This window comes from Pseudomonas sp. GM21 (genome assembly GCF_000282215.1).
In the GTDB taxonomy this organism is placed as follows: Bacteria; Pseudomonadota; Gammaproteobacteria; order Pseudomonadales; family Pseudomonadaceae; genus Aquipseudomonas.
Map to the genome: position 1 here is coordinate 57,672 of NZ_AKJS01000019.1, position 45,430 is coordinate 103,101.

The 45,430-nt window shown below is 60.7% G+C and carries 24 protein-coding genes and 1 pseudogene (1 of these 25 running past the window's edge); 7 read left to right on the top strand and 18 right to left on the bottom strand.

The window, feature by feature from the left end; translation table 11 throughout:
* The 4 genes from PMI22_RS24325 to PMI22_RS24310 all read right to left on the bottom strand — a co-directional run.
* Nucleotides 1-9,348, bottom strand: the 5' portion of a protein-coding gene (locus PMI22_RS24325) for a non-ribosomal peptide synthase/polyketide synthase (protein WP_007943440.1). It extends 2,415 nt beyond the left edge of the window; the window shows 9,348 of its 11,763 coding nt (coding positions 1-9,348); it begins with the start codon at nt 9,346-9,348; its stop codon lies off the left edge, out of view.
* Nucleotides 9,348-20,315: a non-ribosomal peptide synthetase gene (locus tag PMI22_RS24320; protein WP_007943441.1), complete on the bottom strand. Its 10,968-nt coding sequence runs from the start codon at nt 20,313-20,315 to the stop codon at nt 9,348-9,350. The genes PMI22_RS24325 and PMI22_RS24320 overlap by 1 nt, the downstream gene beginning before the upstream one ends.
* 240 nt (nt 20,316-20,555) lie before the next feature.
* Complete coding sequence (locus PMI22_RS24315; protein ID WP_007943442.1) at nt 20,556-21,290, bottom strand: thioesterase II family protein; 735 nt, start codon at nt 21,288-21,290, stop codon at nt 20,556-20,558.
* Nucleotides 21,291-21,376: 86 nt separating this feature from the next.
* Entirely contained in the window at nt 21,377-22,549 is a 1,173-nt protein-coding gene (locus tag PMI22_RS24310) for an MFS transporter (RefSeq protein ID WP_007943443.1), read from the bottom strand.
* Nucleotides 22,550-22,796: 247 nt separating this feature from the next.
* Here PMI22_RS24310 and PMI22_RS24305 point away from each other — a divergent pair, with 247 nt between their 5' ends.
* Nucleotides 22,797-24,635 (top strand): glycoside hydrolase family 15 protein, encoded by a 1,839-nt coding sequence (locus PMI22_RS24305; RefSeq protein WP_007943444.1) that lies wholly within the window; start codon nt 22,797-22,799, stop codon nt 24,633-24,635.
* Nucleotides 24,636-25,067: 432 nt separating this feature from the next.
* A complete protein-coding gene (locus PMI22_RS24300) occupies nt 25,068-25,457 on the top strand; it encodes a hypothetical protein (protein WP_007943445.1) in 390 nt (129 codons plus the stop codon).
* Between the two features lie 10 nt (nt 25,458-25,467).
* Here PMI22_RS24300 and PMI22_RS24295 read toward each other — a convergent pair whose 3' ends face one another.
* Nucleotides 25,468-26,508, bottom strand: a complete 1,041-nt coding sequence (locus PMI22_RS24295) for an alpha/beta fold hydrolase (RefSeq protein WP_007943446.1) — start codon at nt 26,506-26,508, stop codon at nt 25,468-25,470.
* 111 nt (nt 26,509-26,619) lie between these two features.
* Here PMI22_RS24295 and PMI22_RS24290 point away from each other — a divergent pair, with 111 nt between their 5' ends.
* Nucleotides 26,620-27,591, top strand: a complete 972-nt coding sequence (locus PMI22_RS24290; protein ID WP_007943447.1) for a helix-turn-helix domain-containing protein — start codon at nt 26,620-26,622, stop codon at nt 27,589-27,591.
* A gap of 145 nt (nt 27,592-27,736) precedes the next feature.
* Here PMI22_RS24290 and PMI22_RS24285 read toward each other — a convergent pair whose 3' ends face one another.
* Together PMI22_RS24285 and PMI22_RS24280 are read right to left on the bottom strand one after the other, a co-directional pair.
* Nucleotides 27,737-28,198: a cupin domain-containing protein gene (locus tag PMI22_RS24285; protein ID WP_007943448.1), complete on the bottom strand. Its 462-nt coding sequence runs from the start codon at nt 28,196-28,198 to the stop codon at nt 27,737-27,739.
* A gap of 432 nt (nt 28,199-28,630) precedes the next feature.
* Nucleotides 28,631-29,614: a GlxA family transcriptional regulator gene (locus tag PMI22_RS24280; RefSeq protein ID WP_007943449.1), complete on the bottom strand. Its 984-nt coding sequence runs from the start codon at nt 29,612-29,614 to the stop codon at nt 28,631-28,633.
* Nucleotides 29,615-29,704: 90 nt separating this feature from the next.
* On the opposite strand from PMI22_RS24280, the gene inhA reads away from it, so the two are divergent.
* Entirely contained in the window at nt 29,705-30,382 is a 678-nt protein-coding gene (gene inhA, locus PMI22_RS24275) for an isonitrile hydratase (RefSeq protein WP_007943450.1), read from the top strand.
* A 289-nt stretch (nt 30,383-30,671) separates the two neighbouring features.
* Here inhA and PMI22_RS24270 read toward each other — a convergent pair whose 3' ends face one another.
* Nucleotides 30,672-31,160 carry an SRPBCC family protein gene (locus PMI22_RS24270; protein WP_007943451.1) on the bottom strand — a complete coding sequence of 163 codons (489 nt, stop codon included), beginning with the start codon at nt 31,158-31,160 and terminating at the stop codon, nt 30,672-30,674.
* A gap of 233 nt (nt 31,161-31,393) precedes the next feature.
* On the opposite strand from PMI22_RS24270, the gene PMI22_RS24265 reads away from it, so the two are divergent.
* Nucleotides 31,394-31,795: a lysozyme inhibitor LprI family protein gene (locus PMI22_RS24265; protein WP_007943452.1), complete on the top strand. Its 402-nt coding sequence runs from the start codon at nt 31,394-31,396 to the stop codon at nt 31,793-31,795.
* A gap of 119 nt (nt 31,796-31,914) precedes the next feature.
* Here the strand turns inward: PMI22_RS24265 and peaD are convergent, their stop codons facing one another.
* The 4 genes from peaD to peaA all read right to left on the bottom strand — a co-directional run bounded on the left by peaD (nt 31,915) and on the right by peaA (nt 36,475).
* On the bottom strand, nt 31,915-33,033 hold the full coding sequence (gene peaD, locus PMI22_RS24260; RefSeq protein WP_007943454.1) for a quinohemoprotein amine dehydrogenase subunit beta: 1,119 nt from the start codon (nt 33,031-33,033) through the stop codon (nt 31,915-31,917).
* Nucleotides 33,034-33,057: 24 nt separating this feature from the next.
* On the bottom strand, nt 33,058-33,381 hold the full coding sequence (qhpC, locus tag PMI22_RS24255) for a quinohemoprotein amine dehydrogenase subunit gamma (RefSeq protein WP_007943455.1): 324 nt from the start codon (nt 33,379-33,381) through the stop codon (nt 33,058-33,060).
* A gap of 1 nt (nt 33,382) precedes the next feature.
* A complete protein-coding gene (gene peaB, locus PMI22_RS24250) occupies nt 33,383-34,813 on the bottom strand; it encodes a quinohemoprotein amine dehydrogenase maturation protein (protein ID WP_007943457.1) in 1,431 nt (476 codons plus the stop codon).
* 81 nt (nt 34,814-34,894) lie between these two features.
* Nucleotides 34,895-36,475, bottom strand: a complete 1,581-nt coding sequence (gene peaA, locus PMI22_RS24245) for a quinohemoprotein amine dehydrogenase subunit alpha (protein ID WP_007943459.1) — start codon at nt 36,473-36,475, stop codon at nt 34,895-34,897.
* Nucleotides 36,476-36,817: 342 nt separating this feature from the next.
* Here peaA and PMI22_RS24240 point away from each other — a divergent pair, with 342 nt between their 5' ends.
* On the top strand, nt 36,818-37,174 hold the full coding sequence (locus tag PMI22_RS24240; protein WP_033048839.1) for a hypothetical protein: 357 nt from the start codon (nt 36,818-36,820) through the stop codon (nt 37,172-37,174).
* 49 nt (nt 37,175-37,223) lie between these two features.
* Here the strand turns inward: PMI22_RS24240 and PMI22_RS24235 are convergent, their stop codons facing one another.
* Nucleotides 37,224-37,478: a DUF1652 domain-containing protein gene (locus PMI22_RS24235; RefSeq protein WP_007943461.1), complete on the bottom strand. Its 255-nt coding sequence runs from the start codon at nt 37,476-37,478 to the stop codon at nt 37,224-37,226.
* 275 nt (nt 37,479-37,753) lie between these two features.
* Here PMI22_RS24235 and PMI22_RS24230 point away from each other — a divergent pair, with 275 nt between their 5' ends.
* Nucleotides 37,754-39,244: an aldehyde dehydrogenase family protein gene (locus tag PMI22_RS24230; RefSeq protein WP_007943462.1), complete on the top strand. Its 1,491-nt coding sequence runs from the start codon at nt 37,754-37,756 to the stop codon at nt 39,242-39,244.
* Between the two features lie 118 nt (nt 39,245-39,362).
* Here the strand turns inward: PMI22_RS24230 and qhpG are convergent, their stop codons facing one another.
* The 5 genes and pseudogenes from qhpG to PMI22_RS30295 all read right to left on the bottom strand — a co-directional run.
* Nucleotides 39,363-40,652, bottom strand: a complete 1,290-nt coding sequence (gene qhpG / locus PMI22_RS24225) for a flavin-dependent monooxygenase QhpG (protein ID WP_007943463.1) — start codon at nt 40,650-40,652, stop codon at nt 39,363-39,365.
* On the bottom strand, nt 40,649-41,326 hold the full coding sequence (gene qhpE, locus PMI22_RS24220; protein ID WP_007943464.1) for a subtilisin-like serine protease QhpE: 678 nt from the start codon (nt 41,324-41,326) through the stop codon (nt 40,649-40,651). Before qhpE ends, qhpG begins: the two co-directional genes overlap by 4 nt.
* Nucleotides 41,316-43,034, bottom strand: coding sequence for an ABC transporter ATP-binding protein (locus PMI22_RS24215; RefSeq protein WP_007943465.1), 1,719 nt, complete (start codon nt 43,032-43,034; stop codon nt 41,316-41,318). Before PMI22_RS24215 ends, qhpE begins: the two co-directional genes overlap by 11 nt.
* Entirely contained in the window at nt 43,034-44,938 is a 1,905-nt protein-coding gene (locus PMI22_RS24210) for a sigma-54-dependent Fis family transcriptional regulator (RefSeq protein ID WP_007943466.1), read from the bottom strand. The genes PMI22_RS24215 and PMI22_RS24210 overlap by 1 nt, the downstream gene beginning before the upstream one ends.
* Before the next feature lie 118 nt (nt 44,939-45,056).
* Nucleotides 45,057-45,344 (bottom strand): annotated as a pseudogene (locus PMI22_RS30295) (penicillin-binding transpeptidase domain-containing protein); the annotation flags it as partial.
* Nucleotides 45,345-45,430: the final 86 nt, after the last annotated feature.

A 45,430-nucleotide genomic window follows, 5' to 3' on the forward strand; every position in this document is an offset into this window, starting at 1 on the left:
GCCGCGAGCGATCAATTGCAGTGCCAGTCCATTAGCCAACGCCTCAAGTTCGGCGTAGCTGACTTCGCGATCCTCACAGAACAAGGCGATTTTCTGCGGTTGCGTGAGTACATGCTGATTAAAGGCGTGCAGCAGATCGGCGCTGTCGGCCGACGCTTGCGCCAGGCTGATGCGCGATTCAGGCAAACCAATATTGCCGAGCAGACACGTCGCGTCCTCCGGTAACGCACGCAACAACCCTTCGAGCTGCGCACGAATCCGTTCTACTTCTACCTCACTAAAGCGATCCCGCAGGAACAGGTACTCGACTTCCAGGCCTTCTTCGTTGGCACTGACCATCAAGTCCATCGGGAAGTTAGTCACGCCGCCACTTCCGACTTCGGCAAAGCGCAGCTCTCCTTCCTCGCCCCCGCGCAACGCACGGTCCACCGGATGGTTTTCGAACACGATGATGCTGTCGAACAAGCCCTGGCCACCCTGCCCGGCCCAGCGCTGAATGTCCGACAACGGCGTGTGTTCATAGTCGCGGACCATCAGGTTGTAGTCCTGCAACTCGCGCAACCACTCGCCCAACGGCTGTTGCGGGTCAAGGGTCTGGATCACCGGCAAGGTGTTGATGAACAGGCCGAGCATGTCCTGTGCCCCTGCAAGTCCCGTCGGGCGCCCCGCTACCGTGGCACCGAATGCGACACTGCGTTGACCGCTGTGGCGTTGCAGCAACAGCAGCCACGCGCCTTGCACCAGCGTGTTCAGGGTCACGCGTTGACGCTTGGCGAAGGTGTGGAGTTTGCGTGTCGCATCGGCGTCGAGGTTGCTGTACATCACGCCGTGGCCGGAGCCTGCGGCACCCGAGGCCTTGGCCAGAATGGTCGGTTCTTCGAGCAACGCCAGGCGCTCGCGCCAGAAGCCTTCGGCCTGTGCCCCGTCCTGACATTGCAGCCAGGCGATGTAATCGGCGTAGCGACCGGTCAGGGTCGGCAACGTGTCGTTGTGGTACAGGCGCAGCATATCGGCCAACAACCGCGAAGCACTCCAGCCGTCCAGCAACAAGTGATGGTAAATCCAGATCATTTGGTGGCGATCATCACCGAGGCGAACCAGGATAAAGCGCATCAGCGGCGGGCAGCTCAGGTCGAAACCCTTGGCTTGTTCCGCTGCTGCCAGTTCGCTCAGTGCCTGTTCGGTGTCAGACCGCTCACGCCAGTCAAGCTCTTCGATCGGCAACTCGACGTCGGCGAACACCGCTTGCAGCGGGTCGGCCAACCCATCGCGCCAGCGGAACGCGGCGCGCAGCACTTCGTGACGCTCAACCAACGCCTGCCAGGCCGCACGGAAACGCGGCACCTGCAAAACGTCCACCGCCACGCTCAACAGGTTGACGTAGGGGTTGAGTTCCGGCGAATCGAGGCAATGGAACAGCATGCCCTGCTGCATCGGAGATAGCGGATACAAGTCTTGCAGACCTTCACGGGCGGCGAGGTCGATGTGTGGCACCAGCGAGAAAGCTGCGACTTTCGGCGCCTCAACCAACGCTGCATCACGACTGCCAGCCACGGCGGCGAGTGCACGAATCGTCTGCTGCTCGAACAATTGCTTGGGACTGAACACCAACCCGCGCTGCCCGGCGCGGCTCACCGCTTGCAGCGAGATGATCGAATCACCGCCCAGTTCAAAGAAGTTTTCGGTGACACCCACCGAGTCCAGCCCCAGCAGCTCTTGCCAAATCTCCACCAGTAACGCTTCTGCGGGCGACGCGGCGGTCACGTGATCGTGGTGTGGTCGAGTGGCTTCCGGGGCTGGCAGCCCTTGACGATCAAGCTTGCCGTTCGGCGTCAGTGGCAATGCCGCCAGGCACATCAAATGCGCCGGCAGCATGTGCGCCGGCAAGCGGCTGCGTAGATGAACCGTCAGCTTTTCACGCAACGCCTGCTCATCGGCGAGCGGATCGCGCGGCACCACGTAACCGGCCAATTGGCGACTGACCGGGCCCTCGCGGTCGATCACGAAGGCTTCACGCACGCCTTCGTGTTCGAGCAGGCAGGCTTCGATTTCGCCGAGCTCAATCCGGAACCCGCGAATCTTCACTTGCTGATCGATCCGCCCGAGGTATTCAACCACACCGTCGACACGGAACCGTGCGAGGTCGCCACTGCGATACAAACGTGCGCCCGGTACAAACGGATCCGGCACGAAGCGCTCCGCCGTCAAATCGGGACGCTGATGGTAACCCCGCGCGACGCCCTCGCCGCCCAGGTACAACTCACCCGCCACGCCCACCGGCAGAGGCTGCAAGCCACCGTCCAGAATATAGGCGCTGCGATTGCCCACCGGCCGGCCAATCGGCATGAACGCCGAATCGAATTCGGTATCCGGATAGGCCAGCCAGATCAGCGGCGTGATCACTGTCTCGGTCGGGCCATAGCCATTGATCAGGCGCTTGGGTTGCAGCACCTGCTGGACTTCGTCGAACGCATGTTTGGCCATGCCTTCGCCGCATGGGGTATAGGAACGGATCGGCAGATCACGCCCCGCTTCGCCCATGAAATCGGCGATCTGGCCAAGATAACTCGGGGTGAAGCAGGCGATGGTGATGCCGTGTTTTTCGATTTCCGCGCAGGTGCGCTCAACGCTCCACAACTCATCGTCGCGCGGCATCACCGCCGACCCGAACACCAGCGGCGTCAACCAGCGCTCGTGGGCGCCGTCGAAGCTGATCGAGGCAAATTGCAGCTCGCGGTCGTCCGGGGTCATGCCGTACAACTCGCCAATCGACAGGCAGTGCATGGCCAGCGGACCGTGAGCGACGCTCACGCCTTTAGGCCGCCCGGTGGAGCCTGAGGTGTAAATCAGGTACGCGAGGTTTTCACCGCAAGTCAGGTTGATCGGGTTGGTTTCAGCCATCGACGCCAGCGGTTCGAGGTCGACTTCGAGCACCGGCAATCCTTGCGGCAACGGCAGTTTTTCCCGCAGCCACGATTGGCTGATCAGCAGCGAAATGCCGCTGTCTTCCATCAGGTAGCGCAGACGTTCGGCCGGGTACGCCGGGTCCAGCGGTACGTAAGCGCCGCCGGCCTTGAGAACCGCCAACAGCCCGATGATCATTTCCGGCGAGCGCTGCATGGCCAGGCCGACTCGCACTTCCGGGCCGATGCCCAGTGCGCGCAGGCGGTGGGCCAGTTGATTGGCGCGACGATTGAGTTGGTCGAAGCTCAATTGCAGGTCATTGAAGATCAGTGCCGTGGCATCCGGGCGGACAACAGCCTGGGCTTCGATCAACTGATGTACGCATAGCGGGTTTTGCGTTGCGGTGAACGGCGGGTTCCACTCCAGCAACTGTTGCGCACGCTCCGGCGCGGTCAGCAAGTCCAGCTCACTCAATGCCGCATTGGGCGCGGCGACCATCGCCGCCAGCAGCGCGGCCAGATGCTCGCTCATGCGTACCATCGCGTCGCTGCTGAAGTGGCTGCACTGGTAGCTCCAGTTAAGGCTGAGCTGGCTTTCGGCGGTGGCCGCCAAGGTCAACGGGAAGTTGGTGCGTTCGTGGTTGTGCGGGATGGAGAAGCTCAAACCGGCTGGCGCACCTTGTTGCAGTGCCTCGGCGACCGGGAAGTTTTCGAACACCAGCAGGCTGTCGAACAACGACTCGCCTGCGCGTCCGGCCCAGCGTTGAATGTCACCCAACGCGGTGAATTCATGTTCCCGCAATTCGAGGTTCTGCGCCTGCAAACGGCTCAGCCAGTGGCCGACGCTTTCAACCGCGTCCGGCGTGCTGATCACCGGCAAGGTATTGATGAACAGCCCGAGCTGGCTTTCGGCGCCTGGCAAGTCCACTGGCCGGCCGGCCACGGTCGCGCCGAACGCGACGCTGCGTTGGCCGCTGTAGCGCTGCAACAGCAGCGCCCACGCACCTTGCACCAAGGTGTTGAGCGTGACTTTTTGCTGGCGGGCGAAATCGCTGAAGCGTTGGCTGGTGACGACGTCGAAAGTCTGGCGATGATCGGCAAACGCTGTCGTCGACAGGTTGTTACAGTCGCCATGGGCCAGGCTCTGCGCCAACAACGTCGGGTTGTCGAGGGTCGACAGTTGCTCGCGCCAGAACAGTTCATCCGCCTGCGCATCCTGACGTTGCAGCCAGCCAATGTAATCGGCAAAACGCCCGGTTGGCGCCGGTACTGCCTGCCCGGCATACCGCTGCAACACTTCGCTCAGCAGCAGCGAATTACTCCAGCCATCCAGTAACAGGTGATGGTGTGTGTAGATCAGTTGCTGGCGTTCATCGTCGAGTCGCACCAGAGTCAAGCGCATCAATGGCGCCCGAAGCGGATCGAGTTGCAGGCGTTCACTGTCGATCAACTGTGCGAGTGCTTCGACCTGATCGCTGCGACCGCGCCAGTCGAGGCAGGTCATCGGCAATTGCAAATGACGATGGACCAGTTGCACCGGCGCTTCGAAGCCATCGGGAAAGTGAAAACTGCTGCGCAGGATCGGATGGGTGTCGAGCCCCGCCTGCCAGGCGCGGCCCAGTCGTTCGGCATCGAGGCCACGGGCTTCGACGTTCAGCTGGTTCACGTACGCGCCAGACGCTGACTCATACAAGCTGTGGAACAACAAACCGGCCTGCATCGGCGACAGCGGATAGACGTCTTCGATCTGCGCCGGCGGCACCGGCAGGCCATCGAGTTGTGCCTGAGTCAGGCGCGCCAACGGGAAGTCCGCCGGGGTCACGCCGCCCGCGCCATCGCTCAGGCAATGGGCGATCAACGCCAGCAATTCGCGCTGGTAATCCGCGGCCAGCGCTTCGATCTCGCGCTGATCAAAGCACTCGCGGCTGAAGGTCCAGTCGAGTTTCAGCTCACCGCCATAGATCTGACCGTCCACCGACAGCCAGTTCGACAACGGGGCCTGCGCCGATTGCGCGGCTCCGCTGGATTCGCGCGCCGGGGTAAACAACGCGTCCTCGGCGAAGCTCTGGTCGAACTGGCCGAGGTAGTTGAACGTCACCCGCGCTTGCGGTAATGCAGCCAATGCGGCTTGGGTCGACGCATCGCCCATGTAGCGCAACAGGCCGTAACCCAGTCCTTTGCCGGGGATCTCGCGCAGTTGCTGCTTGATCGCCTTGATCGAACCAGCAAGGTCGGTGGTTGGCGTAAGGCAAACCGGGAACAGGCTGGAGAACCAGCCAACGGTGCGGGTCAGATCGATGTCGTCGAACAGTTCTTCGCGGCCATGGCCTTCGAGTTGAATCAGAGACGATTCGAGACCGGTCCAGCGGCTGAGGGTGCGGGCCAATGCAGTCAGCAGCAGATCATTGACCTGTGTGCGGTAAATCGCTGGCGCTTGTTGCAACAATTGCCGGGTTTGTTCGCGGTCCAGGCCGATGCTGACGCCTTGGCGCAGATACCCGGCCTGACTGGCCCCGACATTGGCCGCTGGTAGTGAATCATTCGCCACGCTGAGCTGCGCCTGCCACCAGCTCAGTTCGTCGGTGGCGGCTTCGGAGCGTGCATAGGCGTCGAGTTTTTCGGCCCAGGCCTGGAAAGCGCTGGTCTTGGGCGGCAGATCCTGCCCAAGGTAGGCAGCCTGCAAGTCTTCCAGCAATACCCGCCAGGACACACCATCCACCGCCAGGTGGTGAACCACCAACAGCAACCGCTGGGAGCCATCGGCCTGGGCAATCAATGCCACCCGCAGCAACGGCCCGTCTTGCAGGCTGAGGCTACGTTGCGCTTCGTCGCACACCGATTCCAACGAGGCCTCGTTGGCGACGCGGGCGGTCCAGAGCATGTCGATCACGTCAGCGCTGTCAGCCCCGACATAACGTGCCGACCATTGACCATCGACCTGACTGAAGCGCAACCGCAGCGCATCGTGCTGCTTGAGCAGGCGTTGCAGTGCAGCTTGCAGGCGCGCTAATTCGAGGGTTTCGCGCGGCGTCAGCAGCACGGCCTGGTTCCAGTGCGCGCGTTGCGGGATTGGTTCGTCGAAGAACCAGCGCTGGATCGGCGTGAGTGTTTGCACGCCTTCCACCGGCCCTTGTTGCGCCTGTGGTGCCGCTTGTTCTTTGACCACTGCCGCGAGGGCTTGCAGGGTCTGCTGCTGGAACAGGTCTCGGGGTTGCAGGCTCAGACCGGCGCGACGCGCGCGACTGACCACCTGAATCGAGATGATTGAGTCGCCGCCCAGTTCAAAGAAGTTGTCCTGACGCCCGACCGGTTCCACGCCCAGCACGTCTTGCCAGATCTTTGCCAGAACCTGTTCGTGTTCGCTGCGCGGCGCTTCGAAGGCGCGTTGGCTGATCTGCGCGGTCGGTGCTGGCAGGCGTTTTCGGTCGAGTTTGCCGTTGGGGCTGAGCGGCATTTGTTCGACCAGCACGGTCTGCACCGGCACCATGTAATCCGGCAGGCTGGCGAGCAGATGGCTTTTCAGGTTTTCGCGCCACGTGTTTTGCTGTTCGTTATCGGCGCCCACTAATGCGCGATCCTGCGGCACGACGTACGCAACCAGTTGCTTGCCGCTTGGGCCGTCGAGGGCCAGCACCACGGCTTCCTGCACGTCGGCATGTTCTTGCAGGCGCGCTTCGATTTCCCCCAGTTCGATGCGCAAGCCGCGAATCTTCACCTGGTGGTCGATACGCCCGCAGTAATCAATGGCACCGTCGGCGCGATAACGCGCCAAGTCACCGGTGCGGTACAAACGCTCGCCGCTACCAAACGGATCGACCACGAAACGCTCGGCGGTCAGCGCACCCCGTAGGTGATACCCGCGCGCCAGACCGACGCCACCGAGGTACAACTCGCCCACCGCACCCAGCGGCAACGGTTGCAGTTCGCTGTCGAGGATGCAGGTGCGCAGGTTGGCAATCGGACGGCCAATCGGCACGCTGTCGCGGCCCTCTTCCACGCAGGTCCAGTGCGTCACGTCGATGGCTGCTTCGGTCGGGCCATAGAGGTTGTAGAGGTTGGCTTGCGGCAAGCTGCGCAGGGCTTGGCGTTGCAGCTCCATCGGCAGCGCTTCACCGCTGCAAATGATCCGTTGCAGCGAGGTGCAGGCCAGCGCCTCGTCGGCAGCGATAAACGCCGAAAGCATCGACGGCACGAAGTGCAGCGTGGTGACTGCCTGTTCGACGATCAACCTGGCGAGGCGTTGTGGATCGCGATGTTCACCCGGTGAGGCGATCACCAGCGTGGCGCCCTTCATCAGCGGCCAGAAAAACTCCCACACAGACACGTCGAAACTGAACGGGGTTTTTTGCAACACGCGGTCCGAGGGCAGCAAGTTGTAAGCTTGCTGCATCCATTCCAGACGATTGTGCAGCGCCACATGGCGGTTGCCCGCGCCCTTGGGTTTGCCGGTGGAACCGGAGGTGTAAATCACGTAGGCGAGGTTTTCGCCGACGGCAAGGTTCGGTAGATCGTTGCCCGGCAGTTCGCTCAGCCAATCGGCCTCGGCGCGCAGGCACAAGGTCCGCACGTTATCGGGGGTCGGCAATTGCGCCAGCAAATGTTCCTGGGTCAACAACAGCGAAATGCCGCTGTCTTCGATCATGTAACTCAACCGATCCAGCGGGTATTCCGGGTCCAGCGGCACATAAGCGCCGCCCGCCTTGAGAATCGCCAGCAGGCCGACGACCATTTCAAACGAACGGTCGCAGGCAATCCCCACCAGCACTTCCGGGCCGACGCCCTGAGTGCGCAAGTGATGGGCCAAACGGTTGGCGCACCGGTTCAATTGGGCGTAACTCATGGCCTGGTCCTTAAATACCAGCGCCGTCGCCTCCCCGTTTTCGACTACGCGTTCTTCGAAATGCCGCTGCACGCACACTTCACCCGGATAGGTCTGAGCGGTGGCGTTGAGGTCATCGAGAATGCGCAGGCGCTCGTCGGCGTCCAGTAGCGGTAACTCGGCGAGCGGGCATTGCGGATTCGCCAGCACGCCGACCAACAGGTTGCGCCAATGACGGGCCAAATCCTCGATACGCTCGGCGTCGAACAAATCGGTGGCATACGTCAGGCTGGCGAACAATTTGTCGCCCTCCTCCTGCGTATCCAGTTGCAGGTCGAATTGCGTGGTGTGCGCCGTGGCGTTCAGCGCTTCTACGCGCAGGCCGGCGAGCAAGCCGCTGACCGCCGCCGGTTTGGCTTGCTGGTGGTTGAACATCACCTGGAACAGCGGGCTGTGGCTCAGGCTGCGTTCACCTTGCAGCGCCTGCACCAGCCGCTCGAACGGTAAGTCCTGATAATCCTGGGCATCCAGCGACGCGGTACGGGTCTGGTCGAGCAATTGGCTGAATGGCAGACGTCCATCCAGTTCCGCACGCATGACCTGGGTGTTGACGAAGAAGCCGATCAGGCCCCGGGTTTCAGTGCGGTTGCGGTTGGCGATCGGCACGCCAACGCGCACGTCGGACTGACCACTGTAGCGATAGATCAACGCCTGGAAGCTTGCCAGCAACAGCATGAACGGCGTGACGCCGCGTTGTTTGGCCAAGTTCATCAACCCGCTGGCCAGGTTCGCATCGAGGGCGAGATCCAGGCGCGCACCGCGCTGGCTCGGTTGCGCCGGACGTGGGCGGTCGGTGGGCAATTCCAGCAGCGGTTGTTCGCTGCCCAGACGCTCGCGCCACCAGTTGAGCTGACGATCCAGTTCGCCCGCTTCCATCCAGCGGCGTTGCCACAGGGCGTAATCGCAATACTGGATTGGCAGCGGTTCCAGTGCCGCATTCTGCCCTTGGCAATGCGCGGCGTAGAGCCGGGAGAATTCCTCCACCAGCACTCCCATCGACCAGCCATCGGTGACGATGTGATGCAACGTCAACAACAGCACATGATCTTCGTCGTCCAGTTGCAAAAGACTGACTCGCAACAGCGGACCGTGTTGTAGATCGAACGGCCGCGCAATCTCCTGTTCGACGCTTTTCATTGCGAAATCCAGGCGATTTTCCTGAGGTTCGCCGCGCATGTCGATTGTCTCAATCGGCAGCGAGGTGAACTCGGCCAGCGTCTGCACCACCTGACCGTCATCCTCGACGAACCGGCTGCGCAGGCTCAGATGCCGCTCCAGCAACACGTCAAAGCTCTGCTGCAACGCCGCGACATTCAACGGCCCGTGCAAGCGCAACGCCGCCGGAATGTTGTACGCCGAACTCTGCGGATCAAGCTGCCAGAGGAACCATTGGCGCTGCTGCGCGTACGACAGTTCGAAGCTATTTTGCGGTTCTCTGGCCGGCGGAATCGGCAGTTGGCCGAAGCTCACGCCCTGCTCCTGCATACGGCTCAGAAACTCACGGCGTTTGTCGGCAGGCAGGCCGGCGAAGCGGCTGGCGATGCGCTGGGCAGTGGTGTGTTCCATCAGTTGATCTCCATCTCGTCGAGAAGCGACTCAAGCGCATCCAGACGTGCATCGTGGTCAGCCGGAGCGTGTTGCCCGGCCATGGCGGCATAAGCCTGCAGGTCGGTGGATTCGAACAGCGCACGCAGCGGCAGCTCGATGCCCAGCTCCAGTTCCACACGGGCACTGGCCTGGGCGGCGAGCAGCGAGTGCCCGCCCAATTCAAAGAAGTTATCGCGCCGGCCGATCTGCGCCACGCCCAGCACCTCGGCCCAGATCGCCGCCAGTTGCGGTTCGAGGTCGCCTTCGGGGGCTTCGAACGGACGTTGCCAGTCCTCGGCATCTGGCACTGACAAGGCCTTGCGGTCGAGCTTGCCGTTGCCGGTCAGTGGCAAGGCATCGAGCAGCAGCCAGTGGCTCGGCACCATGTAGTCCGGCAGATCGACCTTGAGCGCAGTGCGCAGGTGATCACGCCAGGCGATCGGGTCATGCGGGGTGTGCTCGGCCACGACGTAGGCGCACAACTGCGGTCCGCCGTCGCCGTTGTGAACGTTTAATACCGCTTGGCGCACGCCCGGCTGGGCCAGCAGCGCGGCCTCGATTTCGCCGAGTTCGATGCGGAACCCGCGAATCTTCACTTGCTGGTCGATGCGCCCGAGGTAATCGATGCTGCCGTCGCCACGCTGGCGCGCCAGATCGCCGCTGCGATACAGGCGTTGAGAAGCCTCGAACGGGCTCGGCACAAAACGCTCGGCGGTCAGGCCGAAACGCCCGTGATAACCACGCGCCAGACCGGCGCCGGCAATGTACAACTCACCCGCCACACCCACCGGCACCGGCTGCAACTGGCTGTCGAGCAAGTACCAGCGCAGGTCGCGGATCGGCAGGCCAATCGGGCTCTGGGCCTTGCCGTCGAGGTCGGTCAGACGAATCGCGCGGTAGGTCACGTGCACCGTGGTTTCGGTAATGCCGTACATGTTGACCAGGGTTGGCTGCTGATCGCCGAAGCGTTCGAACCAAGGGCGCAGGCTGGCGACTTCCAGCGCTTCACCGCCGAAAATCACCTGACGCAGCGCCAGGCTTCGTTCGCTGGCGCAAGCCACCGGCAACAGCTGGCGGAAAGCACTCGGGGTCTGGTTCAACACCGTCACGCCCTCATCGCAGAGCAAACGGTGAAACGCTTGCGGCTCGCGGCTGATGTCATATGGCACGATCACCAGACGCCCGCCGGTGCACAGCGAACCAAACAGCTCCCACACCGAGAAGTCGAAGGCATAGGAATGGAACAGCGTCCAGACATCGTCAGGGCCGAAGTTGAACTCGTCCGCGGTGGCTGTCAGCAGGCGCCCGACGTTGGCATGGCTGAGCAATGCACCTTTCGGCCGGCCGGTAGAGCCGGAGGTGTAAATCACATAGGCCAGGTTGTCCGGGGTCGCAAGCGCAGGCAGGTTTTCATCGCTGCAGGCCTCCAGCTCCAACGATTCGAGGCTCAATACCTGCACGCCATCGCGAGCCGACAAACCGTCAATCAAATGCTGTTGAGTCAGCAGCATTGTGATGCCGCTGTCCTCGATCATGTAGCTCAGACGCTCGGCCGGGTATTGCGGGTCGAGCGGCACATAAGCCCCGCCTGCCTTGAGAATCGCCAGCAAGCCCACCACCAGCGGCATCGCCCGCTCGGTGGCGATGCCGACACGGACCTCGGGGCCGACGCCCTGCTTGCGCAGTTTGCGCGCCAGTCGGTTCGACTTTGCGTCGAGCGCGGCGTAGCTCAGTTGCTCACCCTCGTAGACCAGTGCTATTGCGTTCGGTCGTTGCGCAGCCTGAGCTTCGAATAATTGGTGCAAGGTCGGCGACGATGGTTGCGCCTCGAATACCGGGTTCCAGTGCTGGACCAACGCCTCGTATTGCGGAGCTTGCAGCAACGGCAGTTCGGCAACGCGTTGCTGTGGGTTCTTGACCACCGCACGCAGCAGGTTGAGCCACTGCTCGGCGAGACGCTGCATCGACGCCTCGTCGTACACCTGCGTGGCGTAAGTCAGGCTGGCATCCAGCGCTTCGTCGTGCTCCTGAGTATCGAGTACCAGATCGAATTGCGTAGTGTGTTGCTGCCAGTGCAGACGCTCGACCTGCAAGTCGGCCACCTTACGTTCGACGCGCGACCCCATTTGCTGCTGATGGTTGTAGAGCACTTGGAACAACGGGCTGTGATTGAGGCTGCGGTCCGGTTGCAAGGCGTCGACCAATTGCTCGAACGGCACGTCCTGGTTGGCCTGCGCGCCCAATGCAACCTGTTTGACCTGTTGCAGCAACGCACTGAATGGCTGCTGCCCGTCGATCTCGGCACGCAGCACCTGGGTGTTGATGAAGAAGCCGATCAGGCCTTCGGTTTCGAGGCGCGAACGTCCCGCGCTCGGTACACCAACGCTGATGCTCGACTGCCCGCTCTGGCGATGCAGCAAGGTCTGGAAACTCGCCAGCAGCAGCATGAACAGCGTGACTTGCTGCTCCTGGGCACGGTGACGCAAACCGGCGAGCAACTCGCGATCAACATTGAGCATCAGGCTGGCTCCGCGCTCGCTGCGTCGGGCGGGGCGGATCAGTTCACTGGGCAATTGCAGCGGTGTCTGGCTGCCGGCCAGTTGCTCGCTCCACCACCCCAGTTGCCGCGCGCCCTCGCCGGCCTCCAGCCAGTCGCGCTGCCAGCGGGCGAAGTCGCTGTAGTTCACCGGCAGGCTGTTCAGGTTGGCAGCGTTGCCGTCGACGGCGGCCTGATACAACGCACTGAACTCATCAACCATGACCTGCATCGACCAGCCATCGGCGGCGATGTGGTGCACGGTCAGCACCAGCACGTGTTCGTCGGTGTTCACTTGCAGCAGCAACACGCGCCACAGCGGACCGTTACGCAAGTCGAATGGCCGGGCGATTTCTTCCGCCACCGCGCTGTCGACCGACAATTGATCGAGCGTGCGCTGTTCCAGTTGCAGCGCCAGCGTGTCATGCAGCACCGGACGGGCCTGCTGACCATCCTGTTCGAATGTCGTGCGCAGTGTTTGGTGACGGGCCTGCAATTGAGCGAAGGCTTCGCGCAAGGCACCGAGGTTGAGCGAGCCCTTGAGGCGCAGCGCGGCGGGAATGTTGTAGGCCGGGCTTTGCGGGTCCAGCTGCCAGAGAATCCATTGGCGCTGCTGGGCGTACGACAGCATCGGCGGTTGATCGACAGGCGCAGGTTGCAGGATCGGTTGGCCGCTGACGCTAGCCAGCGCCGCACGCTCGGCAAATTCCGCCAGAGTCGCCGCCGAGAACAGGCTGTTCACCGACAGTTCGAGGTGCAAGTGCTGACGCACCCGCGAGATCACCTGAAGCACCAGCAACGAGTGACCGCCCAGTTCGAAGAAGTTGTCGTTGCGCCCTACTCGCTCGACCTGCAACACGTCCTGCCAAATCAGCGCCAGTTGCGTTTCCAGCCCTTGGACCGGGGCTACAAAATCACGTTGTGCGTCGCTGGTTTCAACGCGGGGCAAGGCCCTGCGATCCAGTTTGCCATTATTGTTGAGCGGCAGTCTGGCCAGCAGGATCAGGTGGCTTGGCACCATGTATTCCGGCAATGACTGACGCAGAACAGCCTTGAGGCCTTCCAGATAGTCAGCTTCAGAAACCACCGCATCGCTGACTACGATGTACGCCACCAGCCGCGTGCCGTCCTGAGCGATGACCGCCGCTTCGCGCACGTCCTCGCAGGCTTGCAGACACGCTTCGATCTCGCCCATTTCAATGCGCAAACCGCGAATCTTCACTTGTTGATCGATACGGCCGACGTATTCCAGATGTCCGGCAGCGTTGTAGCGCGCCAGATCGCCACTGCGGTACAGCCGCGCACCCGGCTCACGGGCGAACGGGTCCGGCAGGAAGCGTTCGGCGGTCAGCGCCGGACGATCGAAGTAGCTTTGCGCGAGGCAGGCCGGTGCACCGATGCACAGCTCGCCAACGCCACCGTTGGGCAGCAATTGGCCGGACGCGTCCAGCACATACAACGCACGACCGGCAATGGCACGACCAATCGGGATGCCAAATGCGTCACTGGCATCGTCGAGTCGGCATTCATGCACGCTGGACACCACGGTCGCTTCGGTCGGACCGTAAGTGTTAAGCAGTCGCACGTGGCTCAATCCGGCCTGATGCCACAAGCGCAAACCTTCGACCGACATCGCTTCGCCGCCGACATGCACCTGACGCAAATTACCGAGATTGCGCACCACACCGCTCGCGCACTCGCGGGCCAGCAGGTACCAGTAAGCGGCGGGCAAGTCCGCTACGGTCACGCCCTGCTCGACGATTTCAGAAGCCAGTCGCCCGGCATCCCACAACTCATCACCGCGCATGATCAACGCAGCGCCGACGCACAGCGCCGGGAAGCACTGTTCGACGAATCCGTCGAAACTGAAGGTTGCGAACTGCAACACACGGTCCGCCGCCGACAGCATCGAATAGTCGGCGGCGCTCTGGCAGAACTCGCGCAACGCAGCATGGGCGATGGCCACGCCTTTGGGTTGGCCGGTGGAGCCGGAGGTGTAGATGACGTAGGCCAGGTCTTCGCCGACCGCGTTATTGGCCGGATTGCTGTCGGAGTAACCGGCGTTGTCGTCGAGGTTGAGACGACGCACGCCGGGCACATCTTCCAGCAGACCGGATTCGCACAGCAGCACGTCGAGCCGGCTGTCATCGATCATGTACGCCAACCGTTCCGCTGGGTAGCTCGGGTCCAGCGGCACATACGCAGCGCCACTTTTCAGCACCGCCAGCAAGCTGACGATCAGTTGCGGGCCACGGTGCAGCGCCAGTCCGACGCGTTGGCCGGGGCCGGCGCCGTTTTCAATCAGGCGATGGGCCAGACGGTTAGCCTGTGTATTCAACTGCACGTAGCTGAGGGACTGACCGTCGACCTGCAACGCCAGCGCGTCAGGGGTGGCGACGGCCTGAGCGGCGATTTGCTCGTGGACCAATAAGGCTGTGGACAACTGAACCGGCGCCGTTTGGCAGATCGCAAGCAGCGCCTGTTTTCCATCGACATCGAGCAGTTCCAACGCGCCCAATGCTGCCTCCGGCTGTGCTACCAAACGCATCAACAAATGCTGCAGGTTGGCTGACAACTCAGCGACCTGCGCTGCACTGAACCGCGCCGTGTCGTAGCTGAATTCCAGGCTCAAGCTTTCGCCCAGTTCGATGCCCAACGTCAGCGGATAATGCGTGCGTTCGTGGTTGTGCAGGTTGCCGAACGACAGCCCGGCCGGTGCGCCCTGTTTCAGCGCCTCGGCCACCGGGAAGTTTTCGAACACCAACAGGCTGTCGAACAGCGCCGAACCCTGCTGTCCCGCCCACCCCTGAATGTCATAAAGCGGCACATGCTCGAACTCGCGCATGGCCAGATTCAGCCCTTGCAGTTCGCTCAGCCATTGGCTGATGGTGCAATCCGGCCTCATCACGCACACCAGTGGCAGCGTGTTGATGAACAATCCAAGTTGTTCTTCAATTCCCGGCAGCGGCGCCGAACGACCGGCGACGGTGGCACCGAACACCACGCAATCCTGACCGGTGTAGCGATGCAACAACACGCTCCACGCTGCTTGCAGGACGGTGTTGAGGGTGACTTTCTCTTGGCGAGCGAAATCGGCCAGACGCTGGGTTGCGCGGCAGTCCAGGGCAATGCGGTATTCCCCGCAGCCCTCGACACCAACCGGCGGGCGCAAGGCTTCGGCGAGCAACGTCGGTGCCTCCAGTGGTGCCAGCGCAGCTTTCCAGAACTGCTCGCCCGCAACAGCCGACTGCTGCTGCAACCAGCCCAGGTAATCACGGTATTGCCCGGTCGGCGCGGGCAGGGATTGCCCGGTGGCGTAATGCTGAATGACTTCGGCCAGCAACTGCGCGTTGCTCCAGCCGTCCATCAAAATGTGGTGGCTGGTGTAGATCAGGTGCCAATCGTGGGAACCGGTGCGGACGAGTTTCAAGCGGAACAGCGGCGCGCTGCCCAATTCGAAGCCTTGGGCGCGCTCGGCATCGGCCAGTGCGTCAGGGTCGCTCGCTTCCAGCACTTCAAGTGGCAACGGGACTTCGCGGACAATCGCCTGATGCGCGGTGTCGAGGCCTTGCCAGTGGAAGCTGCTGCGCAGGATGTCGTGGCGTTCCAGCGCGATCTGCCAGGCGTGGGCAAAGCGCTGCGGATCGAGGCCGTGAATGTCCAGGCGTAACTGGCTGATGTAGGCACCGACTTCCGGTTCGTAGAGCGTGTGGAACAGCATGCCCTGCTGCATTGGCGACAGTGGATACACATCTTCAAGCGTCGCGACCGGCAATGCGTCGAGTTGCGCCTGACTGATGCGCGCCAACGGGAAGTCCGACGGCGTAGCGTGGGGCATTTCAACGGCACAGCAATGATCGATCAGCGCCTTGAGCTCCTGGGCGTAATCGTCTGCCAGGCGCTGGATAGTCACGGTGTCGAACATCTCGCGGCTGAAACCCCAGCTCAGCGACAACTCACCACCGTAGACCTGGCCTTCGACCATCAGCCAGTTGCCCAACGGCGCCGAAGGATCCTGCGCCACGCCGTTGCCTTCGGTGGACGGCACGAACATCGCGCCATCGTCGAACTGACGATCAAACTGCCCCAGATAGTTGAAGGTGATGCGCGGTTGCGGCAACGCGGCCAGTTCGTCACGAATCGCCGGGCTGCCCAGGTAACGCAGCGCGCCATAGCCGAGGCCCTTGTCCGGCACGCCACGCAGCTGTTCCTTGATTGTTCTGATCGATGTACCGAGATCGCTCGACGGCACCAGATTGACCGGGAACAGGCTGGTGAACCATCCCACGGTGCGGGTCAGGTCGATGTCATCGAACAGGTCTTCGCGGCCATGCCCTTCAAGCTGAATCAGCGCGCTGGCCTGCCCGCTCCAGCGGCAAACCGCGCGAGCCAGTGCGGTCAGCAGCAAGTCGTTGACTTGGGTGCGATAGGCCGCCGGGGCGTGTTGCAGCAGTTTGCGGGTTTGCTCGGTGTCGAGTTTGAGCTCGAGTTTTTGTTCGAAGCGGTTTTCCAGCGCGCCACTGGGGCGCTCGCACGGCAGCGCATTCGGTGCGTTGTTCAGTTGGGTCAGCCAATAACCGAGGCTTTTCTCAATGGCTGGAACGTGCGCTTGCAGGCGTTCTACCCAACGCTGATACGTGCTGGTTTTCGCCAACGACATGCTGCCGTCGCTGTAGAACCGCTGAAGATCTTCCAGCAGCACCCGCCAGGAAACGCCGTCCACCGCCAGGTGATGAATCACCAGCAGCAGGCGTTGTGTACCGTCGGCCATGGCCACCAGCAGCGCACGCATTAGCGGCCCATTGTGCAGATCAAGACTGCGTTGGGCTTCGTCGCACAGGGCATTGAGTTCTTCGAGCGACCGGGCCTGACGCTGCCACAACACCGACTCCGTGGTCGGCGCGTCGTAGATCTGCTGCCAGCCTTCGACGGTCTGCTCATAGCGCAAGCGCAAACTGTCGTGATGGGTCAGCAAATGCTCGATGGCGCGGTCCAGCGTCTCGGCGTTCAACACCTCACGCGGCACCAGCAGCAACGACTGGTTCCAGTGTTGACGCTCAGGGATCGCTTGCTCGAAAAACCACTGCTGCACCGGCGCCAACGCCACCGCGCCCATTGCCGGGCCCTGGTCGATCAACGGCTGCTCGCCGCTGCGGGCCGCTTGAGCGAGGCTGCGGATGGTCTGGTGCTGGAACAGGTCTTTGGGGCTCAACACGATCCCGGCCTGACGCGCGCGGCTGACCACTTGCATGGACACGATGGAATCGCCGCCCAGTTCGAAGAAGTTGTCCTCCAGACCGACGTTGTCGATGGCCAGTACGTCTTGCCAGATCGCGGCCAGAGATTTTTCCAGAACGCTGCGCGGCGCGACGTGTTCGCGTTGTTGCTGCGAACCATCGACTGTAGGCAAGGCTTTGCGGTCGAGTTTGCCGTTGGGGGTCAGCGGCAGATGATCGAGGAACAACAGAAACGCGGGGACCATGTAGTCCGGCAGATGCTGGCGCAGCGCGGCTCTGAAGGTTTCACGCTGAGTCGCTTGAGCGTCGACATCGTCCAGTAACGCTGGATCGCTAGGCACAATGTAGGCGACCAATTGCTGGCCGTTGACGCCATCCTGCGCCAGCACCGCCAGTTCGCGAACGGCGTCCTGCTGCAACAGCCGTGCTTCGATTTCACCGAGCTCGATGCGAAAGCCCCGGACCTTGACCTGATGGTCGATGCGCCCGATGTATTGCAACGTGCCTTCGGCGTGATAGCGAGTCAGGTCGCCGGTGCGGTACAGACGTTCGCCATTATCGGCGAAAGGGTTCGGCACATACTTTTCAGCAGTCATGCCTGGGCGTGCCAGGTAACCACGGGTGATGCCCGCGCCGCTCAGGTAAAGCTCGGCGCAAACGCCTTGCGGGACCGGTTGCAGCTCGGCATCCAGCAAATAACTGGCAGTGTGTTTGAGCGGTCGACCGATGTTCGCGCATCCGCCGGCCTCGCGACGGGTCCAAGTCGAATACGTGGTGTCTTCCGACGGGCCATACAGGTCGTAGACATGTTCGACGGTCGGCTGCTGATACAGCGCCTCCACCAGACTCAGCTTCAGCGGCTCGCCGGCCAGGTTGATGATGCGCACGCTTGGCGGAATCTGCCCGTCGCGTTGCAACGCATTGATCGCCGACGGCACGGTGTTGATCAGGCGCACCTGATCCCGCGCCGGCAGTTGCGGCAATTCCAGGGCGTTGCGGGCGATGATCACCGAGCCACCGTTGGCCAACGTGACGAAGAGTTCCCACACCGACAGGTCAAAGCACACCGAGGTCGAGGCCAGCACGCCTTGAATGTCTTCGCGGTTGTAGACCGATGCCGACCAGTCGATCAGCGCCAGCACATTGCGATGGGCGATGGCCACGCCTTTGGGTTTGCCGGTGGAGCCGGAGGTGTAGATGACGTAGGCAAGGTTGTCTGGCGTGACGCGGGTTTGCGGGGCATTTGCCGGGTATTCGGCCCATACCTTGTCGTCCAGCAACAACACTTGGGTATCGGCGGTCACTGTCAGTGTCGCGGCGACGGATTGTTCAGTCAGCAATACCAAGGCGCGACTGTCTTCGAGCATGTAGGCGACGCGCTCGACCGGGTAATCCGGGTCCAGTGGCACATAGGCGCCGCCGGCCTTGAGTACCGCGAGCAACGCCACCAGCAGGTTTTGCGAACGCTGCATCGCTACGCCGACGCGGACTTCCGGGCCGACGCCCATTTCGATCAGTTTGTGCGCCAGGCGATTGGCCTGGATGTCGAGTTCAGCGTAAGTCAGCCGCTGGGTGCCGAAGGTCACCGCCCATGTATTCGGACTGTCCGCGGCTTGTTGGCTGATCAGTTCATGAATGCACAGGTCTTGCGGGTAGTTTTCGTCAGCTCGGTTCCAGTCATGCACGATGCGCTGGTATTCCGCGCTTTCCAGCAGCGGCAAATCGCTGATGCGCTGCGTCGGATCGCTGACCATGCCTTGCAGCAGGCGGGTCCAGTGCTGCGCCATGCGCGTGATGGTGTCGGCGTCGAACAGGTCGTTGGCGTAGGTCAGCGCGGCGTGCAGCTTGCCGCCCTTTTCGTAGGTGTCGAGGGTAAGGTCGAACTGCGTGGTGCGCCCTTCCCACTCAATTGCTCCGAGTGTCAGGCCAGAGGCGGTGCTGACGGTGGCAATGTCCGCAACCTGCGGCTGGTGGTTGTACATCACCTGGAACAGCGGCGTGTGGCTGAGGCTGCGTTCCAGTTTCAGCGCCTCGACCAAGCGCTCGAACGGCAAGTCCTGATGGGCCTGGGCACCAAGGGCGGTTTCCTTGATGGCGCGCAGCAAGTCGTCGACGCGGGTCTGGCCGTCGAGTTGCGTGCGCAGCACCTGGGTGTTGACGAAGAAGCCGATCAGGCCTTCGATTTCGGCGCGGTTACGGTTAGCGATGGGCACGCCGACGCGGATGTCAGTCTGCCCTGTGTAACGATGCAGCAGCGCGTTGAAGGCGCCGAGCAACAGCATGAACAAGGTGATGTTGTGTTTCTGCGCGGTGGCGCGCAGTTGTTCGGCCAGTTGCGCATCGACGGCAAATTCGTAACGCGTGCCGCGATAGCTCGGCATTGCCGGGCGCGGGTGGTCAGTGGGCAGCTCCAGCACCGGGTGTTCGTCGCCCAATTGCGCTTTCCAGTAATCGAGTTGGCGTGCCTGCTCCCCCGCTTCCAGCCATCGTCGCTGCCACAGTGCATAGTCGCTGTATTGGATCGGCAATGGCGCGAGTAGCGGTTGGGCGCCCGCGTCGAACGCGTCGTAGCAACGGATGAATTCGTCGATCAGCACGTTCATCGACCAGCCATCGGACACGATGTGGTGCAGGGTCAGCAGCAACACGTGTTCCTGATCGGCGAGTTTGAGCAAGGTAACGCGTAGCAAAGGGCCGACTGAAAGATCGAATGGCAGCACCGACTGCTGCCCGGCTGCTTGTGCGACCGCGAGTTCGCGCTCTGGTGCCGGTAACGCGCTGAAATCCACATGATCGATCACCAGCGGCGCGCCGGCTGGTACTTGCAGCAACGTGTCGTCAGCTTGGCGCTGGAACACCGTGCGCAGGGTTTCGTGACGCTCGACGAGGCTGGCGAACGCCTGCTCCAGTGCGGGCAGATTCAGCCGCCCGTTCAGGCGCACCGCCCCCGGCAGGTTGTAGGCGCCGCTGTGCGGATCCAGTTGCCAAAGAAACCACATGCGTTGCTGGGCGTACGACAACGCCTGGCGATCCTCGGCTTCGACGCCGGCAGGAATGGGGAAACGGGCGAAATCAACGCCTTCCTTTTGCAAGGCCGCAAGGAACATCTGGCGCTTTTCCAGGGGCAACCCGATAAACCGGCGAGCAAGTTTCAAGGAGTCTTCAGCATTCATTTCTAAGCATCCGGATCAGTGGCGGGAAGCACAAAGGCACGTCGTCCCTATAAAACGAATGCACACCGGAAAAATTAACGAATGAGAATAAGTATCAGGAAGGAGGTAGAACGCGGAGTGTCATTGTGGGAGCGAGCCTGCTCGCGATGGCGGCGGCACATTCAACATCGATGTGACTGATCTACCTCTATCGCGAGCAGGCTCACTCCCACAGGGGTTCGCGGGGAATATGAGAATGTGTCAGGCGCTGGCGGCCATGGCATGTCGGCGATGGTGAACGTCGAGCTGATCCTTGATCACCCGCAACACCTTGGCCTCGTGCTCATGGATAAAGAAGTGACCACCGCTGAGCATGTCCACGGAAAAACTGCCGTGGGTTTCCTTGCTCCAGCCGATCAATTGTTCAGGGGTGGCGCGATCAGACTTGCCACCGAGCACGTGCACCGGGCATTGGAGCAAGGGGCGTTGCTGCGGTTCGAAACGCCCACACAACAGAAAGTCCGCACGCAGGACAGGCAACGTCAGGCTCATCAGCTCCGCGTTGGCCAGCACTTCTTCGCTGGTGCCGTTGAGGGTGCGCAGTTGCTCGATCAATTCGGCATCGGTTTTCGGCTCGGCGAAACCGCGATCATAATCTGCGCGCATCGTCGGCGCGGCAGTGCCAGAAGCGAACAGCGCCACCGGCTCCGGGCTGCCCAGCGAACGCAACGCATGGGCCATTTCACAGGCAAGCAATGCGCCCAGGCTATGGCCGAATATCGCGTACGGCGTCTTGAGCGTGGCGATGTGTTCCTGCGCGAGTTGCAGCGCCAGGCGCCGCATGTCGGTGTGCAACGGCTCGCCAAACCGCGCGCCACGGCCGGGCAACTCGACCGGTTTCAGCGTGAGCCACTCCGGCAACTTGCGCCGCCAGCGGCTGTAAACCATGGCGCTCGCGCCTGAATAGGGCAGGCACAGCAATGTCAGCTGGGTCACCGGGCTTACCTCGAAAAGTCGTCTGTATAAGAGAACGGATGAGCGCCGCGAGGAATTAGTCGTACACATCCCCCCTGTAGGGTTCTTTATTTCAAGTGGCGGAAGCTTTGAATCGCGGAAACAAGCACTACGGCCCCTGCGGCTATTGCCAGCCAAAACCCGCTGCGCGCTCCAAATGCATCGATCAGCCACCCCGAACCGGCCGCGCCAATCGCCACCCCGATGCTCAATCCGGTGACCAGCCAGGTCAGGCCTTCAGTCAACCTGGCCGGTGGCACGATGCGCTCCACCAGGGCCATGGCGACGATCAAGGTCGGCGCAAAAAACAGCCCGGCAACGAACACCGCCAACGATAATCCAGGAATATTGCTCGCCAGCAGCAATGGCAGCGTCGTCACCGCCGTCGCCACTCCGCCGTACAAGAACAAGCGCGGCAACGGCACTTTAGAGCGCAACGCCCCAAACGCCAGCCCGGCCATGCATGAACCCATCGCGTACACCGACAACACAATACTCGCCGCCGCCGGTTGGCCCTGCTGCTGGGCGAACGCCACGCTGACCACATCGACTACGCCAACGATGATGCCCATGGCGACCATCAACACCATGAGCAACTGAATCTCGCCCGAACGAATAATCGAGCCTTGATGGTGTTCTTCATGCGGATGAATCGCTGGCTCGGTGTCGCGTTGCAGGACGAACGCTGTGACGCCGATTGCCAGCATCAACAAGGCCGCCAGCGGCCCGGCCTCGGGGAACGCCACCACGCACAAGCCCACCGACAATGGCGGCCCGACAATAAAGCAGACCTCGTCCAGCACGGACTCCAGCGCATACGCGGTTTGCAATTCAGGCTCACCGCGATAGACCTCGGTCCAGCGCGCCCGCACCATCGCCGACATGCTCGGCATGCAACCGGCGAGCGCTGCGAACACAAACAACGTCCACTGCGGCGCCTGCAAACGGGTGCAGAGCAACACCATCAACAACGCCCCGCCACCGATCAATGCTGACACAGGCAAGATCCGACGCTGCCCAAAACGGTCCACCAGCCGCGAGACCTGCGGCGCACAAAACGCCGTGGACAGGGCAAACGTCGCGGCCACCGCACCGGCCAGTCCGTAGCCACCTTGCAGTTGCGAGAGCATGGTGATCAGGCCGATGCCGGTCATGGAAATCGGCATGCGCGCGATCATCCCGGCCAGCACGAAGGCGCTGCTGCCGGGGGCTTTGAACAGGTCGCGGTAAGGATTGGCCATGGTTCGAGGTCTCGACAAGGGTGTGCAAGTTGCCATAAACGCTGGACAAGGGGAAAGCCGCCAATTGTTGGTTGAATGTGAAGGCCCCATCGCGAGCAGGTTCGCTCCCACATTGGATCTATGTCTTACCCTGGATCCCTTGTGCGAGCGAGCCTGCTGGCGATGGAGCGAGAACAGTCACCCAATGAACTCCAGGCCACTCAAACCAGTCAGCTAGTTAGGCCCTCAACAAAAGGCGCTAATCTTCATGCCGATCTCCCTCGACCCGCTTCTTGCCGAACGACAAAGCGCCATCGATGCCCACGGCATTATCGGCGACATGCGCAGCGCGGCACTGGTCAACGACAAGGGCAGCGTGGATTTTTTCTGCTGGCCGGAATTCGACAGCCCGTCGATTTTCTGCTCGCTGCTGGATACGCCCGAGGCAGGCATCTTCCAACTTTCCCCGGACCTGCCCGACGCCCGCCGTGAGCAGATTTACCTGCCGGACACCAACGTGCTGCAAACCCGCTGGCTGAGTGAACGCGCGGTGGTCGAGGTGACTGACCTGCTGCCCATCGGCGACAGCGAGGACTGTTTGCCGCTATTGATGCGAAGGGTTCGCGTGGTCAGTGGTGAAGCGACGTTTCATATGCGTTGCGCCGTGCGTCATGACTACGCTCGCGCAAAGACTCGCGCGCAGATGGATAAAGAAGACGTGACGTTCGTGGCCGCCGATCAGCTGCCGATGCGCCTGTCGTCGGATCAGGTTTTGCGGGTTGATGGCAACGCTGCAATCGCCGAATTCACCCTCAAACAGGATCAGAGCGCACAATTCCTGCTCGGTGGTCTCGACGACCCGCGCTTCAAGGAGGGTGCCGCTGCCATTTGCCTGCAGCGCACCTTGAAGTTCTGGCGCGACTGGATCGGGCAGTCCAACTATCGCGGTCGCTGGCGGGAAATGGTCAACCGCTCGGCCCTCGCCCTGAAGCTGCTGACCTCACGCAAACACGGCGCGATTCTCGCCGCCGCCACGTTCGGTCTCCCGGAAACACCGGGCGGCGAACGCAATTGGGATTACCGCTACACGTGGATCCGCGATGCCTCGTTCACCGTCTACGCTTTCATGCGCCTGGGATTCGTGCAGGAAGCCAACGATTACATGCGCTGGCTGCGTGGGCGAGTCAGTGACTGCCATGGCAAATCGATGAAACTCAACATCCTCTACGCCATTGACGGTCGCCAGGAATTGCCGGAAACCGAACTGCCGCATCTGTCCGGCCATGGCGGCGCCACACCGGTGCGCATCGGCAACGGTGCTTACGATCAGGTCCAGCTCGACATCTTCGGCGAGCTGATGGACGCGATCTACCTGGTCAACAAATATGGTGACGCCATCTCCCATGAAGGCTGGAAACACACCGTGGAAGTGGTCGATCAAGTGTGCGAAACCTGGCAGCAGAAAGATGTTGGTATCTGGGAAATGCGCAGTGAGCAACACCACTTCCTGCATTCACGGCTGATGTGCTGGGTCGCCCTGGACCGCGCCATTCGTCTCGCGTCCAAACGTTCACTCCCCGCCCCGTTCGCCCGTTGGGACCAGATGCGCCAGGCCATCTACGCCGACATCTGGGACAACTTCTGGAACGAAGAACGCGGCCATTTCGTCCAGCACATCGGTGGCACCGCCCTCGACGGCTCGATGCTGTTGATGCCGCTGGTGCGCTTCGTCAGCGCCAAAGACCCGCGCTGGCTCGCCACCCTCCAGGCCATCGAGAAAGCCCTGGTGCGCGACGGCATGGTCTACCGCTATCGCAACGACGACACCCGGATTGATGGCCTCGACGGCACCGAAGGCGCCTTCGCCGCGTGCTCGTTCTGGTACATCGAATGCCTGGCCCGGGCCGGTCAGGCGGAAAAGGCTCATCTGGAGTTTGAACAGTTGCTGAGGTATGCCAACCCGCTGGGCCTGTATGCCGAAGAACTGGACAGTCATGCGCGGCATCTGGGCAATACGCCGCAAGCGCTGACGCATCTGGCGCTGATCAGCGCGGCGTGTTTTCTGGATCGCAAATTGAGTGGGGAGAAGAGCTTCTGGCAGCCGTGAGACCGTGGTGCCCCCTTCGTCGGAACGCCGCCCGGAGCAAGCCCGCTCCCACAGGAGTCTGCGATATCTCGGCAAACGGTGGTCCATTGTGGGAGCGAGCCTGCTCGCGAAGAGGCCATCAGCCACAACACCATGTGCCGACAGAGCCTGTCGGAAATTTCCCGTTTTGCACTGCCGCTTGTAGGACCGAGGCTTGCCCTCAAAGCACTTAAACACACCCACCGAGACATAACAGCCCCGCTCTGGCGAGACTTGGCGGGCGCTACTGCCCTAAAACCTACAAAAGCCAAACAACCATTCCCCCTTCACCCCACCACGGCACATTCCTACGCCCTGAAATACCTTGTTGCCAGTCGTTACATCCCCCCCTAACATCCAACGTCAACGGGTACAGCGGAGCTGTCCAATAAAACCCGAATTCAAGGAACCAGAATGAACCAGCACATCCACCGCAGCATCGACTCCCCCTTCCGGTCAGGCCTGAACCGCGAGGAATTATGGGAAGGCCCGGACAAAGGATTGATCAAATGCTGGGAAATCGGCCGCCAACGCGCCACCCGCTTTCCCGAACTCGCCAAACGAAGCCTTGCCGGGGAACTGCCGGTGCTCGGTTGGAAAGGGGGTGTCAGTCGCAGCCTGAAAAAACTCGAAAAGTACGGATCGCTCAAATACCTGGCGCAGTGGCAAGGTTTGCGCGGGGAGGATCTGGATATTGATTTGGGTGCAGAGCGGGCGTTGGCCTGTTCCCGAACCGGCATGGTGGTGACCTTTACGCCGGATCGGTCGAAGTACTTTAATCAGGTGGCGGAAGTGGAAGTGTAGGGGGAACCACTCATGGTCGATTTACTCCGGCAAGGGCCTGATCAAGAAACCTTTTGATCAGGCCACTCATTTTGATCGGCTGTTCATTGAGCGCGAAGTGCCCGGCATCGAGCATGTGCAACTCGGCATCGGGACGGTCGTTCTTTATGGATTTGGCGCCCTCCTCTGAGAATATAAGATCGTGGACGCCCCAAAGCACCAGTAAAGGCAACTTGGAATCCTTCAAATACGCTTGCCATCGCGGGTACTCGCGGACGTTGTTCTGGTAGTCATACGCGAGCTCCAGCTGTACCGACGCAACCCCCGGCTTTTGCAGAAAAGCGATCTCGTCGGACCACAGGTCAGGATTGAAAGACTCCCGGTTTTTGCGTGCCCCCACATACCGCGCCACACCGGATGAAGGCGCCGGCATACCATCGAGGATCTTCTGCTCATAAGCAGCGCGGTCCTGCCAGAACGCACGCCGCAGCTTCCATAAATCACTCAGCCCCGCCTCATGGATCACTGCGTTCTGTACGATCAGTGCCTGAACTCGTTGGGGGTGAGCAAGCGCAAGGTGGAATCCAATCGGACCACCATAGTCTTGCATGTAAAGGCTATACCGATTGAGCGCCAACGCCTCGGTAAATGCGGCTATGGTCTTGGCCAGATGCTCAAACGTGTACTGGTAAAGGTGGCGATCAGGCATCTGCGAATGACCGAACCCTGGATAGTCCGGCGCGATACATCTGTAAGACTTGGCCAACAGTGGCAGCAACGGATCGAACATGCGTGAAGATGATGGGTAGCCATGCAGCAAGAGCAGGATCGGTGCATCCTTGGGGCCTGCTTCACGATAGAAAATTTCCACACCATCCACCTGGACTGTTCGATAGCGAACACTCTGATCGCTCTCGCCGAACAGGTCCTCAGGCGGGAGTTGTCCCTCTCCATTGACGCCGGTTGACCGATTGATTGCCAGTGCAATGGCTGGAGCCGACGCGGCGACCACGCCTGCCATGGCCAATCCAGACAACACGCTGCGTCTACCCAGGCTGTAATTTCTGCTCATGAAAACGCTCTTATTGAGGGAACGCTTCCATTGTCTGCTTCTGAAGCAGCTCGAAAGAGCCACAAACTTGCCAAGTTTGGATAGGTTCTTGCCAAACGCTTAGAGGTTGACATGCACGCACAGAAAATCGCCGTTGTCGCTTTCGATGGAATCAGTCCGTATCACCTGTCCTTACCTTGTCTGGTGTTCGGCAATCATCGCGCGGACCTGGGTGTGCCACCCTACGAGTTCATGGTCTGTTCAGCCGAGGGCGGCAAACTACGCACCAGTGGCGGCTTTACCATTGAAACGGTGCACGACCTTGGCGTGCTGTCATCGGCGGACATCGTGATCGTGCCGTCGTGGCGCAACCCGCACGAGCCCGCGCCAATATCTTTGATAGAAGCGCTGCGAGCCGCACACGCGCGCGGCGCACAGGTGGTCGGCCTGTGCCTCGGTGTTTTCGTGGTTGCTGAGACAGGTTTGCTGGATGGTCGTCGAGCGACAACTCATTGGTTGTGGACAAGGCTGTTCACGGAGCGGTTCTCCAACGTGCGGCTTGAAGTTGATAAGTTATATATAGACGAAGGCGATGTTTTGACGTCGGCAGGTAATGCCGCCGGAATGGATTGTTGCTTGCACCTGTTCCGCAAGCATCATGGAGCAGATGTTGCCAACCGTCTTGCGCGGCGCCTGGTCGTACAACCGCATCGCCCGGGCGGGCAAGCGCAATTTATCGAGCGTCCGTTGCAACACGATGGAGCAGGTGATCGCATGTCCATCACCCTGGCTTGGGTGCGCGCCAATCTCAATACACCGCACACCATTCGCTCGCTCGCTGACCATGCTCGACTTGGCGAACGAACGTTTTCGCGTCGTTTCCAACAACTTACCGGGACGTCGGTAAAACGATGGCTGACGGAAGAACGGTTGTTGCTCGCGCAATGCCTGCTCGAGTCCAGTAACAAACCTATCAACGATATCGCGCACACCGTGGGCTTTACCGATAGCCTTTCAATGCGTCAACAATTTGCTGCAAAACTGCATACCACTCCTTCGATGTATCGAAAGGTATTCCGCATGAGTGAGGGCAATCGGGTCTGAATGCAGTGGTCAACTAATTCCGGACCCGACGTTAGTTTTTTCTCGGCCTGAGTTAGCGCCAGACTACCGTTAAACCGATGGAGCTGAATCCAGTTCTTCTGATGCATCAAAAAAGAGGTTATGTTACAGCCTGTACAAATTTCGATTAGTCAGGCTCGGACTTCACCGTTAGTGGAACGGTCGGGGTTCCCGCATAGAACACAATCAGCTCAACCGGTTCATCCCCACTCTCTCCGCGATGAAAGGCGCCGACTAACTCAGGCAATACGTCTCCAGGACCGATGACCAATGTCTTTCCGTTGTCCTTGCGGATGACCGTCAGGTGACCGGAGAGAACATAGGCGACATTGACTACCGGATGGGTGTGCCACGGTAGCGAGCTATGTGCCGGGATTTTATAGCGCAGGACCGATACTTCCGGCTGGCCTTCTGGATACTTGCGATATTGAACGCCGTCCCACGACTGCGTTGTTTTCAGTAGCTGCATTACCTCGACTTGAGGCTCGGCCGCCACAGCCGTCGAGGCATGCAAGGCGCCAGCAAGCAAGGATAACGTAGCCATGAAAACAGTTGTAAAGACTGTTTTTACAGGCGGATGGCTGGACATAAAATGTTTCCTTAGTTGGACAATAAAGCAGCTGCGGGGCAGTTTAGTGGTGAGCAATATCAGTAACTTTTTTGACAAGTCATACGATTAAGCTTCACGGTTTTCCATCTCACACCAGTAGTGAGCCAATCTCTGCCTTCCTCTTTCAATGCCTGACAATCTTATTGGACAAACGGGAGCAGGCAAGCTGAATAGGTGTACGGATGTTTCGACGGACGATCAACTTGCGAAAACAACATTCATTTATGTTGTAAATAGTTTTTTCACAAACATATATTTACACACGCTGAAAGACCGTAGCTTTCTAAAAACACCCCAGGTGTAGTGCAATACGTCTTGATAATGACATCGCGCATTTCATTGGCCCTTACGAGCGGCGCGTGCCGGCAGGCATCGGTCATAACAATCCCGAGAAATCCCCCGAGATGCTGCTCAAAACGTTACTGGATCTACTGCACCACGGACAGAAAACCGTTCGCGATAAGCCTGCGGTGTCACCCCCATTGCCCGCAAAAAACTGCGCCGCAGCGTCTCTTCACTGCCAAACCCGCATTGCACCGCCACCCTTTTAATCGGCACGCCGGTATCGCTGAGTAACCGTCGCGCCGTTTCGACCCGAATCAATTCAATCGCTCGCGCCGGGGTTTGCCCGGTATCGGCGCGATAGTGGCGGACGAAGCTGCGTTCGCTCATGCCCGCCTGCAAGGCCAGGGTGGGGATGCCGAGGTCCTTGGTCAGATTTTCACTGATCCAGGCATTGAGTTCGTCGAAACGGTCGCCTGCTTTCTGCAAGGACAAGGTCACACTGAACTGAGACTGGCCGCCCGGACGCTTGAGGAACACCACCAGTTGCTGGGCGACTTCCAGGGCCATGTTGCGGCCAAGGTCTTCTTCGACCATGGCCAAGGCGAGGTCAATGCCAGCCGTGACCCCCGCCGAGGTCCAGACCGGGCCGTCGTTGATGAAGATCGGATTGGGTTCGACGTGAAGACGTGGATGTTGCTGCGCCAGTTGCTCGCAACGCGTCCAGTGCGTGACCACACGACGGCCATCGAGCCAACCACTGGCTGCCAGTAAAAATGCCCCGGTGCACACTGATGAAACCCGCCGACAAGCCGCCGCGTGTTCACGCACCCATGCCACCAGCGCCTGATCTTCTGAGGCCGCATAAACGCCCCAGCCACCGGCAATGATCACCGTGTCACTGCCGCTCTCTGGCAACGGCTCGGCCAACAGCGCTAGGCCCGCCGACGACATCACCGCCCCGCCACCGCTGGCAATCACCGAGGGTGCATAGGGCGCCGGCAGCCCTTTCTGGCGAGCAATGTCGTTGGCCGAGGCGAACACCTGCAAGGGCCCGGTGACGTCGAGCAGTTGCACATTGGCAAACGCGAGCACGTGAATGGTTTTGGGCATGATTGGCGTAATTCGTGGGGTGATTGGCGGATACGCCAAATGCTACGAGCCTAGAGTGAAGACGTCCACCCACTTCAGGAGAAATAAGCCATGACCTTGCAGATCGGTTTTCTGTTGTTTCCTCAGGTTCAGCAACTCGACCTGACAGGCCCTTACGACGTATTGGCCTCATTGCCGGACGTAAAGGTGCATTTGATCTGGAAGGACCTGATGCCCGTCACTGCGAGCACCGGCTTGGTGCTGAAACCGACCATGACGTTCGACGACTGCCCGGCGCTGGATGTGATCTGCATTCCGGGCGGCGGTGGCGTCGGGCCGTTGATGGAAGATGAAGTAACGCTGGCCTTTATCAAGGCTCAAGCCGCCAACGCGCGGTATGTCACCTCGGTGTGCACCGGTGCGCTGGTGCTCGGCGCCGCGGGCTTGCTCAAGGGCAAACGGGCAACGACCCACTGGGCCTATCACGAGTTGCTCAAGCCACTGGGGGCGATCCCGGTGAAGGACAGGGTGGTACGCGATGGCAATCTGCTGACCGGTGGCGGGATTACCGCCGGGATCGATTTTGCCCTGACCCTGGCGGCAGAATTGTTCGATAACGACACGGCGCAACTGGTGCAGTTGCAGCTGGAATATGCTCCCGCACCACCCTTCCAGTCGGGCAGTCCTGACACAGCCCCGCAGAGTGTTCTGGCCGAGGCGCATCGCCGTGCAGCCGCGTCACTTGAGCTACGGGCGCAGATCACCGAACGGGCAGCGGCCAGGCTCTAAGCAGCGCCAGACTTTTCGACAGACGAAAAAAAACCCGCCGAAGCGGGTTTTCCCAAGACCATTGTCGACTCCCTGTCGGTAGCCAATCCCTGCTGATGGTCGATCATCCGTGATCCTGAAGCGCTTCCTGTGCTTCAGTTGATGGAGCTAGATTATCTGTCGGATCCAATCTGCAACAGACGACATAGCTACCATCGCGTGTAAGACATTCGCTATACCTACCCTTCCGAAAACCCTTAGACGCCTCAGGGGTCCAGCCTGCAGGCCACGAATTTAGCGGCCTGCAGCCTTAACCGCCCTCGCGCTCGTGGGCTTTGGCACTTTCGGTCAGAAACTGTTCGATATTGTTCATCTGCTCTTCCCAACCACGGCTGTCCATACGGAACGCCTTCTCGCGACGGGACTGGGGAATGTGATCGAAACCGGATTCGGACACCCGGAGCAGCGTGCCATCGTCCATGTCTTCGAGTTCAAATTTCACCAGCGTGGTCGGCTCCTGGGAGTAGTCGACTTCCGGGTGGATGGCGTAAGGGTGCCAGCGAAACGAAAACAGTCGCTCCGGCTCGACCCGCTCCACCAGCACATTCCACAGCAAGTGCTCATACCCGGGATAGGTTATCTGCCCCTGGGTCCACTCACCGGCGACGAAACGCTTGCCTTCCAGTGCAACGCCAAACCATTGCCCGAACGCTTCGGCATTGGCCAGCACGCGCCAGACATGCGAACGCTTGACCTTGAGCAGGATTTTCCTTTCGATGCGATCTGATGCTGGGTTCATAAGACACCTCCTGTACTGAACAGTAGGTCAGTAACAACCACAAGACCAACCCTAAAATTGTACCAATCGCTTGCTGCGATCAACCATGCCCGCAATATTCGGCCGCATTTGCGCGCATAAGTTCGGGTTTGGGGTCGAGACAGTTGGCGGGTAGCGCCTCTCTGACAGGCCATCCTCGGTGGTCGATTCGCTAAACTCCCCCCAATTCACTCTTATCACAGCGAGTTTCCTCCATGTACTCACGCTTTTTCCTGGTGCTGGCGCCTGTGATGTTTACCTCGATGGCTGTCGCGGTGGACTGCGACAACGCCAACGACCAGGCCACGATGAACCAATGTGCAGCGCAGCAGCATGCGGCGGCCGACACGGAGCTGAATGCGTTGTATCAGCAGATCAGTACGCGTCTGAAAGGTCAGCCCGACCGCAAGAAATTGTTGGTGGAGACACAGCGGGCGTGGATTGCGTTTCGGGATGCCGAGTGCACGTTTTCGGCGTCGGGAGTGGAAGGGGGCAGCCTGTTTCCGTTGGTCTACAGCAACTGCACCACGGACTTGACCAAAGCGCGGGTGCAGACGTTCAAGAACTATTTGAAGTGCCAGGAGGGGGATGTGGGGTGTCCGGTGCCTGGGGTTTGATTGTGAGGTGTTATTGAGGGCCTCATCGCGAGCAGGCTCCCACATTGGATCTTCGGTGCAACACAGATCGAGTGTGGGAGCGAGCCTGCTCGCGATGGCGTCAGTTCAGGCGCTGCTGTTTACCGGACAAACACCTGCGCCGTGGTAATCGCCATATCCCCTCCTGGCAATTTGATGCTGCCTGTCTGCTTCAAGCTGTCGGCATCAAAAACCGCCACGTCGTTAAACGTCCCGGCCAGGTAGATCTTGCTGCCGTCCTTGTTGAAGGAAATGCAGTAGTAGGAATGATCCAGCGTCGCCGCCTGGAGCATTTTCTTTTCCTTGATGTCGTACTTGGCCAGCCGGTTCAGCACGCCGAACATCAGGTTCGGGTCCTTTGGCGAGCGCATGCCGCTGAAGTAGATTTCCGTCAGGGGTCCGAAGTCGGTGGTTTCGGTCTTGCCGGTTTTCAGGTCAATGCTGAATAGTCCATAGAGGTACTCGGCGGTGGCGGGATCCTGCTTCTTGTCCTTGAATTTCGCGGCGGTGTAGAGCAGCGAGAAATCATGGCGATACGTCTGCTGGTTCCACACGTAGAGCACGTCCGGCGCGCTGTAGTTCGGGCGTTTCCAGTGACGGCTGGGGATCAGCACGTCGAACTTGCCGGTTTTCACATTGACCTTGTAGACGTCTGCCCCGGCCACGTACAGCGTACCGTCGTCACCACTCTGCATGATGGTCAGCTGCCGCGGCGCCGGGAAGCTGCGCACAGGCTTGGCGTCCATGCCGGCGTCGGTCGCATAGACATCGAGCCGCGGTTGTTGCACTTCGTAGCGGTCATTGAGCATCAGCGTCGGATTGGCGACAGTGAACAGTTCCTTGCCGTCGTGACTGAGGGTGAAAGCGAACATCGACTTCGCCTTCTCCCCTTGCTTCTGCGTGATGCTGGCGTGGAACACCTGCTTGCAGTTATCGAGTTCAACGCCGTAGACATCGGCGTAGTGGTTGTTCAACACATAGGCAATCTTGCGGTCCGGCGAGAGTTGCACGGTGCCGGGGCCGAAGGCATCGGGCATCTTGCAGGTCTTGAGCAGTGTGTCGGTAGCCAGGTCGATCACGTGCAGATTGTTCGGGTAATTGGTGGTCACCATGTACTCGTGACCGTCTTGCAGTGCAGTATTTTCATCGGCCAGAACATTGAACGAACAAGTGCTCAGGACGGCGAATGCGGCCAGGCCGCAGGCTTTGATGCTAGGCATGCTGGAATCCTTATGTCTGACCGATCATTTGTCTTTTGGAAAGACAGTCCCGAGGTTGCGCCAGTTTTCGTTGGACGCCTGGGCATCCTTGTTCCAGTCCGGGTAGGTGCTCATCATGTCGGGCACCTGGGCCGGCCACCAGCACGGGTCGGAGCAGCCATACAGGTCAGCTTCCATCGGCTGGCACAGCGACGACACCCCGCCAAACGCATCGATTTCCCAACCCGGGTCGGTGGTTGAGGCGCAGCCCGCAACGGAGCTCATCGCCACCACTTCTTCGATACGGTTCTCGGCCGCGGCCTCGTCCATTTTCTTCGCTTTATTGTTGATTGCCTTGAGATGTTTCATATCAGTGAGCCTTGCGCGGAGTGATGTAGCTGCTGATAAACGCAGGGTTATTGGCCATGATCCGGGTGTAGACCTCGATGCCGAAGTCGACCCAGTCACGCATCAGTTCGCAGTAGTGATAGGTCGGGTGGGTCGGATCGCCGTAACGGGCGTAGCTTTCGTGGTAGCAGCCGCCGGAGCACAGGTTGCGGATCTGGCAGTCTTCGCAACCGGTGTTGGTGCGGTCGAGGCGCTGGGACAGGAAGTCGTTCAACTCGACCTGTTTGACGCCGCTGTGGACATTGCCGAAGGTCGGCAGCGACGAACCGGTGAAGCGATGGCACAGGTTCAATTCGCCCTTGTGGTCCACCGCCAGCATCTTCAGGCCCGCGCCGCACGGCAGGGCTTTTTTGTGGCCTTCGTGAATGTCGGTGATCAACTGGTGCAGGTTGGAAAAACCGATGTTGCGGTGTTCCAGCGCCGCGTCCAGATAACGCCGCCCGAGCTTCTTCATATTGGCGAAGACTTCGACCAGTTCGTCGCTGCTCAGGTTGAAGCTGCTGATGTCGCCGGAGGTCACCGGGGCAAACCCGACTTCGGCAAACCCCAGTTCGTTGAACAGGTGATCCCAGATGGTTTCGACGTCGGTAACGCCGGTGGTCAAGGTCACCCGCGCGCCAACCGGGCGGCTGTTGTAGCGTGACAGCAGCATCTCGGCCTTGCGCCGCACCACGTCGTACGTGCCCTGCCCGCCCACCGTGATGCGGTTGCGGTCGTGCACGGTTTTTGGCCCGTCGATACTGACCGAGAGCCCGAAACGGTGGGCATTGAGGTAGTCCACGGTGTCTTCAGTGAGCAGGGTGGCGTTGGTGGTCATCACGAATTCGACGAACTTGCCGGCCTCGGCAAACCGCTTTTCACAATAGTCGACCATGTACTCGATCAGCTTGCGATTACTCAGCGGCTCGCCGCCGAAGAACACCACAGTGAAGCGCTCTTCGTCCGGGGATTCGCGCAGCAGCATCTCGACCGAGGCGACAGCGGTTTCAACGTCCATTTTCTTGCCCGCCGACGGCTTGTCGAGGTCTTCCTTGTAGCAGTAGGTGCAGCTCAGATTGCAGCCAGTGTTGACGTTGAGCACCACGGTATTGATCGCCGTGCGTTCGACCCGTTTGGTGCCGATGTCCGGGGTCAGCGGCGAACCGTCGCTGACCAGTTCCAGCGAAATCAATTCACGCAGGGTCTCGGTGATTTCTTCACCGTTGAACCGCGCCGCCAGACGCTGGATCAGGTCATCGGACGAACAGCCGGGACCGCGCAACGTATCGATAATGGTGCCGGTCAGCTCATCGCTGGCGAACAGCGAACTGCTGGGGATGTGAAACAGCATGCGGTCGGCGTCGACATGCACTTCGTGCAGGTTCCGTTCAACCAGATTCAAAATAGCGCCCATTGCAACCTCCTGTGCAAACCCCGTCTGACGGGGCCTGCGGTCATTCCGAAAAAGTGTCTGAAGCCGTATGGATCAGCCAACTTATGGAATGGGTGGATTGTTCCAGCGTTGCACGGTGACGATCATGTGGCCTTCGCCGGTCAGGGATTTCCCTGCATCGTCGACAGCGGCGATCACCTTGAGGTTGCCGGCATTGTTGGTGGACATCTTGCGTTGCGGGTTCGGACCGGCATCGCCCGGAGTGAACACGCCGGTGTCAGCCTGCATAGTGCCGGCGAACTTGACGTCTTCGTCTTCCTTGGCACGGTCATCGAAGGCTTCCACCTTCCACTGCGCCGGGAATACGCCAATGCGATACGGCTTGCCATCAGCGCCCTTGCCCCAGGCTTCGGCGTCGAAACGGCCCTGGACCTTCGGCGTGGAACCACCGCCTTCGCCGATCCGCGAGACCGAGAACTCTGGCACGACTTTGACTTCGGCGATGGTGCTGTAGACCGACAGGGTCGGACCTTTCAGCGAGCCGACGGAAACGTTGCGCAGACCCGGTTGAGCATTGGCAGCCGCCTTGAGTTTGACCTTCATCTGCTCAGGGCTTTGCGAGACGATTTCGACCACTTCCACACCTTTGCCGAAATCCGGTTTGCCGGTGAGGCCGCTGCCGATGAGAGTGACTTCGGTTTCGCTACCGGCCTTCAAATAACCCGGCTGCACCGCCAGCAGACGGTTGGAACCCTGCTTGGCGGCAACGAAGTCCAGCCCGCGCTCATCATGCTCGGCCTCGAACATCCGGCCCTGCATCGCATTGCCTTGAACGGCGAACACCTGGCGCATGGTCACGCCGTCGATGGTCACGTTGCCGCGCCATTCGTAGCCGGTGTACAAAATCGCGCTGCCGTCGCCGTTGAACGGGGTGCCATCGGCGTACTGGCCTTTGACGGCGACCTTGAAGGTGTCGCTGCCGTCAGCGCTGACGGTCATCATGCCGGCCAGTTCGCCCTTGCCCGGCAAGTGGCCGCTGAAACTCCAGTCACCGACCAGCGCCTCGGCTTTCGGCGCGACGCTTTGCCATTTTTTCCAGGCCGGGTTGTCCAGCGGATAACGCTTGGCCAGCAGCGGCACCATCTCTTTGCGAGCGAGGTCGAACCAGTCGCGGTCCCGGGACAAGGCCTGGTATTCGAGGGACGGCCATTGGCCGAGGTGGAAATTCACCAGGTGCTCCCATTCCTGAGCCGGACGCCGTTGCAGGGCGACCCGCGCACCGGAGTGGCAGCGACTACACATCTGGCTGGTCTGGTCGTCGAACTTCTCGACAGTATTGAGCCGGCGTTCCAGCGCATACCGCACGCCATCGGTCTCGCTCGGCGCCAGACCCTGGCTGTCGGCCAGGTACTTGACCAGTGTGCGACGGTCGTCATCGCTGATCTGCAAACCGTGCATGGTTTGCATCCGGGCGATGGTCATCAGCCAGCCTTCCGGCGTCTTGCGCTGGTGGCTGATGCGACTGAGGGCGTTATTGGCTTCAGGGGTGTGACACCCCTGACAGGTTTCCTTGAGGATGGTCTGGGCGTCACGGGCTGCCAGGCTGTCGGGCGAATGCAGCGCCACACAAGCGGCAATGGCCAGCAGGCTGGCGCTCAGGCCTGATCGGAGTTTTCTCTTCATCAACGTCGAACCTCGCACGGTGCGTTCTTATTGTTGTGGCTTATCGTTTTTATGGTTTCTGCCGTCGGCGGCGCACCGCTGACGGAGGCAAGAGAAACGTCTGCGATGAGCAATACACGGAGCGTGCCAGCTTGCCGATATCCTTCTTTATCAATCAGTTGCGTGAAAATAACGGTGCTCTGATCGCTTTTGACGAGATCGCCTGCGTCTAATATCGCGACAGGTGTTGCAATCTGAGACAAGCATAGATGACCGATTGGAACTGCTCATCGCCCGATGATTGACGGCACGGGGATGCTGGCGCGAAATGGTTATTCACCGATTGCCAGCAAGGGGATAAAAATGGCAAACATCACTGTTCTGGCGGGGGATTTTCTGCAGGGTGATGGAGAGTACAGGGACGGCGTTTTTACCCTCAGGACGTCGCTTCACCCATGGCCCGGCCTAACCCTCCCGCTCTCATCGTTCAAGCGTGTGGAAGTCGCCAACGAGGAGTCGATCAGCAACTTCAAGGATGCCATCGGGTTCGGCGTGGCGGGCGCCATGCTACTGGGCCCCATCGGCGCGATTGCCGGGTTCATGTTGGCCGGCAAAGAGACGGAAGTGACGTTTCTGGCCACGCTCAAAGATGACAGGAGGCTATTGGCGGCCGTCAATAGCAGCACGTTCGAGGAGATTTCCCGAAGAATCCCCTCATAACTACATCAACAAGGGCCGCACCACACACGGTGGTGCGGCTGACGACAGTTCAACTTGAAAACGTTGGAAGGACGCCTTTGTGTGCGTTGATCTCTTGCTGCATCTGCGCCACTAGCGTGGCAATTGCATAAGCAGAGTCCAGTTCCCAGACACGAACATGGCTCGCCACCAGGTCCACTTTGCCGGTCATGCAATCGCAGACCCGAATCGTCAGTGACTGATCCGGGGCCATGCTGCAGGTGCATATCGAGGGCAGAAAACTCTGCTCGATGATGCTTTGGATCTCCAGGGTTGAAAGGTTCATCACAACCTCCCTTGCGCAAGATGTGTGGCCGGGGAAATGTTCCGTCATCTCACCCACCGAGCGTGAAAATTCTAAACCCCATCACGGGGGCGCTCAAGGTCGCAACCGGGTTGCTCGTCGTCTCAGCGGCTGTCGCAATTTGCGAAAAAATTGCCACTGTCGCCTTCCTTTTGCGCCCTGTGAACCCTCGCTAATCAAAGGCTCGCCTGACCTTTCGGCGACTTGGCACAGCCATTGCGAAAGCCCTGTTCTCACGAACAATAAGAGGCTTCGCCATGTCGCTCCCTAATGTGCTTCCCGCTACGTCCGCCTTTATCCAGCGCGCCCCGCGCATGCTGATCGGCGGTAGCTGGGTCGAGGCCGCTGATGGCCAGACCATGCCCTTGCACAACCCGGCCACCGGCGAAGTGTTGTGTGTGGTGCCAAGGGCCACGCCCGATGATGTCGACCGCGCGGTGCTGGCCGCGCGTCAGGCATTCGATGATTCGGCCTGGGCCCACACCCGCCCGCGCGAGCGGCAGAACCTGCTGTGGAAACTCGCCGATCTGATGCAACGGGACGCCGAACTGCTGGCGCAACTGGAATGCCTGAACAACGGTAAAAGCGCCGCTGTCGCCCAGGTCATGGACGTGCAACTGGCCATCGATTTCCTGCGCTACATGGCCGGTTGGGCAACCAAAATCGAAGGTTCCAGCGTCGAAGTATCGTTGCCATTGATGCCCAACGATCAATTCCACAGCTTCATCCGTCGCGAAGCGGTCGGCGTGGTCGGCGCCATCGTTGCCTGGAACTTCCCGCTGCTGCTGGCCTGCTGGAAACTCGGTCCGGCCCTCGCCACCGGCTGTACCGTGGTGCTCAAACCGGCCGATGAAACCCCGTTGACCGCGCTGAAACTCGCCGAACTTGTCCTGGAGGCTGGCTACCCCGAAGGCGTGTTCAACGTGGTCACCGGCACCGGCATCACCGCAGGCTCTGCCCTGACGCACAACCCGCTGGTGGACAAGCTGACCTTCACCGGTTCCACCGCCGTGGGCAAACAGATCGGCAAAATCGCCATGGATTCCATGACTCGCGTGACCCTGGAACTTGGCGGAAAATCACCGACCATTGTCATGGCCGACGCCGACCTGTCGAGAGCCGCCGCCGGTGCCGCCAGCGCGATTTTTTTCAACCAGGGGCAGGTGTGCTGTGCAGGCTCGCGGCTGTATGTGCAGCGCAAACATTTCGACAACGTGGTCGCGGACATTGCTGGCATCGCTAACAGCATGAAGCTCGGCAACGGCCTGGACCCGAGTGTCGAGATGGGGCCGTTGATTTCGGCGCGGCAGCAGGAGCGCGTGTTTGGGTACATCGAAAAGGGCCGGGAAAGTGGCGCGACCATCGCCTGCGGTGGTGAGCAATTCGGCCCGGGATTTTTCGTCAAACCGACAGTGATTGTCGACGTCGATCAGAAGCATTCGCTGGTACAGGAAGAGATTTTCGGCCCGGTACTGGTGGCGATTCCTTTTGACGATGAAGCCGATGCGTTGCGCATGGCCAATGACAGTCCTTACGGGCTCGGGGCGAGCATTTGGTCGAATGACCTGGCGGCAGTACACCGGATGATTCCGCGGATCAAATCGGGCTCGGTGTGGGTCAACTGCCACAGCGCCCTGGACCCGGCACTGCCGTTTGGCGGGTACAAGATGTCGGGGGTCGGGCGTGAAATGGGGTATGCGGCGATTGAGCATTACACCGAGTTGAAGTCGGTATTGATCAAGCTTTGACTCACTGATCGTTCCCACGCTGCGCGGGAATGCCACCAGGGACGCGACGCGTTCCGCTTTTGGAGGTGACGCAGAGCGCCACGGGATGCATTCCCACGCAGAGCGTGGGAACGATCGATTAGGGTTTGAAGCCTTGGGCCAACAACCACCCCCGAACCACCCGCCCCTGCTCCACCGTCAACCCCGCCAGTACCTGTTCAGCCGGCTCAGTGCGCAACCGCCGCACCAACGGCGCCACCTCGATCCCGTGCACATGCCAGATCCCCAACGGCTGATCCGCAGTGATCACCACCTCGGCCTCATCCACAAAACCATCTCGCAGCACCGGTGCCCGCTCGATCCTCAGCGCGTTGAAATCCGCCCCAGCATGAGCAGCCTCCGCATCCGGCCAGCACCGCCTTGCCTGCCAGAATGGATGATCCGCCCAACGCTGTTCATCGGCATAAAAATCCCGCCCGATCCGCGCAAACCGTAAAAACAGCTGTTCCACCCGCTGCTGATGAAAGCGCTTGGCCAGAGCCGTACGCTCGGGTTTTCGCAACAGCGTGTTGATCACGACCGGCGCCTGGAGCGCCGATGAAAGAGATTGAAATATCCCGTTGCCCGACAGCGGATCCACCGCCATCGCCGCATCCCCGACCCGAATCCAGTGTTGCCCGCACACCTGCGGGCACAGAATCGCAGTGCTGCTGCGGGCATGCAGCTGCAGGTCGATTTCAGGTGTGGTGCCGAAAAACGCCTGAGCCAATGCCGAGCCTTGGCGCCGCTTGCGACAATAGTCGAGCAACTGCGCCTTGCCCGGCAGTTCGGCGCTGGCCACGTCCACCGTCCACTGCCAATAACACTGGCCGTCAGCCTGTCGCGCCATCCAGCCCCAGCCATCTTCAAGGCTTTCTACCGCACTGGCGGTGCTGCCGGGCGTGCCTTGCCAGCGATTGAGCAGACTGACCGTCTCCGGCCCTCTCAGGCCTTTGCCGAGCGCCGGTGCCTGACGCCCTCGGGCCTCCACCAGAAAATCCGCAACCAGCGTTTCGCGCCCTTCGATCTCGATACGATGCCCCGCCGCGTCAGTCTGAACCGTCAGCACCCGCCCCTCTATCACCTCGACGCCAGCCAGGCGCAGGTCTTCGCGCAAGCCTCGGTCGAAGCCCGGACGGTCCAACAGGAACTCAATGTTCTGTGCATGCTGCTGACCGTTCCACGACACCTGTCGCTGCGAAGGCAACGCCGCCTCCGCCAGCGCCTGATGCAGGCCCGCGCCGCGCAAGGCCTCCAGCACACGCACCGAAACACCTTCCAACGCGGCAAACCGGCGCCACTCGCTGATCAGCGTCACGGAATAACCGCACCGGCGCAACCCTAAGGCCACCGCCGCTCCCGCCGGCCCGGCGCCGAGAATCGTAATCATGGCCCGATGCGCCGTTCAGGACCGCGATAACGCGCGTGCTCGCGCAGCCACTCGACCACCTGTTCGTTGCTCGCCTCCGGGTGTGCGACCAGAAAAGCGGCGATGTGCCCACTCAATGCGGCACACCCCAGACTGGCGCCGGACTGCCCCGGATAAGTCCCATGCACACATGCCGCGAAATCCGCTTGGGCACTGTTGAGCCACGACCATTCCTGTTCGGCGCATCGCGCGTCGCCAGTGACACGCAACACCTGCGGATAATTCGCCGGAAACACGCCTTCACCCTGCGCCGGGCTCGATGCACAAAGTAGAACGCCTCGTGCCACTGCTGCCGCGCAGGCTTCGCGCAACAGGCTGCGATCCTGGCGCAGACCGAGGCTTAAATTGATCAACCGAACATCCTGCGCCACCAGCCAGTCGATGGCGCTGGCGATCTGCAAGGCGCTGGTGACGCCGCGCTGGTCAAACACCTGCCCCACGCAAAACACCGCTGAAGGTGCCCGCCGCCCGATGGCTTCGATCACCGCGCTGCCGTGGCCCAGCGGATCATCGCGCAAGTCGCTTTCGGCCAACCCGTCCTCCAGCAACGAGAAGCGTCGCCCAGCAACGACCTGAACCCGTTGTGCCGCCGAATGGCCGCTGTCGACGACGCCGATTCGCAATTCAGGCTTCATGCAGCACCGTTTTTGAGGTGAGGACGCCGTCGAGCAATTCAAACCGCAGATCGGCATCGGCCAGGGTTGAGGGACGGTGGCTGATCAGGATTCGTGTACGCCCCGCAAATAGTCGGTCGATGGCCTCGATGACTTCGCGTTCGGTGGCTTCATCCACCGCCGAGGTGGCTTCGTCGAGTACCAGAATCAGCGGGTCCTGCAGCAGTGCCCGAGCAATGGCGATGCGCTGTTTCTGCCCGCCGGACAGTTGCTGACCGCGTTCGCCCAACGGACTGTCGAGACCTTCGGGCAACGACTCGATCAGGCTGTCAAGTTGCGCCAGCCGTGCGACTTCAGCAATCGCCTCGCGACTGGCATGCGGCACCGCGTAAGCGAGGTTATCGGCGAGACTGCCGCGAAACAGCACGATGTCCTGGCTGACCACGGCAATCCGCCGACGCAACTGGAACAGATCCAGATCACGCAAATCGACCTCCCCCAGCAACACCCGGCCCGATTGTGGGTCATGGTGACGCTGCAGCAGATCGATGAGAGTTGATTTGCCAACCCCGGAGCCGCCGCTGAGGGCCACTTTCAAGCCGTAGGGAATGCGCGCTTCGATACCGCGCAAGGTCGTCGGACGGCCGGGATGGCTGAAGTGCACATCGTCGAATCGCAGGTCACCGCAGGCAGGTATCGGTTGCGGCTGGAGCGGCGTCAAAACGGTCGGCTCTTCGCCGCGCAACTCCATCACGCGCCCGAGGCTGACTGTCATCCGTTGAATGGCGACGTAGAGCCCGAGCAGGCTCTGAACCGGTCCGACCGCCATGCCCAAATAGGTAGAAAACGCGATCAATGCACCCAACTGCCAGGTCCCCTGCACTACCCAGTAACCGCCAATCAAAAACGCACAGGCCCGGGACAATGACGTCAGTGTGCCCGGTACGGCCTGGGTAAAAAATTCGGTGACTTGCAGGCGCAGCAACTGACTCATGTAACCGTGCCCCAGCGTCTCCAGCCGCCGCGCTTCGCGTTGTTGTTGGCCGGCAGACTGGATGAACTTCATCACCGGCAAGGTCTCGACCATGAACGAGGACATGTCCGCCGAGCGCTCGCGCAGTTGCCGCACATCCCGCTCGACCTTGCGCCGCATCCAGCGCAGCCAGAGCACATCAAGGGGAATCAGCACCAACGCGAGCAACGAAAGTTTCCATGACAGAGTCAACAACATCGCCACCGCGCAGACCAGACCGATCACACTCGATACTGCCGAGAACAACGAGTCCACGGCAAAGCGCTGAATTTCCGCGACGTCGCCATCCAGGCGCGACATCAGGTCACCGATCCGTCGCTGACCGTAAAAACTCGGTGAGAGTGTCTGCAAATGCCGATAGAGATCATCACGCAAGGCAAACAGAATCCGACCGGACAACCGCGTGTGCAGGTAGCGATTGATGCCCGACAGCGCCGTGCCGAGCAGCCCGGCAACGATCATCAACCCGGCAATCATCACCAGCATAGGAAAGTTGCGCGCCAGCAGACCATCGTCGATCAGGAGCTTGGTCAGCCACGGCTGCACCAACACCAGCAACGAGGCGCACACCGACAATCCAAGCAGCCCGGCGATGGCCAGACGGTGCGGTCGCACGAAGCTGTAGAGCCAGCGCAATGCCGCTTGCAGGGCTTCGGGGTTCTGGCTGTCGATCAGCCGAACGATCAGGCGCTGCATCACGAACGCAACTGTTTGAGCTTGCGATACAAGGTCGCGCGACTGATGCCCAACGCGTCGGCGGCGGCCGAAACGCTACCCTGATGAGTGTCCAGGGACTGACGAATCAGCTCCAGTTCATTTTCACGGATGCTGCCGGCTTGAGGCCGTTCGGTCGCGGTCAATTCGTCGAGCATGCTGTCGGGCAAGTGGTCGAGGGTGAGGACCGTCTCCCCCGGTTCGCGCATGGCCAGCGCAGTGCGTAACACCATCTCCAGCTGACGGATGTTGCCGGGCCAGTGATAACCGCCGAGCAAGCGGCTCAAATCGTCATGCAGTACGACGACGGGTGCGTTGAGCCTGGCCAGCAATCGCCCGACCAGCGCACTGAAATCTTCACGCTCACGCAGCGCCGGGAGCATCACGCTGATGCCGTTGACCCGGTAGAACAGGTCTTCACGGAAGTGCTTTTCTTCCACCAGACGCTTGAGGTCGCGGTGCGTGGCGCAAATCAACGCGACGTCAATATCCTGTTCTTCGCCTGCGCCCAGCGGTGCGACTTTGCGGTCTTGCAGCACCCGCAGCAAACGCGCTTGCAAGGCCAGCGGCATGTCGCCGATCTCATCGAGAAACAAGGTGCCGCCGTGAGCCTGTTGCAGACGACCGATCATGCCGCCACGGCGGGAGCCGGTGAAGGCGCCTTCTCGGTAGCCAAACAGTTCCGACTCGATCAGACCTTCGGGAATCGCCGCGCAGTTCACCGCGATGAAGGGTTTGTCGCAACGGGTTCCAGCCATGTGCAGGGCGCGAGCGATGACTTCTTTACCGGTGCCGGTTTCACCGAGCAGCAACACCGGCAATTCATTGGCCAGACCTTGTCGGGCCATGCGCAAGGCTCGGGCGTAGCGCACATTACTGCCGGCAAGGGATTCAAGATCTGGTTGTGGCTTGATTGTTTTGGCGGCAGTGCGTGGCGGGGTGCTGACGTTGATTGACCGTTGCGGCGCGCGCAGGGTTTTGTAGAAGAATTCGCCTTTGGCGGTTTGCAGGCTACCGACACCGCCCTGATGCAGACGAGATAATAATTGCAAGCCGTCGACTCCCAGAAATTCTTCGCACCGTCGACCGACCAGCGCCGAGCGCTCGGCATGGAGCAACTGACAGGCCTGGGCGCTGACCGCGAGGATCTGACCGCCGAGGCTGACCGCCAGCAAACCTTGCCACGGGGATTCGAGGTATTGGCGACGGCTGTGAAAGGCCAGCACGATTTCGTCGGGATAACTGGCATTGAAGACACGGCTTTCAATCTGGCTGACGGCCATCGCCAGCAACGCGGTGCTGTCGTGAACGCGACCGAGCGGGCCTTCGCGGGTCAGGTCGAGCACGCCGAGCATGCCGCCCTGCGGACAATGGATCGGTACCGAGGTGCAGGAAAAATCAGTCAGGCGATCCAGATAATGTTCACCGCAATCGATCATCGTAGGCCGGGCTTCGACCAGCGCGGTGCCCAGTGCGTTGGTGCCGCGAGCAGCTTCGCTCCAGCAGGCGCCCAAGGTGATGTCTTGCAGGCCACTGCCCTTGAGGCGATCGGCGCGCCCTTCGACGGCGAGTATGGTGGCGTCGGAGTTGGCGAGAATAATCAGCCCTTCCTTGCCTTGGCGTTCGGCCAGGTAATCAATCGCCGGCAATGCTGCGTCGATCAGCAGCCGGTTGCTGGCCAGCAGCACGTTGAGGCTGGCGCTCGATTCCAGTGCCAGTTCGTGTTTGCCATTGAAATGCACGCCATGACTGAGGCTGCGCCGCCACGACGCATCGATTTCCGCGCGCAATACGCCATCGGGGACTTCGCCCTCGAGATGGAGCTTTTCCCGAGCCAGCCGGGCTTCGCGGTGCAGTTTGGGTGGTGTTGTTTTTATTGGCGTCATCAAGCGCTCCGAATCGGTCGCCCTGCGCTTTTTTAAGTTCAGCGCCCTGCCGCAATCTTTACGTTAACGTCAGGGGGATGGCAAGTGCCTTATGGCACTGTGTTTTCAGAGTAGCTATTTATACGTGAGGGTCACCTGGGACTTTGCTCGGGGCGGCGTATTGCGGTTTCAGGTGACCGTCCTGATAAAGCAGCCAGGCGTCCATGATCTGTCGGACCACTGGACCGGCACCGCGACCACCGGCCTCGCCGTTTTAGATCATCACCGAGATGACAATTTTCGGGTGCTCAACCGGAGCGAATCCGACGAACAAGGCGTTATCGCGGTTACGCTCCAGGGGTTTCGCGCGGTTGTAGCGTTCGCCCTGCTTGATCGCAACGACTTGCGCGGTGCCACTCTTGCCGGCAGTCACCTGCTCTTTTTTGAGTCGGATTAGTTTGCTGTATGCGGTGTATACAGCACTTTCCTGAGGGCAAAACAAAACCCCTACCT

What these genes read in the sequence shown, in the direction of transcription:
- PMI22_RS24215 (WP_007943465.1), bottom strand. Translation starts at nt 43,034, where the DNA reads ATGCAGCGCCTGATCGTTCGGCTGATCGACAGCCAGAACCCCGAAGCC.
- qhpE (WP_007943464.1), bottom strand. Translation starts at nt 41,326, where the DNA reads ATGAAGCCTGAATTGCGAATCGGCGTCGTCGACAGCGGCCATTCGGCG.
- PMI22_RS24305 (WP_007943444.1), top strand. Translation starts at nt 22,797, where the DNA reads ATGCCGATCTCCCTCGACCCGCTTCTTGCCGAACGACAAAGCGCCATC.
- PMI22_RS24235 (WP_007943461.1), bottom strand. Translation starts at nt 37,478, where the DNA reads ATGAACCTTTCAACCCTGGAGATCCAAAGCATCATCGAGCAGAGTTTT.
- PMI22_RS24290 (WP_007943447.1), top strand. Translation starts at nt 26,620, where the DNA reads ATGCACGCACAGAAAATCGCCGTTGTCGCTTTCGATGGAATCAGTCCG.
- PMI22_RS24210 (WP_007943466.1), bottom strand. Translation starts at nt 44,938, where the DNA reads ATGACGCCAATAAAAACAACACCACCCAAACTGCACCGCGAAGCCCGG.
- peaD (WP_007943454.1), bottom strand. Translation starts at nt 33,033, where the DNA reads ATGCCTAGCATCAAAGCCTGCGGCCTGGCCGCATTCGCCGTCCTGAGC.
- peaB (WP_007943457.1), bottom strand. Translation starts at nt 34,813, where the DNA reads ATGGGCGCTATTTTGAATCTGGTTGAACGGAACCTGCACGAAGTGCAT.
- PMI22_RS24300 (WP_007943445.1), top strand. Translation starts at nt 25,068, where the DNA reads ATGAACCAGCACATCCACCGCAGCATCGACTCCCCCTTCCGGTCAGGC.
- PMI22_RS24230 (WP_007943462.1), top strand. Translation starts at nt 37,754, where the DNA reads ATGTCGCTCCCTAATGTGCTTCCCGCTACGTCCGCCTTTATCCAGCGC.
- PMI22_RS24270 (WP_007943451.1), bottom strand. Translation starts at nt 31,160, where the DNA reads ATGAACCCAGCATCAGATCGCATCGAAAGGAAAATCCTGCTCAAGGTC.
- PMI22_RS24265 (WP_007943452.1), top strand. Translation starts at nt 31,394, where the DNA reads ATGTACTCACGCTTTTTCCTGGTGCTGGCGCCTGTGATGTTTACCTCG.
- inhA (WP_007943450.1), top strand. Translation starts at nt 29,705, where the DNA reads ATGACCTTGCAGATCGGTTTTCTGTTGTTTCCTCAGGTTCAGCAACTC.
- PMI22_RS24310 (WP_007943443.1), bottom strand. Translation starts at nt 22,549, where the DNA reads ATGGCCAATCCTTACCGCGACCTGTTCAAAGCCCCCGGCAGCAGCGCC.
- PMI22_RS24240 (WP_033048839.1), top strand. Translation starts at nt 36,818, where the DNA reads ATGGCAAACATCACTGTTCTGGCGGGGGATTTTCTGCAGGGTGATGGA.
- qhpC (WP_007943455.1), bottom strand. Translation starts at nt 33,381, where the DNA reads ATGAAACATCTCAAGGCAATCAACAATAAAGCGAAGAAAATGGACGAG.
- PMI22_RS24285 (WP_007943448.1), bottom strand. Translation starts at nt 28,198, where the DNA reads ATGTCCAGCCATCCGCCTGTAAAAACAGTCTTTACAACTGTTTTCATG.
- PMI22_RS24280 (WP_007943449.1), bottom strand. Translation starts at nt 29,614, where the DNA reads ATGCCCAAAACCATTCACGTGCTCGCGTTTGCCAATGTGCAACTGCTC.
- PMI22_RS24320 (WP_007943441.1), bottom strand. Translation starts at nt 20,315, where the DNA reads ATGAATGCTGAAGACTCCTTGAAACTTGCTCGCCGGTTTATCGGGTTG.
- PMI22_RS24295 (WP_007943446.1), bottom strand. Translation starts at nt 26,508, where the DNA reads ATGAGCAGAAATTACAGCCTGGGTAGACGCAGCGTGTTGTCTGGATTG.
- qhpG (WP_007943463.1), bottom strand. Translation starts at nt 40,652, where the DNA reads ATGATTACGATTCTCGGCGCCGGGCCGGCGGGAGCGGCGGTGGCCTTA.
- peaA (WP_007943459.1), bottom strand. Translation starts at nt 36,475, where the DNA reads ATGAAGAGAAAACTCCGATCAGGCCTGAGCGCCAGCCTGCTGGCCATT.